Origin of the sequence: Sunxiuqinia elliptica (genome assembly GCF_900113005.1) — a bacterium.
Classification (GTDB): domain Bacteria; phylum Bacteroidota; class Bacteroidia; order Bacteroidales; family Prolixibacteraceae; genus Sunxiuqinia; species Sunxiuqinia elliptica.
In genome coordinates this window covers 1-57,671 of the sequence record NZ_FONW01000014.1, presented here as the reverse complement: position 1 = coordinate 57,671, position 57,671 = coordinate 1, and the positions used below count along the sequence as shown (strand labels likewise).

General features: G+C 41.4%; 52 protein-coding genes (1 of these 52 running past the window's edge). 28 read left to right on the top strand and 24 right to left on the bottom strand.

The genetic code is table 11. The features are described 5' to 3' along the window. The 9 genes from BM156_RS18540 to BM156_RS18500 form a co-directional block, all read left to right on the top strand. A protein-coding gene (locus tag BM156_RS18540) for a [Fe-Fe] hydrogenase large subunit C-terminal domain-containing protein (protein WP_093921398.1) crosses the window boundary here: on the top strand, window positions 1–667 show its final stretch. Its footprint begins 710 nt before the window's first position; the window shows 667 of its 1,377 coding nt (coding positions 711–1,377); the start codon falls outside the window, past its left edge; it ends in the stop codon at window positions 665–667. After that, window positions 654–1,004: a DRTGG domain-containing protein gene (locus BM156_RS18535; RefSeq protein WP_093921397.1), complete on the top strand. Its 351-nt coding sequence runs from the start codon at window positions 654–656 to the stop codon at window positions 1,002–1,004. The genes BM156_RS18540 and BM156_RS18535 overlap by 14 nt, the downstream gene beginning before the upstream one ends. A 101-nt stretch (window positions 1,005–1,105) precedes the next feature. Continuing rightward, window positions 1,106–1,849 (top strand): PHP domain-containing protein, encoded by a 744-nt coding sequence (locus BM156_RS18530; protein WP_093921396.1) that lies wholly within the window; start codon window positions 1,106–1,108, stop codon window positions 1,847–1,849. Next, window positions 1,846–2,394: an ATP-binding protein gene (locus tag BM156_RS18525; RefSeq protein WP_093921395.1), complete on the top strand. Its 549-nt coding sequence runs from the start codon at window positions 1,846–1,848 to the stop codon at window positions 2,392–2,394. The genes BM156_RS18530 and BM156_RS18525 overlap by 4 nt, the downstream gene beginning before the upstream one ends. A 93-nt stretch (window positions 2,395–2,487) precedes the next feature. Further along, the gene (locus BM156_RS18520) at window positions 2,488–2,883 is read left to right on the top strand and encodes a (2Fe-2S) ferredoxin domain-containing protein (RefSeq protein ID WP_093921394.1); all 396 of its coding nucleotides are present in this window, start codon (window positions 2,488–2,490) and stop codon (window positions 2,881–2,883) included. 12 nt (window positions 2,884–2,895) lie between these two features. Then, window positions 2,896–4,689 carry an NADH-quinone oxidoreductase subunit NuoF gene (locus tag BM156_RS18515; protein ID WP_093921393.1) on the top strand — a complete coding sequence of 598 codons (1,794 nt, stop codon included), beginning with the start codon at window positions 2,896–2,898 and terminating at the stop codon, window positions 4,687–4,689. Window positions 4,690–4,703: 14 nt separating this feature from the next. Continuing rightward, the gene (locus BM156_RS18510; protein ID WP_093921392.1) at window positions 4,704–6,455 is read left to right on the top strand and encodes an NADH-dependent [FeFe] hydrogenase, group A6; all 1,752 of its coding nucleotides are present in this window, start codon (window positions 4,704–4,706) and stop codon (window positions 6,453–6,455) included. Window positions 6,456–6,541: 86 nt separating this feature from the next. Then, window positions 6,542–7,048, top strand: coding sequence for an NADH-quinone oxidoreductase subunit NuoE family protein (locus BM156_RS18505; RefSeq protein ID WP_093921438.1), 507 nt, complete (start codon window positions 6,542–6,544; stop codon window positions 7,046–7,048). Window positions 7,049–7,271: 223 nt separating this feature from the next. Beyond that, window positions 7,272–8,342, top strand: coding sequence for an AI-2E family transporter (locus tag BM156_RS18500; protein WP_093921391.1), 1,071 nt, complete (start codon window positions 7,272–7,274; stop codon window positions 8,340–8,342). 1 nt (window position 8,343) lies between these two features. Here BM156_RS18500 and murI read toward each other — a convergent pair whose 3' ends face one another. From murI to BM156_RS18460, 8 genes are all read right to left on the bottom strand, one after another. Continuing rightward, entirely contained in the window at window positions 8,344–9,177 is an 834-nt protein-coding gene (murI, locus tag BM156_RS18495) for a glutamate racemase (protein ID WP_093921390.1), read from the bottom strand. A gap of 75 nt (window positions 9,178–9,252) precedes the next feature. Beyond that, complete coding sequence (locus tag BM156_RS18490) at window positions 9,253–9,708, bottom strand: OmpH/Skp family outer membrane protein (RefSeq protein WP_170847014.1); 456 nt, start codon at window positions 9,706–9,708, stop codon at window positions 9,253–9,255. 213 nt (window positions 9,709–9,921) lie between these two features. Next, complete coding sequence (locus BM156_RS18485) at window positions 9,922–10,437, bottom strand: OmpH/Skp family outer membrane protein (RefSeq protein WP_093921437.1); 516 nt, start codon at window positions 10,435–10,437, stop codon at window positions 9,922–9,924. Window positions 10,438–10,500: 63 nt separating this feature from the next. Continuing rightward, window positions 10,501–13,182: an outer membrane protein assembly factor BamA gene (gene bamA, locus BM156_RS18480; protein WP_093921388.1), complete on the bottom strand. Its 2,682-nt coding sequence runs from the start codon at window positions 13,180–13,182 to the stop codon at window positions 10,501–10,503. A 13-nt stretch (window positions 13,183–13,195) separates the two neighbouring features. Further along, a complete protein-coding gene (locus tag BM156_RS18475) occupies window positions 13,196–13,939 on the bottom strand; it encodes an isoprenyl transferase (protein ID WP_093921387.1) in 744 nt (247 codons plus the stop codon). Between the two features lie 5 nt (window positions 13,940–13,944). After that, a complete protein-coding gene (locus tag BM156_RS18470) occupies window positions 13,945–14,751 on the bottom strand; it encodes a DUF6089 family protein (protein ID WP_093921386.1) in 807 nt (268 codons plus the stop codon). Between the two features lie 185 nt (window positions 14,752–14,936). Continuing rightward, complete coding sequence (locus tag BM156_RS18465; RefSeq protein ID WP_093921385.1) at window positions 14,937–15,818, bottom strand: NAD kinase; 882 nt, start codon at window positions 15,816–15,818, stop codon at window positions 14,937–14,939. 13 nt (window positions 15,819–15,831) lie between these two features. After that, complete coding sequence (locus BM156_RS18460; RefSeq protein WP_093921384.1) at window positions 15,832–16,497, bottom strand: CBS domain-containing protein; 666 nt, start codon at window positions 16,495–16,497, stop codon at window positions 15,832–15,834. A 57-nt stretch (window positions 16,498–16,554) separates the two neighbouring features. Here BM156_RS18460 and BM156_RS18455 point away from each other — a divergent pair, with 57 nt between their 5' ends. The 4 genes from BM156_RS18455 (at window position 16,555) to BM156_RS18440 (ending at window position 19,738) form a co-directional block, all read left to right on the top strand. Continuing rightward, window positions 16,555–17,271, top strand: a complete 717-nt coding sequence (locus BM156_RS18455; protein ID WP_093921383.1) for a pyridoxine 5'-phosphate synthase — start codon at window positions 16,555–16,557, stop codon at window positions 17,269–17,271. A gap of 85 nt (window positions 17,272–17,356) precedes the next feature. Next, a complete protein-coding gene (locus BM156_RS18450) occupies window positions 17,357–18,166 on the top strand; it encodes an alpha/beta fold hydrolase (RefSeq protein ID WP_093921382.1) in 810 nt (269 codons plus the stop codon). 228 nt (window positions 18,167–18,394) lie between these two features. Further along, window positions 18,395–19,276, top strand: coding sequence for an SRPBCC family protein (locus BM156_RS18445; protein WP_093921381.1), 882 nt, complete (start codon window positions 18,395–18,397; stop codon window positions 19,274–19,276). Between the two features lie 21 nt (window positions 19,277–19,297). Continuing rightward, window positions 19,298–19,738 carry a VOC family protein gene (locus BM156_RS18440; RefSeq protein WP_093921380.1) on the top strand — a complete coding sequence of 147 codons (441 nt, stop codon included), beginning with the start codon at window positions 19,298–19,300 and terminating at the stop codon, window positions 19,736–19,738. 69 nt (window positions 19,739–19,807) lie between these two features. Here BM156_RS18440 and malQ read toward each other — a convergent pair whose 3' ends face one another. Both malQ and BM156_RS18430 read right to left on the bottom strand, forming a co-directional pair. Further along, a complete protein-coding gene (malQ, locus tag BM156_RS18435; protein ID WP_093921379.1) occupies window positions 19,808–21,319 on the bottom strand; it encodes a 4-alpha-glucanotransferase in 1,512 nt (503 codons plus the stop codon). Beyond that, entirely contained in the window at window positions 21,306–22,403 is a 1,098-nt protein-coding gene (locus BM156_RS18430; protein ID WP_093921378.1) for a Gfo/Idh/MocA family protein, read from the bottom strand. The genes malQ and BM156_RS18430 overlap by 14 nt, the downstream gene beginning before the upstream one ends. 250 nt (window positions 22,404–22,653) lie before the next feature. Here BM156_RS18430 and BM156_RS18425 point away from each other — a divergent pair, with 250 nt between their 5' ends. The 8 genes from BM156_RS18425 to BM156_RS18390 all read left to right on the top strand — a co-directional run bounded on the left by BM156_RS18425 (window position 22,654) and on the right by BM156_RS18390 (window position 30,432). Next, a complete protein-coding gene (locus BM156_RS18425) occupies window positions 22,654–23,484 on the top strand; it encodes a CvfB family protein (RefSeq protein ID WP_093921377.1) in 831 nt (276 codons plus the stop codon). 218 nt (window positions 23,485–23,702) lie between these two features. Next, window positions 23,703–25,931, top strand: a complete 2,229-nt coding sequence (locus BM156_RS18420; protein ID WP_093921376.1) for a type IA DNA topoisomerase — start codon at window positions 23,703–23,705, stop codon at window positions 25,929–25,931. Window positions 25,932–26,192: 261 nt separating this feature from the next. Beyond that, window positions 26,193–26,738 carry an RNA polymerase sigma factor gene (locus BM156_RS18415; protein ID WP_212733558.1) on the top strand — a complete coding sequence of 182 codons (546 nt, stop codon included), beginning with the start codon at window positions 26,193–26,195 and terminating at the stop codon, window positions 26,736–26,738. Between the two features lie 30 nt (window positions 26,739–26,768). Then, window positions 26,769–27,287: a hypothetical protein gene (locus BM156_RS18410; RefSeq protein ID WP_093921375.1), complete on the top strand. Its 519-nt coding sequence runs from the start codon at window positions 26,769–26,771 to the stop codon at window positions 27,285–27,287. 12 nt (window positions 27,288–27,299) lie between these two features. Further along, the gene (locus tag BM156_RS18405; protein ID WP_093921374.1) at window positions 27,300–28,397 is read left to right on the top strand and encodes a hypothetical protein; all 1,098 of its coding nucleotides are present in this window, start codon (window positions 27,300–27,302) and stop codon (window positions 28,395–28,397) included. Window positions 28,398–28,504: 107 nt separating this feature from the next. After that, window positions 28,505–29,230: a head GIN domain-containing protein gene (locus BM156_RS18400; protein ID WP_093921373.1), complete on the top strand. Its 726-nt coding sequence runs from the start codon at window positions 28,505–28,507 to the stop codon at window positions 29,228–29,230. A gap of 45 nt (window positions 29,231–29,275) precedes the next feature. Then, window positions 29,276–29,779 (top strand): hypothetical protein, encoded by a 504-nt coding sequence (locus tag BM156_RS18395; protein WP_093921372.1) that lies wholly within the window; start codon window positions 29,276–29,278, stop codon window positions 29,777–29,779. A 20-nt stretch (window positions 29,780–29,799) separates the two neighbouring features. Continuing rightward, a complete protein-coding gene (locus BM156_RS18390) occupies window positions 29,800–30,432 on the top strand; it encodes a hypothetical protein (RefSeq protein ID WP_093921371.1) in 633 nt (210 codons plus the stop codon). A 158-nt stretch (window positions 30,433–30,590) separates the two neighbouring features. Here BM156_RS18390 and pckA read toward each other — a convergent pair whose 3' ends face one another. Further along, window positions 30,591–32,192 carry a phosphoenolpyruvate carboxykinase (ATP) gene (gene pckA / locus BM156_RS18385; protein WP_093921435.1) on the bottom strand — a complete coding sequence of 534 codons (1,602 nt, stop codon included), beginning with the start codon at window positions 32,190–32,192 and terminating at the stop codon, window positions 30,591–30,593. 236 nt (window positions 32,193–32,428) lie between these two features. Next, window positions 32,429–33,328, bottom strand: a complete 900-nt coding sequence (xerD, locus tag BM156_RS18380; protein ID WP_093921434.1) for a site-specific tyrosine recombinase XerD — start codon at window positions 33,326–33,328, stop codon at window positions 32,429–32,431. Between the two features lie 164 nt (window positions 33,329–33,492). On the opposite strand from xerD, the gene aroQ reads away from it, so the two are divergent. Together aroQ and pyk are read left to right on the top strand one after the other, a co-directional pair. Then, a complete protein-coding gene (aroQ, locus tag BM156_RS18375) occupies window positions 33,493–33,912 on the top strand; it encodes a type II 3-dehydroquinate dehydratase (protein ID WP_093921370.1) in 420 nt (139 codons plus the stop codon). 92 nt (window positions 33,913–34,004) lie between these two features. After that, the gene (pyk, locus tag BM156_RS18370) at window positions 34,005–35,426 is read left to right on the top strand and encodes a pyruvate kinase (protein ID WP_244525760.1); all 1,422 of its coding nucleotides are present in this window, start codon (window positions 34,005–34,007) and stop codon (window positions 35,424–35,426) included. Window positions 35,427–35,478: 52 nt separating this feature from the next. On the opposite strand, the gene BM156_RS18365 is transcribed toward pyk, so the two are convergent. Together BM156_RS18365 and BM156_RS18360 are read right to left on the bottom strand one after the other, a co-directional pair. Continuing rightward, entirely contained in the window at window positions 35,479–36,129 is a 651-nt protein-coding gene (locus BM156_RS18365) for an outer membrane lipoprotein periplasmic chaperone LolA1 (protein ID WP_093921368.1), read from the bottom strand. 17 nt (window positions 36,130–36,146) lie between these two features. Then, on the bottom strand, window positions 36,147–38,570 hold the full coding sequence (locus BM156_RS18360; RefSeq protein WP_093921367.1) for a DNA translocase FtsK: 2,424 nt from the start codon (window positions 38,568–38,570) through the stop codon (window positions 36,147–36,149). 359 nt (window positions 38,571–38,929) lie between these two features. Between BM156_RS18360 and BM156_RS18355 the strand changes: the two genes are divergently transcribed. Continuing rightward, the gene (locus tag BM156_RS18355; protein ID WP_093921366.1) at window positions 38,930–39,904 is read left to right on the top strand and encodes a carbamate kinase; all 975 of its coding nucleotides are present in this window, start codon (window positions 38,930–38,932) and stop codon (window positions 39,902–39,904) included. Continuing rightward, window positions 39,901–40,899: an ornithine carbamoyltransferase gene (gene argF, locus BM156_RS18350; RefSeq protein ID WP_093921365.1), complete on the top strand. Its 999-nt coding sequence runs from the start codon at window positions 39,901–39,903 to the stop codon at window positions 40,897–40,899. The genes BM156_RS18355 and argF overlap by 4 nt, the downstream gene beginning before the upstream one ends. Window positions 40,900–40,964: 65 nt before the next feature. Here argF and BM156_RS18345 read toward each other — a convergent pair whose 3' ends face one another. Next, complete coding sequence (locus BM156_RS18345) at window positions 40,965–43,019, bottom strand: TonB-dependent receptor plug domain-containing protein (protein ID WP_093921364.1); 2,055 nt, start codon at window positions 43,017–43,019, stop codon at window positions 40,965–40,967. 611 nt (window positions 43,020–43,630) lie between these two features. Here BM156_RS18345 and BM156_RS18340 point away from each other — a divergent pair. Together BM156_RS18340 and BM156_RS18335 are read left to right on the top strand one after the other, a co-directional pair. Then, complete coding sequence (locus BM156_RS18340; protein ID WP_093921363.1) at window positions 43,631–44,137, top strand: RNA polymerase sigma factor; 507 nt, start codon at window positions 43,631–43,633, stop codon at window positions 44,135–44,137. A gap of 102 nt (window positions 44,138–44,239) precedes the next feature. Beyond that, entirely contained in the window at window positions 44,240–44,791 is a 552-nt protein-coding gene (locus BM156_RS18335) for a DJ-1 family glyoxalase III (RefSeq protein WP_093921433.1), read from the top strand. 10 nt (window positions 44,792–44,801) lie between these two features. Here BM156_RS18335 and BM156_RS18330 read toward each other — a convergent pair whose 3' ends face one another. The 9 genes from BM156_RS18330 to BM156_RS18290 form a co-directional block, all read right to left on the bottom strand. Then, window positions 44,802–46,829 carry an ATP-binding protein gene (locus tag BM156_RS18330; RefSeq protein ID WP_093921362.1) on the bottom strand — a complete coding sequence of 676 codons (2,028 nt, stop codon included), beginning with the start codon at window positions 46,827–46,829 and terminating at the stop codon, window positions 44,802–44,804. 183 nt (window positions 46,830–47,012) lie between these two features. Beyond that, a complete protein-coding gene (locus BM156_RS18325) occupies window positions 47,013–47,753 on the bottom strand; it encodes a 3-keto-disaccharide hydrolase (RefSeq protein WP_093921361.1) in 741 nt (246 codons plus the stop codon). 162 nt (window positions 47,754–47,915) lie between these two features. Beyond that, window positions 47,916–51,605 (bottom strand): phosphoribosylformylglycinamidine synthase, encoded by a 3,690-nt coding sequence (gene purL, locus BM156_RS18320; protein WP_093921360.1) that lies wholly within the window; start codon window positions 51,603–51,605, stop codon window positions 47,916–47,918. A gap of 180 nt (window positions 51,606–51,785) precedes the next feature. After that, window positions 51,786–52,328 carry a hypothetical protein gene (locus BM156_RS18315; RefSeq protein WP_093921359.1) on the bottom strand — a complete coding sequence of 181 codons (543 nt, stop codon included), beginning with the start codon at window positions 52,326–52,328 and terminating at the stop codon, window positions 51,786–51,788. Continuing rightward, window positions 52,312–52,836: an RNA polymerase sigma factor gene (locus BM156_RS18310; protein ID WP_093921358.1), complete on the bottom strand. Its 525-nt coding sequence runs from the start codon at window positions 52,834–52,836 to the stop codon at window positions 52,312–52,314. The genes BM156_RS18315 and BM156_RS18310 overlap by 17 nt, the downstream gene beginning before the upstream one ends. A 106-nt stretch (window positions 52,837–52,942) precedes the next feature. Then, window positions 52,943–53,566, bottom strand: a complete 624-nt coding sequence (locus BM156_RS18305; protein ID WP_093921357.1) for an HAD family hydrolase — start codon at window positions 53,564–53,566, stop codon at window positions 52,943–52,945. Window positions 53,567–53,569: 3 nt separating this feature from the next. Continuing rightward, window positions 53,570–53,959, bottom strand: a complete 390-nt coding sequence (locus BM156_RS18300) for a VOC family protein (RefSeq protein ID WP_093921356.1) — start codon at window positions 53,957–53,959, stop codon at window positions 53,570–53,572. Between the two features lie 74 nt (window positions 53,960–54,033). Then, a complete protein-coding gene (locus tag BM156_RS18295) occupies window positions 54,034–54,843 on the bottom strand; it encodes a helix-turn-helix domain-containing protein (protein ID WP_093921355.1) in 810 nt (269 codons plus the stop codon). 147 nt (window positions 54,844–54,990) lie between these two features. Then, window positions 54,991–56,616 (bottom strand): M20/M25/M40 family metallo-hydrolase, encoded by a 1,626-nt coding sequence (locus tag BM156_RS18290; RefSeq protein WP_093921354.1) that lies wholly within the window; start codon window positions 56,614–56,616, stop codon window positions 54,991–54,993. A gap of 477 nt (window positions 56,617–57,093) precedes the next feature. Here BM156_RS18290 and BM156_RS18285 point away from each other — a divergent pair. Then, window positions 57,094–57,671: IS110 family transposase (locus BM156_RS18285; RefSeq protein WP_170847013.1), on the top strand; the 578-nt coding region annotated here is incomplete at its 3' end.

Below are 57,671 nucleotides of genomic sequence, written 5' to 3'. Positions count from 1 at the left end.
AGATACCAGCAGCCAACGTCAAAACCTAACCCGAGATGGGATCTTGTGGAGTTTGACTCGTGGTGAATCCGTCCACTTTGGAGAGCGAAGCATGGCCATTGATGGGATTCACAATGTCATTCGTTTTTTGGAACGACTGGAAAATGAAGAGGTTCCGGACATTGATTTTTTAGAGCTACGTGCTTGTGATCAGAGTTGTGCCGGTGGAATTATGATGACTGGAAACCGGTTTCTGACTGTTGAACGGTTGGAGTCGCGTGCCAAACGCTACCCGCCAGCCTGGAAACTGCAGCAATCTGATCCCGTAAAAAACTCAAAAGAAATTAAACAAAAATTAGTCGCTGATAAAATTGTTCCTCGCCCTGCATTCAGCTTGGATAAAGACCGGGTGCGAGCCTTGGAAAAAATGAATAAGGCTCAACGCATCATCTGCTTTTTACCAGGAATAGACTGCGGTGCTTGTGGTGCTCCAAACTGCCAGGCTTTAGCCGAAGACATGGTCAATGGCAGAGCTAAAATGTCCGACTGCATCTTCTTGCAACAAATGTGGGAAGATGAAGGCCGAATAAGCACCGACAAAGCATTCCGGAATGTCGAAAAGAAATGGGGTGAGAAACGTTTTCAGGCTGACTGTAATAAAAGAGGAAAAAGAAATGAAGGTTTCTGATTTAATTGAACAACTAAATTTGGAAGTCATTTCCGGCGAGAAAGGTCTCGATCGCGAAGTTACAGGAGCCTATGTCTCCGATCTGCTGAGTGATGTTATGGGAAATGCCCGGGAAAGCCAAATGTGGATCACCCTGCAAGTACATCAAAATGTGATGGCCATTGCCTCGTTAAAAGATTTAGCTGCCGTTATTCTCGTGAAAGGCTTACGTCCTCACGAAAGTACAATCCGGCACAGCAACGATGAGCAAATCCCCATTCTCTCAACAACTGATTCAACCTTTGAGATCAGTGGAAAGTTATTCGAACTTCTAAAAAAAGAAGGCTGTTTGGCTTAACCCTCGAAAACTAAAACGATGACAGGCTTACGAAAAAAACGCCCCAAAAGCTTGCAGAAACTACCTATTCAGGAAGACTTAACCACAAGTAACTTTAGGGTATGAAAAAATTCAGGGCTGATCTTCACGTTCATACTGTCTTATCGCCATGTGCTGACTTGGAGATGAGCCCTGATAAGATTGTGAAGCAAGCACTGAAACGGGGAATCGACATTCTTGCCATCACCGACCACAACTCAACGAAGCAATGCGAAATTGTCAAAAAACATGCAGAAGGAACCGGACTTTTAGTGGTCAATGGCTGCGAGATTAACAGTCAAGAAGAAGTACACGCCATTTGCCTGTTTGAGGACGACTATACACGAAATAAGTTTCAACACTTTCTGGACCACTACCTGCCCACAATTCCCAATCGTCCGGAATACCACGGACACCAAGTGGTGGTCGATAGAAACAATCAAATTACGGAGTACTACCCCAACTACCTCGGAAATCCATTAATGATTGACTTGGAGACCATCGAAAAGTTCACACATCAAATCAACGGACTATTTATACCCGCTCATATCGACCGGCCCATCAATAGTTTATACAGCCAGTTTGGCTACCTGGCAACCGACCTTAAAGTTGACGGCATGCAACTATCAAAATATGCCGATGAAACAAGCATTCGAAACCAATATGATATTCACTCAGACATTAGTCTGATTACCGCCTCAGACGCACATTACCTAGAGGATGTTGGTTCTTCAGCAACCTCTTTTTACCTATTTGAGCCGACATTTAATGAAATTCGGTGGGCTCTGAACCAAAAAAACGGACGTTTTGTAAAAATTGAACCATGAACGAACTAGCACTTCACCTACTCGATATCGCTCAAAATTCGATTCGGGCCAACGCCCAGCTCATTTCTATTCTAATCAAGGAAGCTCCAAACGAAGATCAACTCATTTTCAAGGTTGATGACGATGGCCATGGCATGACTTCTGAGCAACTGGAAAAAGCGACCAATCCTTTCTACACCACACAAACAACTCGTAAAGTTGGTCTGGGACTTCCATTGCTAAAATACAATGCAGAGCTAACTGGTGGAAGCTTTATGCTACATTCAGAAACCAACAAAGGCACTCACCTGCAAGCGACCTTCGGCTTTCATCACATCGATCGTCCATTTTTAGGCGACATCGCAGGAACCTTGCTCATTTTGGCTTCCAACGAAAAGCAATCGGAGCTAATCTACACTCACCAAAGTCCAAAAGGAGAATTCCTGTTCGATACCCGGGAAATAAAGCAAGAGCTGGATGGAATCCCCTTGACTACCCCCGAAGTTCGAAAATTTCTGATGGAAATGATTCAAGGGAATTTAGAACAAATTCAAATAAGCGAATAATGATAAAAATTAGATTTTAATTGTCTTATTCATCTGACATTTGAAGAAGAAGCTTATAACATCCTGATTAGAAACCTAAAAGAATCAAAAAAGATGACTAAAGTCAGATCTCTGGCCGACCTCAAAAAACTAAAAGAGGAGGTACAATCCAAAATTAAATTACGTGAAAAGGGAGACCATCCTGAAAATCTAATTCAAATCAAAGTTTCCATGGCCACCTGCGGCATTGCCTCCGGCGCTAAAGAAACGATGAATTTCATGATCGAAGAGTTAGATCATCAAGGAATCGATGCTCTGGTCACACAAACCGGATGTATGGGTTTTTGCTATGCCGAGCCCACCATTGAGTTGACCATGCCTGGCAAACAACCGGTTATCTATGGCTATGTTGACAAACAAAAAGCCCAGGAAATTATCGACAGACACATTAAGATGAATGAACTGGTGGATGGGATCATCCCAGTTAATTATAAAACCATTGACGACTAAAACCTCAAGAGAATGGCTGACTATAAAATGCACGTATTGGTTTGTGGCGGTACGGGCTGCAAAGCATCTCAAAGCGAACTAATCAAAAAGAACTTTCAAAACCAGCTCGAAGAACGAGGGCTGGATCAAGACGTTCAGGTAATTCACACCGGTTGTTTCGGGTTCTGTGAGCAAGGACCCATTGTAAAAATCCAACCCGACAACACCTTTTATGTTGGTGTCACCCCGGAAGACAGCCGTGAAATAGTGGAAGAACACCTCATCAAAGGACGTAAGGTAGAACGTTTGCTTTATACCGACCCAACCACCCTGGGACAGATCACCGAAAGTAAAAACATGGATTTTTACAAAAAGCAAGTGCGCGTTGCTTTACGAAATTGTGGTTTTATCAATCCTGAAAATATTGAAGAGTACATTGGAAACAATGGCTATGCCGCCCTTGGCAAATGTTTGGAAGAACTTAGTCCGGAACAAGCCATCCAAACCATTATCGACTCGGGCCTACGAGGCCGCGGAGGCGGTGGCTTCCCGACAGGCTTGAAATGGGACATTACCCGAAAAGTTGAGCATGAACAAAAGTATGTGGTCTGCAATGCTGATGAAGGCGACCCCGGCGCATTTATGGATCGCTCAATCCTGGAAGGAGATCCACATACCGTAATTGAAGCCATGGCTATCTGCGGCTATTGCATCGGTGCCAACAAAGGGTTGGTCTACATCCGTGCAGAGTACCCACTGGCTATTCAACGTTTAAAAACAGCCCTCAGGCAAGCACGTCAGTATGGTCTGCTTGGACAAAATATACTGGGGACAGATTTCGATTTTGATATTGAAATCAGGTATGGCGCAGGAGCTTTTGTTTGCGGAGAAGAAACAGCCCTCATTCATTCCATGGAAGGCAAACGTGGTGAGCCAACCTTCAAGCCCCCATTTCCATCGCAAGAGGGATACCTCGGCAAACCAACCAATGTCAATAATGTAGAGACGTTTGCCAATGTGCCTCCAATTATCACCAAAGGAGCAGAATGGTTTAGCAGTATTGGGACCGAGAAATCCAAAGGCACAAAAGTATTTGCCTTAGCTGGTAAGATCAATAATGTAGGTTTAATTGAAGTTCCTATGGGAACCACTTTACGAGAAGTGATTTACGATATCGGTGGTGGAATCAAAAATGGGAAAGAATTTAAGTCTGTGCAAACCGGAGGCCCTTCCGGAGGTTGCTTAACCAAGGCTTTCTTAGACACCCCTATTGATTACGACAACCTGCTTGCTGCCGGATCAATGATGGGCTCAGGAGGAATGATTGTGATGGATGAGGACGACTGCATGGTTTCCATTGCTAAGTTTTACCTCGAATTTACTCTTGATGAATCCTGCGGGAAATGCACACCTTGCCGGATCGGCAACAAACGTCTGCACGAGATTCTGGAAAAAATTACTGAGGGGAAAGGAACTCCCGAAGATCTGACTAAGCTCCGAATGCTGAGTCATGTTATTAAAGATTCATCACTCTGTGGATTGGGGCAAACCTCTCCCAACCCGGTCCTTTCAACCTTGGATAATTTCATGCACGAATACGAGGCACATATCAACGACAGCACTTGTCCTGCGGGGCAATGCAAAGCCTTGTTGCAATACATCATCGATGATGAAAAATGCACTGGTTGTACCCTATGCTTCCGAAACTGTCCTGTTGGAGCCATTTCCGGAGAAAAACGCAGCCCACACTACATTGATCAAACACTATGTATCAAGTGTGGAGCCTGCTATGAAAAGTGCAAGTTTGATGCTATTAAAATCGCTTAAAAACGGAACGTGTTATGGAAATGATCAATCTAACTATCGATAATAAGTCAATTGTTGTCAAAAAAGGAACAACAATTCTCGAAGCTGCAGCAAGTATTGGAGTCGACATCCCAACCTTGTGTCATATGCATTTACATGATATGAACATTGAAAACAAACCCGGAGGCTGCCGAGTTTGTGTTGTTGAAGTCAAAGGACGTCGCAACCTGGCCCCAGCCTGCTGCACCGAAGCTACCGAAGGAATGGAAATCAGTTCACATTCAATCCGGGCAATTAATGCACGACGCACCATTGTGGAGCTAATCCTCTCCGACCACCCTTCCGACTGCCTCGTTTGTGCGAAATCCGGCAATTGTGAATTACAGGATTTGGCTCATCATTTAGGAATCCGGGAGATTCATTACCAAGGTGAGCAATCGCACTACCGAGAAGATACCAGCCCTGCAATTATTCGGGAGATGGATAAATGCATCCTGTGCCGCCGCTGCGAAACCATGTGTAACGAGGTACAAACAGTAGGCGTGCTATCCACCATTAACCGTGGTTTTGAAGCTGTTGTTTCTCCCGCTTTTGAAATGAACCTGGACCACTCTTCGTGTACCTACTGTGGACAATGCGTTGCTGTCTGTCCAACGGGGGCACTTACCGAAGTGGACCAAACCGGAGCGGTCATCCGGGCTCTTTCAGATCCAGAAAAAACAGTTGTTGTTCAAACAGCTCCTGCTGTTCGTGCTGCTTTGGGTGAAGAGTTTGGGCTCCCCGCTGGCACACTGGTTACCGGAAAAATGGCAGCAGCCCTACGTCGCCTAGGCTTCAACTATGTTTTTGATACCGATTTCGCAGCCGATTTGACCATCATGGAAGAAGGAACAGAATTACTCGAACGGCTAAATAAATACCTGGCAGGCGATCAAAACGTAAAGCTTCCAATTTTAACATCCTGCTGTCCTGCTTGGGTCAAGTTCTTTGAACATCACTTTCCGGAACTGAAAGATATACCATCAACAGCCCGCTCACCACAGCAAATGTTTGGCTCTATCGCCAAAACCTACTTCGCTGATAAGATGCAAGTAAAACGGGAAAATTTGGTGGTTGTCTCAATCATGCCTTGTGTAGCAAAAAAATATGAAAGCAGTCGCGAAGAATTCTCCGTAGATGGTAATCCTGATGTTGATTATGCGTTAACGACTCGGGAGTTGGCTCAGCTTATCAACCTGGCCAACATTGATTTCAAATCCTTACCAGATGAGGAATTCGATCAGCCTTTGGGCGAATCAACAGGAGCTGGAGTTATCTTCGGCACCACAGGCGGTGTAATTGAAGCTGCTGTGCGTACCGCATACGAGGTACAAACCGGGAAATCGCTCGATCGGCTTGACTTTGAAGAGCTGCGAGGGATGGAAGGTTTGCGCAAAGCCACCATCGATTTCGATGGCCTCCCAATAAACATTGGAATAGCTCACGGCCTCGGTAATGCCCGGAAACTCTTGGAAGAGATCAAAAATGGAAAGAGCGAGTTTCATGCTATTGAAATCATGTCTTGCCCCGGCGGATGTATTGGAGGAGGAGGACAACCTTACCATCATGGCAATGTTGAGATCCTGAAAAAACGTCAAAAAGCGCTTTATGCAGAAGATCAAAGTAAAACGATCCGGAAGTCGCATGAGAACCCTTACATCAAAAAATTATATGAAGAATTTTTGGGAGAACCACTAAGCGACAAAGCACATCATCTATTGCACACCGAATATTTTGATCGGAGTTGATTGTCATTAATCAAGAAAGTACAGAACAAGGCAAATCAATAACAACTATTGACAGCAATTTTGACATTCACCGTAAAATAAGAACAATGCCTAAAATAAAACTTGCAGAAAAAACGATTACACAGATCAAAGAGGTCTGTGCCAAATTCAATCATGAAGAGGGAGAATTAATCAATGTCCTTCATCAAGTTCAAGGTCGGCTAGGCTATTTGCCTGCAGAAGTTCAGGAAGTCATCGCACGCGAGCTCAACATGTCGGTAGCAAAGGTATATGGTGTCGTCACCTTTTACTCATTTTTCACCATGCTGCCTCAAGGCGAGTTCCCAATTTCAATTTGTATGGGAACCGCATGCTATGTCCGGGGAGCTGAACAGGTACTTTCAGAGTTTAAGCGCCAACTCAAAATTGAAGTTGGCGAAACCTCAGCTGATGGGAAATTTTCGTTAAGCAGCCTGCGTTGTGTTGGAGCCTGCGGATTAGCTCCTGTGGTTACCGTTGGAGAGAAAGTATATGGACGGGTATCCCCACAACAAGTCAGCAAAATTATTGCTGAATATCAGGAAGGATGCCCTGCTGAGTCGAAATCGGCATAAAAAAACAAGCCCTGTTAAAACCAGGCTTTTTGATTTATTCGAAATCTTCATCTGTTTCTGCATTTTAAATGATGCTCAATCAGAAAAGTGATTATTTTTGCAAGCCAAAATCAGGCTTGTAGAAAACAGAATCAAAAAGCCTGTTTTTTTAATGCCTATTTGCAAACCGAATAAACAGATACGTGTTGTAATAGCATTAGTAAATTAATCCCTTGTTTTAGCCATGACATTAAAAGATCTTCGTACGACCAACTTACTCTTATTAGTGATCGTCATTCCACTTATATTTTACATTCTAAAGCTGCTCTCGTTCATTTTCATTCCACTTATTGCCTCTATGTTCATTGCGCTTCTGTTTTTACCACTGATGCGTTGGTTGAGCAAGCGAGGAGTTCCTAATCCGATAAGTATTTTAATCGTCATTCTTATCATCGTTGCTGGCCTAAAAGCAGGAGGAGAACTCCTACAACTAACCAGCAACGAAATCATGAACACCGATACGGAGTTCTTTACAAAAGCAGAAACGAAACTAACGCACTTACTTGTTTCCGTAGAGCAATTTTTTGGAATTGAGCGTGTACAAGGAAGTAATGCCATCAACCACTATTTCAAGCAAAATAACCTGCTGGAGAACTTTGGATCAACCTTCGACTTCATCAGCAATACCTTATCCATGACGCTAACGACAATCTTCTTTGTCATCCTCTTGTTAGCCGGATCAATCAACTTTCAGAAAATACTAAATAATACCATCTTCAAACAGCATTATTCCTCGGTAAAAATCTTTATGAAGATTGAAAAGGATATCATCAAGTTTGTCCTCGTCAAATTTGTTATCAGCTTGATGACAGGAATTGGATTTGGCTTGGCGTGTTTTGCCTTTGGAGTTAGCTTCCCTATTTTCTGGGGATTATTTGCCTTTATCATCAACTTTGTACAAATGATTGGCTCGGTAATCTCGGTTGTTTTACTTGCTCTTTTTGCTTTTGTCGAGTTAGATCCAACAGGGACCCTCCTGCTTTTTATTTTAACCATCACTGCAATTCAAGTCCTTATGGGTGGGATATTGGAACCTGTTTTTATGGGAAAAACATTTTCAATCAATGTGATCACCATCCTCGTAATGCTAATGTTATGGGGCTATATCTGGGGCGTTCCCGGACTAATCATGTCCATTCCGCTAACCGTTTTTATCCGAATTATTCTGGAGCAGTTTCCGAAAACCAGGCTTATTGCCGACTTGATTGCCGGAGAAGAACAAAGCATCAATCTGCTTTGGAAAAAGAAAAAGTAAACTACAATTCTATTTTAACAGACTCAATCGGATAGCCTAAGAATTGTTTGGCTCGTTTGTCGAAAAACGTTGCATCTTCCGTTGTTAGAAACCGATGAGTTGCATTTTTTGAACAGTTTTGATCAATCTCAGGGTGACGTTCTAAGTAATCCAGCGTTTTAGCTGCAACAAGCTCTCCTTGCTCAATAATGTGCACTTGTTTCGGAACGTATTTTTTGATGGAGTCCCGTAATAACGGATAATGGGTGCAGCCTAATATCAAACTATCAATTTCCGGATCCTTTTGAAACAATGCGTCCAAATTGGTTTGAATAAAATAATCAGCTCCGGGAGTATCAATCACATTGTTTTCAACAATTGGAACCCACATCGGGCAAGCTTCCTGAGTGGTTTGCTTTACCCGCCCAGTCGACCATTTTTCCAACTCAATCGGATAAGATTCTGAAGCAACAGTCCCGGAGGTTGCGACAACACCAACATGCCCATTCTGGGTGCTTTCAGCCACCATTTCTACACTAGGACGAATAACTCCAAGTACACGTCGATTTGGAGCAATATGAGGGAGATCGCGTTGCTGAATCGAACGAAGAGCTTTTGCAGAAGCCGTATTACACGCCAAAATTACCAAATGGCAGCCTTCATCAAAAAGCCGTTTCACCGCCTCCAAAGTGTATTCATAAACCACATCGAAGGATCTAGTTCCATACGGTGTACGGGCATTATCGCCCAGATACAAAAAATCATACTCGGGCAAGGTCTTCATCAGTTCCTTAAGAACAGTCAGACCACCATAGCCCGAGTCAAAAACTCCGATAGGTTGATTATTTACAGACATCGATAAAACTTTACGAACAAAAATAAAAAAAGCCACCTGAAATCAGGCGGCTTTTGCTTAACTATTTGTAATCTCTTATTGGATTCCCAACTTAGCTTTTACCAGTGGTAACAAATCAATACTTTGATTTGATTTGTACAACACTGCTCCTGCATCAAAAACATAAATTACGCCTTGCTCTTTGGCTACTGCTTCAATTGTTTCATTTGCTTTCGTGAAGATTGGTTGCATCAATTCTCCTTGCTTTTGTTGCAAACGCTGCTGAGCTGTTGTGTTAAAGTTTTGAATCCGTTGTTGCAAGCTCTGCAAATCTTCAACTTTTGATTGGTAAACAATCTCAGTCAATGAATCTTGCTTTTCTGAAAGTTCAGCCAACTTTGATTGATATTCCTGTTGCAATGCGCCCATTTGCTCTTCTAAACCTTTTGCCTCTTTTTCAATAGAAGCTTGAGCTGCTTTAGATTCAGGCATAGCTTGAATTAATGCATTTGAATCAATGTGCGCAAATTTTAATGTTTGAGCATTTACCATTCCTGCAGACAGAAACAAAATGGCTACTAAACAGATCTTGAAAATACTTTTCATTTGGTTATTTTTTCAGTGTTATTAGTTATTTTTCAATCTCATTATCAAACTCCTCCAAACATTGCAAAGATTCCCGTCAACTATCATTTAGTAGAAATTGAAAAACTACTTACAATCGTGTCCAGTGGATTTGAATTTTTCGTTGACAAATATAGAATATTAATTCTTATAACCAAGCTTTTCAAGCACTTGGTCACTAAGGTCATATTTAGGGTTTGTATAAAGCATTGTAAGGCTTCCGGCCTTGTCAAAAATCACCGCGTAATTCCCTTCGGTAGCTAGATCCTGGACTGCATTGAACACATCATCCTGAATCGGTTTAATCAACCCCTGACGCTTTTTAAACAAGTCTCCATCGCGTCCAAAGTACTTACGCTGTAATTCTTTATACTCCTTTTCTTTTCCAATAATTACATCCTCGCGTTTGCGTTTCATATCTTCCGACAACAGCACTGCCTCGGCCTGAAAATCCTGATACATCTGTTCAATATCAGCATGCATGGATTCCAATTCCTTTTGGTACTGTTTGGATATTTGATCCAACTGCTCTTGTGCAGCATTATATGCCGGAATATTTTCTAAAACATATTCTGTATCGATGTAAGCATACTTCTGAGCCATCGCTGCCGTTCCAAAAGCAATCAGAAAAACAAATAATAATACTTTCTTCTTCATGGCAATTTTATTTAAGTTCATACTTTCTCATTGTAAACAAATACCGAGCCAATTTGCTAACGACTAGAATTGCTGGCCAATAACAAAGTGGAATTGGCTTTTTCCAACACTGGTGTCACCATTAACGGCATCAAATCCATATCCCCAGTCGATTCCCATCAAACCAAACATCGGTAAGAAGATGCGAACACCAGCTCCTGCTGACCGTTTCAACTCAAATGGATTGTATCTTTCAAAATCATCCCATGCGTTACCAGCTTCCAGGAAGCCCAAGACATAAATTGTTGCAGAAGGTTTCAACGTTACTGGATAGCGCAACTCCATGGTCAACTTATTGTACATGTTTGACCCAGTTTGACGACTCAAGCTATAGTCTTTATAACCCCTCAACGAAATAATATCCGATCCATACAAGTTATATCCAGACATTCCAGATCCACCTACACGGAAACGTTCAAAAGGTGAGCGACGGTCTTTATCGTAATAGCCCAAAAATCCATACTCGAATTTTGTGTGCAATACTAAGTTTCTGTCCTGAGTAAGTGGCGTAAACCAAGCCCCTTTCATATTCCATTTATGGTACTCAATCCATTTGTACTTTTCTTCGCTTGACAAGTCTGGATCACCATAGTCAACATCATTAAACAAACTAAACGGAGGAGTAAATTGTAAGCTCACTGAAAACTCAGAACCACTTCTTGAGTACAAGGGGTTGTCAACCGAGTTACGTCCAAAAGCTGTTTTAAAGCTCAGGTTATTAAAACCTCCACCGCCAGATCCGTCATCATCACTCAAGAAGTAATAATAACCAGACATGTTCTGTAGTTTATAGTGCTCTAATGATAATTCATGGTAAACCGTGAAGAAGTCATCCGGCCATCTCAAACGATATCCATATCCTAATGCCAAACGAGTTGTCACCTGCACTTGATCATCTTCCGAAGTATTATCATCATTATACTGATAATAATCACCTGGATCATACGTAGGATAACCGCCGTAATAGCCAGGGTAACCGCCGCCATAATAACTTGATCCACCGTAGTAACCACCACCATAGCCACCGTAGCCACCATACCCCGGATAACCGCCATAGGCCGATCCATAAGGGCTGTAATTACTTCCATAATAGTTATTCTCAGAATAGTTAACTCGAGAGTGAGAGAACGAGAATGAGAATGAATTTGGTTTTTTACCACCAAACCAAGGCTCGACGAATGACAAGCTATAAGACTGATAAAACTTACCACTCGTTTGAGCACGCAAACTCAAGGTTTGTCCATCACCAGTAGGCAGTGGACGCCAAGCCTCTTTGTTTGGAATGTTCCGCACGGAAAAGTTTGAAAAACGCAAACCAACAGTACCTACAAACATATTGGCTCCCCAACCTCCAGATAACTCAATTTGGTCGTTAGCCTTCTCTTGCAATTCATATTTAATATCAACCGTTCCATTTTCAGGATGTGGAATTACGTTTGGATTAATCGCTTCCGGATCAAAGTGTCCCAATTGCGACAATTCACGAACAGAACGGATAATACGGGATTTACTAAACAAATCGCCAGGCAAGGTACGAAGTTCTCTTCGAGCCACATGCTCGTGAGTTTTCGTATTCCCTTCGATTAATACTTTATTGATTGTGGCTTGGTTTCCCTCGCGAATTCGCATCTCAAAGTCAATCGTATCGTTTTCAACACGAGCTTCTACTGGGTTCAAGTCGAAGAAAAGATAACCATTGTCCAGATACAGGTTACTCACCGCATCTTCATCTTCTGTCAAACGCTTATTCAATAGTTTCTGGTCAAACACATCGCCTTGCTTAACACCAAGGTAAGCATCCAAGTATTCTCCTGGGTAAATGGTATTTCCAACCCATTGAATATCTCCAAAGTAATATTTGTCCCCTTCGTCAAGCCAAATATCCAAGCGAATCAGATCTTCGTCAACCGTTGAAATACTATCTTTTACAATGGTCGCATCACGGTACCCTTTTTCATTGTACTTGTTGACCACGTTTTGCTTATCTTCTTCGTATTTCTCTTCATTGAATTTCTTGGTCAGGAAGAAGTTTTTCAGCCTCTTTTCATTGGTCTTCTTCATGGCTCTTCTCAGCATCTTCTCTTTAACTTCGGTTACACCATGAAAGACAATCTGATCAATCTTTACCTTTTCCTTCTTATCGACATAAATATCCAGGATAACACTATTTACAGACGCTGTATCATCACGTTGTACAATGTTTACATCCGTATTGAGAAAGCCTTTTTCAAGGAAAATATTCTTGATAATTCGTTCGGCATTGTTCAACTGGTTATCAGTCACCTGACTTCCTTTCAACAACAATACCTTTTCTGTAATATCGTCTTTTTCCCCCTTTGATACACCGTAAAAATTCACATCGGCCAATTTAGGGCGTTCCTGAAGATAAATGTCCAGCCAAATTTTGTCCCCTTCGATTTTGCTAGCTTCAATCTTCACATCTGAAAACATCTGATGCCCCCACAATTTCTTAATTGCAGTTGTAATCTGGTCACCAGGTACAATAATTTCATCACCAACGGCAAGTCCCGAGATCTGAATCAACACATCGGTATCGAGATAACGAATACCCAACACATTGATTCCTGCAATGGTATAATTCTTTGGACTGGAGTAATAGATGGAAAAATTAGTGCTTTCGGTTACCTGTGCCTGAACACCAACACTAAAGAGTAACAGGATTAAGAAAAATTTCAGTTTACGCATTTTCTGGAATTGATTAGCTAACTAGTTGTTGACTGGTTTTACCAAACCTTCTTTCTCTGTTCTGAAAATCACAAATCGCTTCAAAAAGATTTTCCTTACGAAAATCGGGCCAAAGCACCGGAGTAAAATAAAGCTCTGCATAAGCAATCTGCCAAAGCAAGAAGTTGCTGATCCGGGTTTCGCCACTTGTTCTGATTAACAACTCTGGATCTGGTATTCCTTTTGTAGCCAGGTATTTATCAAGTAGATTATTATTTATTTCTTCGACAGTAAGTATTCCTTCCTTTACATCGGTAGCAATTTGACGAATCGCTTGGGTTATTTCCCATTTTGAGCTGTAGCTGAGAGCAAGTACCAAGGTCAGCCCAGTACTGTCTTTCAACTTATTTATCGACCAATTCAGTTTCTCCTGAACCTCTTCAGGAAGACTGGCCAAGTCTCCAATCATGGCCAACCGAACATTCTGCTCTTTTAATTTCTCCGTCTCATCAGTAATTGCCTGCACCAAAAGGCCCATTAAGGCAGTCACTTCGTCTTGTGGACGTGACCAATTTTCAGTCGAAAAAGCATATAAGGTTAGGTATTGTAGTCCAACCTCAACAGCACCTTCAACCGCAGAACGAACCGCATCAACTCCATGCTCATGGCCAAAAGCCCGTTCGTTTCCTTGCTTGGCCGCCCACCGTCCGTTACCATCCATAATGATGGCTATGTGCTTGGGAAGGTTGCTCTTTTGTATTTTTTCTTTTGCAGTCATTTGCTCTAATTAATATTTTCATATACTGGACACTCACTGTTACCGTTGAAAAAACGATAAGTCAAATGTACTCCAACATGAAGTGTAAAATCATTGTTGTGGAGAAAACTATTGTAAGTTTTCCAGCTTCCCGAAGTAGGTGTTCCATCTGCTGCAGTTGTTCCCTGCACATAATATTTCCGCGGATCATCCAAGTCATCCACTTTATCGTTGAAATACTTACGCAGAATAGCTTCCACCCCAATTCCTAAACGGCTTCCAACATTAAATTTGAATCCAAACCCGATAGGTACGTTTAATCCAACCGTTGACTTATCGGCTGGCGTCATTACCTCTCCATAAACATCTGCAGGTAATTTCAGTAACTCAGAGTCTTGCAAATAAAACAGCATTTGGCTCTGTCTCATTCTTGCAGGATCATAGGTATATGTGAACAAACTTGTTCCAATTCCCCCCAGCAGATAGGTCGTTGCTCCGTAGCGCTTACTTCCAATCAAGTACCTAAAAAAGTTAAACTCTCCCATCAATGACAGGTCGGTCATAAACTTGTTAAAGTCCCATGGATTTTCTTCATACATACCGGTAGCTCCAATGGTTCCCAGCATCGCACTGGTACGCAAGCTTACCCGCGAGTTAAAGTTGTACCTTAGAAACAGTCCTACATTCGGATTCAAAGAACTTGCCATGTCAACGTCTGTCATATCGCCAGTATAGCTACCAACGCCACCCCAAATACCCAAATCTGCTGTTCGCTGAGCAGATACTGAACTAAAAATGAGGATGCTAAAAATGATTACAAAAAATCTTTTCATCGACTATCTTTTTCATTGAAAGGTTGATAATAAAAAGACAGTATGGTAAAACATTCTGGCATTCAATAACAACATTAAAACATAATTCCTTTCAAGAGCTACAAAAGTAATATAATTCTCAAAACATCTTACCGACTGCCTATTATAAAACCGAAATAGAGGTTAAAAATTGTTAAGCTAAATCGTTAATTTCTCTTGTCTGCTCCCCACATCAGTTTGTTACGAAGAGTACTAAAGAATCCATGTCCCGGAAGTTTTAATGTTTTAACATGAAAGTCGGCTTTACCGATACGAAGTTCACCCGGAAAATCAATTGCTTCGGAGCGCGAATCCAACGAAGTCAGAAACTGGTGTCCGCGTCCTTCAACCTGTAACCGTAAAGAGACATTATCAGGCACAACAATTGGACGAACAGTAAGGTTATGTGGTGCGATTGGAGTAATGACTAAACTATTGGAATCTGGTGTAAGAATTGGGCCGCCAACACTCAACGAATAGGCTGTTGAGCCTGTTGGTGTTGCAATAATCAAACCATCAGCCCAATAAGTACTTAAGTATTCCTCATTCAAATAAGTGTGAATACTAATCATCGAAGAGGTGTCCAATTTGGTCACGGCAATTTCGTTCACGGCGTAATTAAAATCACCAAATAAATGACCAGCCTCCTGCAAACGAAGGACTGAGCGCTCTTCAATCTCATAATTTCCATCCCAAATATGATCGATTGCTTCGTGCATATCATCACGAGATATGTCGGATAAAAAACCAAGACGTCCCAAGTTTAAGCCAATAGCCGGAATCGATTTATTCTTGATGGTCAAAACAGACTGTAAAAATGTTCCATCGCCCCCAATACTCACTAAAAAAGCAACATCGTCAGGCAGGTCTTGCCCCGATTTGAATAAACCTGCAATGTGCGGTTGCACATGACATTGATTTTTTACAAAATCGAAAAAAGGCTCATACATATAAACCTCTATCTTTCGTTCTTTCAGTAAGCTAAATAATTTGGCCAGGTCAGGCGTAAATGCAGTGTCTGTATTGATTCCAAAAATTGCAACTATCATAGCTTTGCTTGCGCTAAATATTCATATACTTTAATAACTGATTAAACCGGTCGTCATACATGTTATTAAGGATAGCCTCGTCCATAAAGACTGACCGAATTGAGTAATCATATCGTACAAAGGTTTGAATAATTGGTGAAAGATCAACCTGATTAATCTTTAAAGTTATCAGTAATTCTTTTGAGTCATCTTCCCGATAGGTATACATGCTTAGAATTTTAGCATCATTACCTTCAACAATTTGAGCAATTTGAGACAAGGAATAGTCCAAGGGGGTTAACTCCAATACAATAATACCGCCGGGTTCATGAACCGCCACCAAATCGGCAAAGGTTCGCGATAAGTCCATCACAGAAATAACGCCCTGATAATTGTGCTTCAGGTCAAGTACCGGAACCAAACTCAACTTCAATTCAGACATTAAAGAAGCGACTTCGTAAATGTGCTGATTGGTATGTACATGTGGGCGCACCAGATTCTCACGACAGTCATCCATCTTCTTTTCAATCAGGTTCAGGTCATAAATCGCCTTATCCGAAATCAGTCCTAAGTATTGATGACCATCCACAATCGGAAGATGGGTAATCCGGAAAATCTCCATCCAATTCAGCGCTTTTTGTCCATCATCGCTAAGTCTTAAAGGAGGAATCACCTCTGATATGAGTTGTTTTGCAATCAATTTTTTTTATTTGTTTCGATTCTATGTTGTAACTTGCAGCCCTCTATTAAAAATATTATGACAAGACTTAGTGTAAATATAAACAAAATAGCAACATTAAGAAATTCAAGAGGCGGTCATATGCCTAGTGTTCTCGATGCTGCAATCAACTGCCAAAAATTTGGTGCTGAAGGAATTACCGTACATCCACGCCCCGATGAACGACACATCACCCGACAAGATGTTTACGACATCAAGCCTCACATTTCCACCGAGTTTAACATCGAAGGTTACCCTAGTGAGGCATTTATCCAATTGGTCTTGGATGTCAAAGCTGACCAAGTCACTTTAGTACCAGACCAACCGGGGCAATTAACCTCAGACCATGGCTGGGACACCATTACCAATCATGACTTTTTAGTTGACGTCATCGGTCGGTTTAAAGCAGCGGGAATACGCACTTCCATTTTTGTCGATCCTGATCTCAAACAGATTGAAGGCGCATCCCGAGTTGGAACCGACCGCATTGAACTATACACCGAACCTTATGCTACCCTTTACCCTATTGATGCAGACAAGGCGGTTGAACCTTTCGTTAAGGCAGCCGAGCTAGCTCATGAGTTTAATCTTGGGATTAATGCAGGCCATGATTTGAGCTTGAAAAATCTGAAGTTTTTGATTGACAAAATTCCTTATATCGATGAAGTCTCTATTGGTCACGCACTCATTGCCGATGCCTTGTATTTAGGCTTACGAAACACCATTCACGAATACCTTGATTGCATCAGGCCCTAAACAAAACGGCGGCACTTGAGTTATTTGTATAGACCAATCAAAGCTCGTAGCTAATCCCTAAACTGACAACTAAAAAAGATTAGTTATGCAATTATTTTTTCGGGAAGAAGGAAAGTCCAATTCTCAAACCATTGTCATTGTGCATGGTTTGTATGGGTCGTCGGACAATTGGCTAACCGTGGGAAAAAAGCTTGGCTTAAACTACCATGTTTACCTGATCGATCAACGAAATCATGGACGTTCGCCCAATGCAGACAGCCATACTTACGAGAATATGACCGAAGATTTGGCTGCTTTTTTTGAAGAGCACCAAATTGAAAAGGCAACCGTTATTGGCCACAGCATGGGAGGTAAAACGGCGATGTTCTTTGCGGCAGAATATCCGGAGAAAGTTGAAAAATTGATCGTCGCCGATATTGCCCCAAAAAACTACCTGGACCTTCAAGAGAAAAGCCAGTACTATTTGCATCAGCACATCCTGGAATCATTAAAAGAAGTCAGACAACAACAATACGAAAGCCGAGAGGAGATTGCCGATTTTCTACGTCTTAAACTAGACAACGAAAGCCTGGTGTTGTTTCTGTTAAAGAATGTGTACCGCAACAAAGAGACACACAAGTTTGACTGCCGCATCAATGTCGATGTTTTGTACGACTACCTTGACGAAGTAATCAGTGGCGTGAATTATCGCTGGTTTGAAGATCGGATGCCAATTCTGAACTACCCGGTTTTGTTTATCAAAGGCGAAAAGTCACCGTATATCTCAGATGAAGATGAACAGCGAATCCGGGAAATTTACCCAGAGGTTCAATTCGAAAATATTCCAAATGCTGGCCATTGGCTACATGCCGAACAGCCACAACTTTTTATGGAAGCTTTAGAGCGGTTTATCTAGATACCGCTCTGGCTTTATGCCAGCACTCTACTCCTTCCCTATTTCATTAAGAATTACAGAAACAAGATCTTTAGCGACTTACATCTTTTCAACCGTCATCCAAATCATGGCTGAGCTGTCGCAAATTCCCTTTTCTTTCGTCGTAATAACACTGTCTATTTCTCTGACAATCGCCTTAACTTTATCCTAGCAAACAAATAGGATAATAACATATTAATATCCAGCATCATGAAAAACTCAGAGAAAATACAAATTACGGTAAAGACCACTATTCAAGCACCGATAGAAAAAGTATGGGAACGCTGGACCAATCCAGCTCACCTGGTTTTTTGGAACAGCGCTTCGGATGATTGGCACTCGCCACGAGCTGAAAACGACCTACGCGTTAACGGAAAGTTCAACACGCGCATGGAAGCCAAAGACGGAAGTACCGGTTTTGATTTTGAAGGAACTTATACTAAGGTTGAACCATTAAGCCGAATTGATTACCAATTAACGGATGGACGGCAAGTCAAAATCAGTTTTCAAAAGCAAGATGGTTACACGCAACTAACCGAAACTTTTGATGCGGAAGATCTCCATCCCATAGGAATGCAGCAAGCTGGCTGGCAAGCTATTTTAGATCGATTTAAATCCTACTCCGAACAATTACAACAAGATAGCCGGCTTCATTTTGAAATCTTAATTGACGCAAAAGTAGACAAGGTTTATCAAACCATGCTTTCATCCAAACACTATACTGAATGGACTTCAGCTTTCGACCCCACCTCTCACTTTCAAGGCTCGTGGGCTAAAGGAGAAGAAATCAGATTTATTGGAACCGACCACAATGGCAACGAGGGCGGTATTATCTGCACCATTCAAGAAAACATTCCCAATCAGCTGGTCAATATCCAATACCAGGCTCTCATCCAAAAAGGGCAAGCAATAAGCACTGGCCCCGAAGCTGAGAAGTGGATTGGAAGAACGGAAACCTACACCTTCAAATCACAAAAGGACAAGACACTGCTTCTGGTGGATACCGACTCCACCAAAGAATTCAATGATTTTTTCCAAACAACCTGGCCTCAAGCTTTGAAAAAGCTAAAAGCAATATGTGAACAGAAATAATGAACCTTAAAATTAAAAACAATGGCAACAGTAAGCACTTATCTGAATTTTGATCGCAACACAGAAGAAGCTTTCAACTATTACAAATCTGTTTTTGGAACGGAATTTTCACAAGATGGTATCATCGCTCGTTTCAAAGATATTCCTCCTCAGGAAGGCATGCCTCCTATTCCTGAGGAAGATCAAAACCTCGTTATGCATGTCGCACTTCCAATTTTAGGAGGACACATTCTTATGGGAACGGATGCACCGGAATGCATGGACTTCAAAATCAGTCCGGGAAATACTGTGTACATCAACCTGCAACCAGACACACGACAGGAAACGAGACGCTTGTTCAAAGCCTTGTCTGAAGGCGGCACTGTTGAACAAGAACTACAAGAAATGTTTTGGGGCGACTACTACGGAAGTTGTAAGGACAAATTTGGTATTCAATGGATGCTGAATTGCTCCGAGAAATAGAATTGATTTCTCTATGGAAATGAAGTAAAATCCTACTTCATTTCCTTGCTACATTTTCCACGTCAGCTGTCAACCTTCATCTGAAGAAGAAGTTGCAAACCAACAGCGATTATACTTTTCTGTCATTCGTTTTAAGAAGATGCGCTGTGCAGGCCGGATTTGTTTCCATTGAAAACGCCATTCCCAGTTTCCGTGAGCTACTCCCGGAACATTCATTCTGCCCTTACTATCTAACCGGAGCACATCCTGCATAGGCATAATGGCCGTTCGGGCAACCGAAGCCCAAGCACTTTCGACAACCGGAACAAAAGCTCTGGAGTGATTGTGCCCAAAATATTTTTTCAAATTCCGCTGCTCAACTTTTGTTGCTGATTTTAGCCACCCAAGCGTTGTGTCATTATCATGGGTTCCTGTGTAAACCACAAAATTGGATTCATAGTTGTGTGGCAAATGCTCATTCTCAGCATCCGATGCAAATGCAAACTGCATCACTTTCATCCCCGGTAAATCAAAAGCTTTTCGTAGCTGCTCCACCTCCGGAGTAATGATTCCTAAATCTTCAGCAACCACCGGCAGTTCCCCAATTTGAGACCTCAGGAGTTTCAGCAGCTCCATCCCTTTGGCCGGCCACCACTCCCCGTTCTCAGCTGTTTCCTCAGCTGCATCAACGGCCCAGAATGATTCCAACCCCCGGAAATGATCAATCCGAATCAAGTCAAACATATTCAGGCAAAAATGCAAACGAGCAATCCACCAATCGTACTTCCGCTCTGCCAATTGCTCCCAATCAAAAACCGGACAGCCCCACAGCTGACCAGTTTCGCTGAAATAGTCAGGCGGCACACCTCCCACGTGAGTAGGCTCTCCCTCTTCATTCAATACAAACAAATCCTGATTAGCCCAAACATCAGCACTATCTAAAGCGACATACAAAGGCAAATCTCCAAAAAGCTGAACTCCCCCGGCATTCGCATAACTCTTCAATTCAAACCATTGCTTAAAAAAGATGAACTGCACAAAACGATGATAATTAATCACCTCCGAGTATTCGTGATGAGCTACATCCAACACATGGGAATCTCGCTTTTTATAACCGTCCTCCCATTCATTCCAAGCGGCTTCCGGTTGCTCATCTTTCAGGGCCTGAAACAAAGCATAATCATTCAACCACCAAGCGTGCTCCCCCAAGAAAGTGTAATAATCATCTTTAAACAGATCGAAAGATTTTTTGAAACGCTGATAGGCCTTTTCCAACAAGTTTCTTTTTTCAGGGATCAAGCGCTCAAAAGCAACCTTCTTTGCCGGAAAATCAAGCAATACCTCCAACTCCGCACGCTCCAAAAGCTTGTCGCTAACCAAAAGTTCCAAATCAATCAATAGCTCGCTTCCTGCAAAAGCGGAGTAACTCTGGTAGGGAGAATTCCCAAAACCAACCGGCCCCAAGGGCAATATTTGCCATACCTTCTGTCCACTTTCAATCAAAAAATCGACAAAAGCATAAGCATCTTTACCTAAGGTTCCAATGCCATATTGGCCCGGCAAAGAACTTACATGCAATAATAATCCGCTATTTCTTGTCATCAGTCAAAAAATGAGCTCGGAAGGTATCCAAATGCAAAGCTGTTTCCCGAACCAAACGTTGCACCTCTAAACCATGGTTTAAGTCAGGGACATAAGCTTTTTCGTCCTTGCCATCTAAAAACAAGTAATGCGCATGAACCATCGAACGCAACCAGCCCGGAGGTACATGTCCGGAAGGGAAGCTACTTATCGGCGTATAATTGCTACCAACAGGTTGAGTAGTCCACTGCCCCGTTTCTTCAAGAAAATATTCAAACGATTCAGCCCGGTGTGAACTGTAGCGCAAGGTTCCTTTTTCAGCATAAATCTCAAGATGCACCAAATCTCCTGTTCCAGAACTAATCCGGCTGGCAGAAAGTGTTCCTACAGCTTTGCTGTCAGTATCCAACAGCGAAATCAGTGAGAAAAGATCAGAATCAGCAGGAACATCATTGAAGTCTCCTCCCTGCAACGCGTTGGTTATTTTGAGCTCATCGCCCAAAAAACTCACCAATAAACTAATCCCATGCGAACCTAAATCAGCCATGGCTCCGCCATCAGGAGCTGGTGTTAAACGTGTCTGACGTTTATCGCGGTAGCTTTGCTGTAAATAATCGCCATGATAATACTTCAAGTCAAAATGAATCGGTTTTCCCAGTTTGCCTGATTTCCAAAAATCAATGGCCTCGCGCACTGATGACGTTTGTAAATACTGAAAACCAACCTGCACTTCCTTTCCTTCCAACGAAATGGCAGCCAGATCCTTTTCTTCCTGTAAACTGGAGCAAACCGGCTTCTCCAGGTAAATTCGTTTTACATTCGGCATCGCAGCAACTGCCTTAAAGTGATCGGCATGTACTTTGTTCGGACCCAAAATAAAAACGGTATCCAATGCCTCGTTGGCAATAAACGCTTCAAAATTTTGGGACTGCCGAAACCCATAACTTTTGGCAAACTCGTTCCGACTTGATTCCCGTTGAGAGCATACTGATTCGAAAATAATCTCAGGCGTATCAGCATAAAAATAACGCAATGAGTTCAAGGCATAAGCATGAGCCTTGGCAATTCCTCCAGCACCTAAAAAACCTATTTTGACTGTAGACATAATTCTTCTTTTTTGATTCGAAATCTCAAAAATAAAGCTTTTCTTCTGATCCTATTGACTTTCTGTATTAAATCGTGAACGAAGTTTGCACCTTCAAATTTGATAAACTAAAGCGACTGTTCTCCTGCCAATCTCTTCCCTGCACTTCACCCTTTGCACTCGACTATTTATTCTTTGCCTGAAAAAACAAAACTCATTACCAAAATTTCAAGCGAAAACGTACCTTTGCCGATATTATAAAAATGAAACAATGGCAGCAATTGGTTTGATTAACGAGCTTGAAGTAGTTAAAGAAGTAGACTTTGGGATTTACCTTGACGGAGGTCCTCATGGCGAGATTTTAATGCCTAAACGGTATGTTCCCGAAGGCACCAAGCCCGGAGATCAACTTTCTGTTTTTATCTACCTTGATTCAGAAGATCGCCTGATAGCCACCTCTGAAACACCCAAAGCAATGGTTGGCGATTTTGCGCTCTTAAAAGTTGTTTCAGTTACGCCAGTGGGAGCTTTCCTCGATTGGGGTTTGCCTAAAGACTTGTTAGTCCCTTTTCGTGAGCAACATCAACGCATGGAGGCAGGACGTTCTTACCTGGTTTATGTGTATCTTGATGATGAAAGCCAACGCATTGTCGCCACCTCAAAGTTAGATAAATGTGTTGACAACGTCCCGGTTGATTATGAAATTGGCGAAGAAGTAGACTTACTCATAGCCGGACAAACCGACTTAGGTTTTAAAGCGATCATTGACAACAGCCACTGGGGAATGCTATACAAAAACGAAGTTTTCCAACCACTGAAAGTTGGGCAAAAACTCAAGGGTTTCATTAAAAATATCCGCGAAGACGAAAAAGTCGATCTGGCTTTGCAAAAAGAAGGCTACGAAAAAATCGACACTATTTCTCAGGACATTTTAAACAAGCTGGCTGCTCACGATGGTTTTCTACCTCTAACAGATAAAAGTTCACCTGAATTAATTCAGGAAACATTCAAGATTAGCAAAAAGAATTTCAAGAAAGCGATTGGATCATTATACAAACACCGGCTGATCAAACTAGAGGAGAATGGCATAAGAATGCTTTAACCCAAAAACAGGAAAATTCACTTCTCCCTGGAAAGGGAGATTTTCCAATTATTCATTAATTTTGTCTGCCAGCGAAAAATACTGCTTCAGTCAAGACTGAATCTTACAGCCGTTTGTTCATCAAAAATGTTCCAAAGAAAAAGTTACATAGAAAAAGCTATTTCCCAATTGAATAACCCCAAGGAGTTACAGGAGTCTCCATTAAAAAATTTAGACGAATGAAACTTTGTATTGCCGAGAAACCAAGTGTTGCCAAAGAAATTGCACAAATTATTGGAGCCAAAAGTCGGCGTGATGGTTATTTTGAAGGAAATGGCTATCAGGTGAGTTGGACTTTCGGGCACTTGTGCACTTTAAAAGAACCTCATGACTATACCGCTCGCTGGAAATACTGGAACATTAACGAGCTTCCAATGATCCCAACCCGTTTTGGCATCAAAGTGATCGATGACGAAGGTGTCCAAAAGCAATTCTCTACTTTGGAAAGCCTGATTCAAAAAGCAGATGCCATCATCAACTGCGGTGATGCTGGTCAGGAAGGAGAGCTAATTCAGCGATGGGTGTTAACCAAAGCACGCAATCAAGCTCCGGTAAAGCGCTTGTGGATCTCCTCGCTAACCGAAGAGGCCATACGAGAAGGCTTTGACAAGTTGATGGAAAGCTCCGAATTTGACAAGCTGTACGAAGCAGGAAGCGCCCGGGCAATTGGCGATTGGCTTTTGGGCATGAATGCCACCCGCTTGTACACCCTGAAATTTGGGCAGAACAAACAGGTACTTTCCATTGGACGAGTGCAAACTCCTACCCTTGCCCTAATTGTTAATCGGCAGCTCGAGATTGAAAACTTTAAACCAGAGCCATTTTGGGAAATAAAAACGATTTATCGCGAAGCTACTTTTTCAAGCACTTCCGGGCGATTTATGGAAAAAGAAAAGGCTGCAAAAGTGCTCCTTGAAATTTCGGACAAGGAGCTATTCATCGATAAAATTGGCAAAAGAAACAGCAAGGAGCATCCGCCTCGCCTTTTCGACCTAACTTCCTTGCAGGTTGAATGCAACCGAAAATTCAACCTGAGTGCTGATGAAACACTACGCACCATTCAATCGCTTTATGAGAAGAAAGTAACCACCTACCCACGTGTGGACACCACTTTCCTATCTGATGATATTTACAAGAAAGTGCCGACAACACTCAAGAACTTAAAAGGCTACGAAGAATTAACCCAACCAATACTTGCCGCAGGAAAAATTAGAAAGTCAAAAAAAGTATTCGATAATAAGAAGATTACCGATCACCATGCCATTATTCCTACAGGAGTTAGTCGCATTGACCTTTCTGATGCCGAACGCAAGGTGTATGATCTGGTTACAAAACGCTTCATCGCTGCATTTTATCCGGATTGTGAAATTGCCAACACCACCGTTGAAGCGCATGTAGAACAACATCAATTTAAAGCTACTGGCAAGCAAATCCTGAAACCAGGTTGGCGAGTCGTTTTTCAGAATGACAAAAAAGGAGCTCAGTCGGAAGATAATATTCTACCTCCATTCACCCAAGGAGAACACGGACCTCATCAACCTGATTTGCAGGAAAAGCAAACGCAACCTCCTAATTATTATACCGAAGCAACTTTACTGCGAGCAATGGAAACAGCCGGAAAGAACATGGATGATGACGAGCTTCGGGAACTGATGAAGGAAAATGGAATCGGACGTCCTTCAACCCGAGCCAACATTATTGAAACACTCTTTCGCCGGCGCTATATTCGCAAAGAGCGTAAGCGCCTTGTTGCTACGCCAACCGGTGTTGATTTAATCAATACCATCGAAAACGACCTACTTAAGTCGGCTGAATTAACCGGACAATGGGAACGAAAGCTTCGCCAAATAGAATCTGGAGAGTTGGAGATTGCGCAATTTATGGCCGACCTAAAAAACATGGTAACAGAAGTGATTTGGCAGGTAAAAAATTCCCGTAAAAAGGAAATTACCATTCTTGAAGATGAAGCAAGCAAGGCCAAAGAAAAAACAAAGGCAAAAGGCGAAAAGAAAGCATCAAGCAAGCCAGCCAAAGATTTGCTTTGTCCGCGTTGCCAAAAAGGGAAACTAATAAAAGGAAAATCAGCTTGGGGATGCTCTGAGTGGAACAATGGTTGCCACTTTAAGATTCCCTTTAAATGGTTTGACAAAAAACTTACCGACAAACAAATAGAAGCTTTGGCAAGCAAAGGGAAAACCCCTTTAATCAAAGGCTTTACCTACGAAGGCTTAAAAATTGATGGAAGATTGCTCCTTCAAGAAGATCAAGACATCAAACTACACCCTCAGCTAAAAGAAGATCCAGTTTGCCCAAAATGCAATGAGGGAAAAATACTTAAAGGCAAAACAGCTTGGGGATGCTCTAACTTCAAATCGGGCTGCAACTTCCGACTCCCTTTTGAGCTTTAGCTTTTTATTAGGGTAATTTTGATTTATCTTTCGCAAATAAACAATCGAATCTGATATTTCATCACAAAACAAAAATATCAAATTAACCTGCCACGCCTTCAATCTGACCAACTAACACTCTACCAGTCAATTAAAACTAGCAAAAACACACGACACCTCTGCATTAAAGTTCCGACAAACAATATTTTTTTGATCTTTGTAATACAATCTTGCAACCCTGCAATTTTTTGCTTGTCATTATTAGCGAAAACAGAATAGAAATTGGGCAAAGCGGCATTCATACATCAACACCTGATCGAAGACTGTAAGCGTGGTATAGACCATGCTCGGTTTGAGATTTATCAGCTGTATTCCAAAGCGATGTTCAACGTGTGCTACCGTATGCTGAACAGTCGTGAGGATGCCGAAGATATGCTGCAGGAGATTTTTCTCCAAGCATTCACCAAGCTCGATAGTTTTCGCTACGAATCCAGTTTTGGAACCTGGCTAAAAACAATTGCCGTTCGAAGCTGTATCAATGCCATAAACAAGCGAAAGCTCGACTTGGTGTATTGTGATGAAGTATACGATCAAAAGCCACCGGAAGAAGAACCGGATGCCGCAACGCTCACGACCGACAACGTCCTCAAAGCCATGGAGGAGTTACCTGAAGGTGGCAGGATCGTTTTCTCTCTTTACCTGCTCGAAGGCTATGACCACGGTGAAATTGCTCAGATTCTGGGCATCACCGAGTCAACTTCGAAATCGCAATATATGCGAGCTAAACGCAGGGTACAGGAATTATTGAAAAATCAGCATTTAAGCTGATTACAACTAAATGAATTAAGTTTTTCTCAGATGAAAGAAGATCGTTTTGAAAAATTTGTAAAAGACAACCGCGATGACTTTGATGTGCATAGTCCATCACCAGAAGTCTGGGATAAGCTAAACAAGCAACTACAGGTCGAAAGTAGCAAAAAGCCTAAAAAGAGCCGTCACTGGCTGAATATAGCTGCAATGATTGCACTGATCATTGCAGGATCTGGCGTTGTTGTAACCAACCTCGTTCTTCCTAAAAATAAACTACAAATAGCCCAGGAAATGGATCCTGAACTTAGAGAGTTAATCGAAGCTGAAGCTTATTATGCCCATCAGGTCAATGGTAAAATGAAAGAAATACGCCGTTGTTACCAACTAATTCCTGAGCTTCAAATGGAAGTGGAGAACGACTTACAAGAATTGGAAAGTATGTACAATTCGCTAAAAACAGACTTGAAAGAAAATATTTCAAATAAAGAAGTGATTGAAGCCATGATTGAAAACAACCGTTTCCGAATGAAATTGGTTGATGATGTTTTGGCACAGATTAATTGCTAAAAGTTACCAGACATGATAAAATTTAGTCGCCAACTATTGAGTCTTTTGTTATTTCTAACTGTCGTTGTTGCCGCCCAAGCTCAATACACAGAAACAAAAGAATTTCAAAAACGCTTTGCTGTAGAACCTGAAACAGCTATTGAAATATCCAACAAATACGGAAAGGTGGAACTGGTAACCTGGGATAAAGACTCTGTGTTGTTTGATATACGCATGAAGGTAGAAGAACGAAAAATGAATCGGCTCGACAGAACACTAAACAACATCGACTTCGATTTCACCAGCAGTTCGCATTACCTGATAGCCCGCACCATTGTAGACAAGAACAAGAGCCAACTGGAAGCTGAGTTTCAGCGCTTTAAAGAAACACTACTGCAAGCAGATGGCACCATTGAGATTGACTATAAAGTTTGGGTACCAGCCAGTAATTCCTTAAAAGTCGAGAATAAGTTTGGCGACATTTATATCGACGACTATAACGGACCAATTACCATTGGGCTCAGTAACGGCAAACTGAAAGCACACGACTTAACCAACCAAGCAACAATCAAGCTAAACTTCGCCGATGCCTCCATCAATTCGATGAAAAAAGGGCGTATTTTTACGAATTACAGCGATTTCTACCTCAAAAAGGCTGACGATATACGGATATCCAGTAAATCCTCTGAAATCGAAATTATCGAGTCTAAATCGCTCACCATTGATTCCCGACGAGATAAGTTCAGGTTACGCGAATCTGAGCAGGTTGAAGCCGATGCCAGCTTCACTTCTTTCCGACTGAACAAGCTCATTGACCGGGGAACTTTTCGATTTGCCTACGGAGACTTGGAACTAGAACAAATCGCTCCCGACTTTTCTGATTTATATATTCAATCGCGAACAACTGACGTCAGTCTCTTCTTTTCTCCCGAGGCCAAATTCAACTTCGAATTAACCGAAAGCAAAGTTGATGTTACCTTCGGCCGAGAGTTAAAACAAACCGATAAGGAAGTAATAGACTCTAAAAACAGTAGTAATCGCATTAAAGGTTATTTCAAACAAGAAACCGATAAAAAACACAAAGTACAGATCAACGCGACTGCAGGTAGTATACGGATTTTCAGCAACTAATAAAAATTTGAATATTTTTTTCGGCTGATTGCAACCTCTTTTATAAAAGCCTGTCCATTATAACAGAAACAGACAACAAGCTTTTAACATTCAGAAAACAGAACATTATGGAAACAATGAAAACTTCCAGAGTAACTTTGTTATTATTGGCTGTAGCTCTTATGCTCAGTTCGTGCCTCGAAGACCTTTCCATTCACGGAAATGGAAGGCTTGCAACCGAAGATCGATGGGTTGCTCCGTTCAATAAAGTAAAAGTAACCGGAGAATACAACGTCTTCATCGTTCCTGGAGATGAGTACACGGTAGAAGTAACTGCCGAGTCAAATCTACTAGGGCATATCGTCACAGACCGAGATGGTGACAAACTCAAAATCAGAACGCGAGGTATCAATAACCTGCACCACACAATTCCAATTGAGATCTACATTACCACTCCGCATCTAAACCAAGTCAGCCTTAGTGGTCCAGGACTTATTCAAACCGAAAATTTTACAACCAACAAATTCGAAGTCTTCTTATCCGGTTCGGGTTTAATTGAATCCAATGTTGATACAAACGAACTCGAAGCCAACCTGTCCGGTTCCGGAGAAATAAGGCTTTCTGGTTTCTGCAAACACTCTGATTTACTTATTAGTGGCTCTGGAAAAATCCAATCGTATGGTATGGAACAAGAAAGCTGCCATGCGACCATTTCCGGAAGTGGGGACATCCTTGTCAATGCAAGCGACTGGATTGAAGCCAGAATATCTGGCAGCGGAGACCTGCTTTTTATCAACTGGCCCGAAATCAGCAGCAATATTTCCGGTTCAGGCAAAGTCATTAACGACAATTAAATATTCCAAGAATAGATATAAAGCCTAATCACAGAATAAATAGCGATGAAACGACTACTATTAATTTTAATAATTATTTTTTCCGCACAACTAGGCTTTGCTCAACAATATGAGCAAGCAATTGGTATTCGAGGAGGTCGATCTTCCGGCTTCGAATATCGTGCCTATGCCAACGAAGCACTTTCATACAAAGTACTGTTAAGCACCCGAAAAAGAGGGCTACAACTTACCGGCATGAAAGAATTTCATCAGCATGGCTTATTTGACTTCTCCGATCAATTGGTTTTCATCTATGGCTTTGGAGCACATCTTGGATTTGAGAAGTGGAATGCCTACGATCCAAATGATGAATTCTACCAACCTTACAATTACGAATCGCGTACGGGACCAATAGCTGGACTTGATGGACTCGCTGCTGTAGAGTACACCTTAAGAGATGTGCCACTAAACTTCGGAATAGAGGCCAAACCCTATTTCAACCTCTTTGGTAAAAACTTTTTTCAGCTTTACCCATTCGACTTTGCCTTTACAATTAAATACCTTTTCTAGAAACAATTAAACAAGAGAAAATGAACAAATTTGGATTACTTATTTGCCTGCTGTTACTGGTCAGCTCGGTTGCAGCCCAATCTGAGCAATACGCCAACAACCAGGAAGAATTTAAAACCATCTTTTCCAACAAGCGATCAAACGGTGGCTATGGAGCGTTAAGTATTGCCTATTCTGAAATTGATAACAAAGACGCCATCATTGTAGGTGCCCGTGGAGGATGGATCATCAATCACTCTCTAGCCATTGGACTGGGAGGCTACGGATTTGCAAACGACATCAACTACGACAACCTTTTCAACGATAATCGGGATTACAACCTGGCTGGAGGATACGGAGGGTTATTTGTAGAGCCCATTATTGGCCCCAAACTACCCGTTCACATCTCCATTCCCATCTTATTTGGTTTTGGAGGAGTCTCCTATGTTGAACATCACAACAACTGGGACTATTGGTGGTCAACTGATGATAAAAGCGATGTTTATTTCGTCTTTGAACCAGCAATTGAACTGGAGTTTAACGTTACTCGTCATTTCCGCTTAGCAGCAACAGCAAGTTATCGTTTTACATCTGATATTGAAATGCTATATACCGACCCGGATATTCTGGAGGGCTTAACCGCAGGATTGGTATTTAAATTCGGGAAGTTCTAGTCTGTTTTACCCAAATCAGTCAGAGGTCGTCAGTAGGGCGACCTCTTTTATGCTTTCAATATTCGATATTAGCAAGCATAAAAAAGCCGGAGAAAATATTCTCCGGCTTAAATATGATTAAAGAGCAGCAAACGCTACTTTCTTTATTCGATTGTTTATTACAACTGAGGACCAGCAGCAACCAATGCTTTACCTTCTTCGTTATCAGTATATTTCTCGAAGTTTTTGATGAAGCGGCTACCCAAATCCTGAGCTTTTTCTTCCCATTCTTTAACATCAGCGTATGTATCACGTGGATCAAGAATGTTAGAATCAACTCCTGGCAATGCAGTAGGAACTTCCAAGTTGAATACAGGAACTGTTTTAGTTTCTGCTTTTTCAATTGAACCATCCAAAATTGCGTTGATGATACCACGAGTATCTTTAATTGAGATACGTTTTCCAGAACCGTTCCATCCAGTGTTTACCAAGTAAGCCTCAGCTCCGTGCTCTTCCATTTTCTTCACTAACTCAGCACCGTACTTTGTTGGGTGAAGTGTCAAGAAAGCAGCTCCGAAACATGCTGAGAAAGTTGGCTGAGGAGCAGTTACGCCACGCTCAGTTCCAGCTAATTTTGCAGTAAATCCTGAAAGGAAGTGATATTCGGTTTGCTCTGGAGTCAATTTTGAAACTGGAGGCAATACACCAAAAGCATCAGCTGAAAGGAAAATAACCTTTTTAGCGTGACCAGCTTTTGAAGGAACTGCAATGTTCTCGATGTGGTTAATTGGGTATGATACACGAGTGTTCTGAGTTACAGAACCGTCAGTGAAATCAATTTTACCATTCTCGTCAACAGTTACGTTCTCCAAAAGAGCATTACGCTTGATAGCTCCGAAAATTTCTGGCTCAGCGTCTTTGTCCAAGTTGATTGTTTTAGCGTAGCAACCACCTTCGAAGTTGAAAACACCTTCATCATCCCAACCGTGCTCATCATCACCAATTAGCTGGCGGCTTGAGTCAGTTGAAAGCGTTGTTTTTCCAGTTCCTGAAAGTCCGAAGAAAATAGCAACATCACCTTCTTTACCTACGTTAGCAGAACAGTGCATTGAAGCCATTCCTCTTAGTGGCAAATAGTAGTTCATCATTGCGAACATACCTTTTTTCATTTCACCACCATACCATGATCCACCGATCACTTGCATTTTTTCAGTCAAGTTGAAAACAGTGTAAACTTCAGAGTTCAATCCATGCTCTTCCCATTTTGGGTTGGTAGTTTTAGAACCATTCATTACAACGAAATCAGGCTCACCATAGTTTGCCAATTCTTCTTCAGTTGGACGAAGGAACATGTTTTTCACAAAGTGAGCTTGCCAAGCTACTTCCATAATGAAACGAACTTTCAAACGAGAATCTTCGTTAGCACCACAGAAAGTATCCATCACGAAAAGACGCTTACCTGAAAGTTCTTTTGTAGTTGTTGCTTTCAAGTCATTCCAAACTTCCTGAGAAATTGGCTTGTTATCGTTAGGTGACTCTGGAGATGTCCACCACATAGTGTCTTTAGTTACATCGTCTTTAACAATGTATTTGTCCTTAGGAGAACGTCCTGTAAAAACACCTGTCATTACATTGACTGCATCTAACTCAGTTAATTGACCTTTCTCGAAACCTTCCAATTCTGGACTCATTTCTTCTTCAAATAACTGTTCGTAAGATGGGTTATGTACGATTTCTTTTACATCAACAATGCCGTACTTTGATAAATCTAAATTTTTCATAATCAACAATTAAAAAATTAATATTCCAACAAAACCAATTTTTTTCTCGGCACACAAAAATAATTTTTTTTTCCGTTCCCTTTCGGCAGGTAATTTGAAATTAAGGTTATTTAGCAATGTCTTAACCAAAAAAAGGACAGCACATCTTTCAATGTGCTGTCCTGCAATACTATAGTTTAAAATAAAGGTCGAACTTAAAATGTTAAGAAATCATTAAACAGAACCATAAAAATCGCCTACGATCTTGGGTGAAATTGGCTAATTGTCGACTTCAAATAATCACGATCAAGATGAGTGTATATTTCAGTCGTCAAGATCGACTCATGTCCCAACATTTCCTGAACAGCTCTTAAGTCAGCACCACCAGAAATCAGGTGTGTGGCAAAAGAGTGACGGAACGTATGAGGACTGATTTTCTTATCCATTCCCACTTTTTGAGCCAAGTTTTTAATGATCGTAAAAATCATCACCCGGCTTAATTTTTTACCCCTACGGTTTAGGAACAAAACATTTTCAGCTTCCGGACTAATTTTTAGCGTTTTTCGGTAGCCATTCAAATACTTGTTAATCTCAACAACCGCCTTTTCACTAACCGGAACTAAACGTTCTTTTTCTGCTTTTCCTTCAACTTTAATAAAGCCTTGCTCAAAGAATAAATTAGTCACCTTCAGATTTACCAACTCAGAAACACGTAACCCACAGCTATACAATGTCTCCAACATTGCTTTATTGCGCTGTCCTTCTGGTTTTTCCAAATCAACAGCATCAATAATGGTATCAATTTCTTCCATCGTTAACACATCTGGAAGTTTTCGTCCAATTTTTGGAGATTCCAACAAAGTTGTAGGATCACCCTGAATCTTTCCTTCTATCAACAAGTATTTAAAGAAGGACTTGATACCAGAAATTGTGCGCGCTTGTGTACGAGGAGAAACGCCCCGACTGTTTAAATCCTCTACAAAACTTTTTAAGTGATTCAATTTTACCTTTTCAGGTGCCAGACGCTTGAAATTCCCTTCCAAAAATACCATCAACTTATTGATATCGTTCACATAAGCAGCAATGGAATTTTGAGATAAGGATTTCTCGAGTCTCAAGAAATTTTCAAAACCTTTTTTGCTATCTTCCCATTTCATAATTAAAAGCATTTAAATTTGTTCTCAAATCATTTTTAGTAATTTTGGTTCTGCATCTTTCTTACAAAATAATGATATTAGTTTCTTCCCCAAGAATACATAATTATCAATACGTCGTTCGATGAGCGAAAGTTACTAAAATTTAAAATAAAAGTACAATAAAAATGAAAATATTGTTAATCAATGGCCCAAATTTGAATCTTTTAGGGCGCAGAGAAAAGAATATTTATGGAGATCAGCCATTCGAAAGCTACTTTAAAGACCTTCAAGCGAAATACCCTCAGCTTGAGTTAAGCTATTTCCAATCGAATGTAGAAGGCGAATTGATTAACCAACTTCATGCTTGCGGCTTTTCCTATGATGGTATTATTATCAATGCAGGAGCCTATACACACACCTCCGTTGCTTTGCGCGATGCAATCGCTGGCATCAATACGCCAGTCGTTGAAGTTCATATTTCTAACATTTTAACCCGAGAAAATTTCAGACATGAGTCACTTATTGGTCCCGTTTGCGTAGGAAGTATTATGGGATTTGGACTCGATTCCTATCGTTTAGGGGTTGAAAGCTTTCTCAAAAGTTAAGTTTAGAATCATTTAACGGATTCAAAAGGTTCTTTTCACCTAGCTGTAATAAAAAAGTCTAATTTTGCCGGCCGTAATTTTAAATGAAAGAAATGAAACATACCAAAATTGTCGCTACGATATCCGATAAAAGGTGCGAGCCCGAGTTCATAAAAGCCTTATATCAAGCAGGGATGAATGTTGCGAGGCTGAACACAGCCCACATTACTGAGGAGACAGCTTTAATGATGGTTAAAAATATACGCTCGGTATCTGACTCCATTGCCATTTTGGTTGACACCAAAGGCCCTGAAATCAGAACCACAAATCTTGAAGCCTCATTAGAAGTTTCGCAAGGAGAATTGGTTGAAGTATCCGGTTTATTGCGCACCAGCGAAAAAGGAAGAAAATCATTTTCGGTTTCCTACAGCGAATTCCACCGCGAAATACCTGCAGACGGAACCATCTTAATTGATGATGGCGAACTAGAACTTTCTGTACAAGAGAGACACGATGATTACGTACTATGCTTGGTTGAAAACCAAGGAGTAGTCAAAAACAGAAAAAGTGTAAACACCCCTGGGTTCAGTGTTAACCTTCCCTCAATCTCGGAACGAGACAAAGAATTTATTGAGTTTGCTGCTAAAAATGACTTGGACTTTATTGCCCACTCCTTTGTTCGCAACAAAGAGGATGTTCTAAAGGTGCGGGAACAATTGGATCAAAACGACAGCAAAATTCAAATCATTGCCAAAATTGAGAACCTGGATGGAGTAAACAACATCGATGAGATTTTGGATCATGCTTATGGAATTATGGTTGCCCGAGGTGATCTTGGAATTGAAATTGCTGCGGAAAAAATTCCTGGAATCCAACGCCAGCTAATCAAAAAGGCTGTCCAGCGTAAAAAGCCGGTGATCATTGCAACTCAAATGCTTCATAGCATGATTGAAAACCCTCGCCCAACCCGTGCTGAAGTGAGTGATGTGGCCAACGCAATCTTTTCGAGAACCGATGCGGTAATGCTTAGTGGAGAAACTGCTTATGGACAATATCCAGTAGAAGCGGTAGAATACATGAGCCGCATTGCCAAGCAAGTTGAAAGCAGCAAAGACAAACGAAATGACATTACAATTCCTGCAGTAAACAACGAAGTGGTGGCTTACCTGGCAGAAGCAGCCATCATGGCATCTGAGGAATTGAATACAAAAGCAATTGTAACCAACACATTGACGGGAAAAACAGCTCGTTATTTGGCAGCCTTCCGTGGGAAAAACCCAGTTTATGCTGCATGCTACGACATGTCGGTTGCTCGTCGCTTAGCACTTTCTTACGGTGTACGTTCTTTCTTAATAGAACCGAAGAAAAATAAATTCAAGATCGTTCGTTCCTCATTGAAAACCTTGGAAAGACAAGGAAAAGTGAGCATAAACGACACGGTAACTTATGTTGGTGGAAGCTTTGGAATTGGCGGAGGTTCAACCTTCATGGAGATTTCAACGGTCGAGCGCTTAACCTTCAAAGAAAAGGAATAAACATACAATTATTATAGAATCAAAAAAGGAGCTGAAATTCAGCTCCTTTTTTTTATCTCAAATCAATCACCTCAATGTCTGGATGTTTCGTTGAATCGAACTTAAAACTTTCGGCATTGGCCGGGACATCTGTTTTTAATTCTTCAACCACTACAATGTAGTTGTTTCCTTCCCTACCAACCATCTCGGCCCGGTGAATAAGCATCCGTTTCTTTTCAACCTGAATACGAATCTTGGAATACTCAATCTCCTCATTGTCCGGGAATAAGTCAATCACATAAACAGGAACTCCATCGATGGTCTTCTCTTCCACAAATTGGTATGAAAACCCTTGTTCATAAATGGTGAACAGCTTTGAAGGGTCCATCATTTCATTCATCTCATCATCAGCTTCAGCAACGGTCACCTCGCCTGCGTCTTTCATATACGTCCAGACTGTTTGTCCGTTGTTGAAGATCTCCATTCCTAGCTGTGATAGGTTTAAATGAAACATATCTCCTTTCAACAAGATCTCACCTTTATTTTCTTCATAAATTCCTTCTTCCTTATTTTCCATCACATAATTGAACGAAGCTTGAATAGAGGAATACCCCTTGGTGGCTTCGGTCACTTTTTCCAAAATTCCTTTGGCTTTCTCATCTTGCTGGGCGAACGATAAACTCCAGCAAAAAACTACGGTCATCAAAATTGCTAATCTCTTCATTATTTTCTCTAAATTTTTTACAGGCCATTCAATAATTGTTCCAAACTGTATTCATCTTGTACCAAAACCTGCCGAGCCTTGCTTCCTTCGCTCGGTCCAACAATTCCTGCGGCCTCCAGTTGGTCCATAATTCGTCCAGCTCGATTGTATCCAATTGAGAATTTACGTTGAATCATGGACGTAGACCCCATCTGGTTAACTACAATTATTCTTGCTGCATCGTTAAATAATTCGTCGCGGTTACTCAAATCAGTATCCAATGCTCCTCCTTCATCTTCGCCAACATACTCAGGCAATAAAAATGCGGTAGGATACCCCTGCTGCCCCGAAATGTGTTCACAAACCCGCTCAACTTCAGGTGTGTCAACAAAAGCACACTGCACACGCGTAATGTGACTTCCGGTAGCAATCAACATATCCCCTTTACCAATTAATTGGTTAGCCCCTGGCGTATCCAAAATAGTTCGAGAGTCAATCATTGAAGCTACTTTAAAAGCAATTCGGCTCGGGAAGTTTGCTTTAATTACCCCGGTAATGATGTTGGTTGACGGGCGCTGGGTTGCAATAATCATATGAATTCCAACGGCACGAGCCAACTGTGCAATACGTGCAATTGGCAACTCAACTTCCTTGCCGGCGGTCATAATCAAATCAGCAAACTCATCAATCACCACAACGATATAGGGTAAATAACGGTGTCCTTTCTCTGGATTCAAGCGACGACTAATAAATTTCTTATTGTACTCTTTAATATTACGTGCATGCGCCTTCTTCAGCAAATCATAACGGGTATCCATTTCAATATTGACTGAATTCAGCGTATACTTCACTTTCTGAATATCGGTAATGATTGGCTCCTCGTCATCCGGAAGCTTTGCCAAAAAGTGCTTCTCAATAGTCGAGTAAAGACTCATCTCCACCTTTTTGGGATCAATCAACACAAATTTCAATTGCGATGGGTGTTTCTTATACAGCAACGAGGTGATGATAGCATTCAACCCTACAGACTTTCCTTGCCCTGTGGCACCTGCCACCAAGATGTGGGGCATTTTAGCCAAGTCAATCAGGAAGGTTTCGTTTGAAATCGTCTTTCCTAGGACAACCGGAAGCTCAGCTGTACTTTCCTGAAACTTCTTCGAAGAAATGATGGAGCGCATCGATACGATTTCAGGCTGCTGATTTGGCACTTCAATACCAATTGTTCCACGTCCTGGAATTGGTGCAATAATCCGGATTCCTAATGCTGCCAAACTCAAGGCAATGTCATCCTCCAGGTTTTTAATCTTAGCAATTCGCACTCCCGGAGCAGGAACAATCTCATACAAGGTAATGGTTGGCCCAATGGTTGCACGAATTTTCGTAATCTCAATTTTATAGTTTCGGAGCGTTTCGACAATCTTGTTCTTATTGGTTATGAGCTCGTCATTGCTAACCTCAGCATTACCTGACGAGTGATCATCCAACAAATCGACTGATGGAAATTGATAGTTTGATAAATCCAGAGTTGGATCATAGTCCTCTGTAGCCTCTTGGGTATAATTTTCGTTTGTTTCTTCCTCCACCTTTTCGACCGTCATCTCCAAGCCTTCTTTATCTTCTTCCGGCTCTACTTCTTTCGCAGCCAATTGTTCCCGAACATTTTCCTGAATCTTTTCGCGGTCTAGTGAATTATCCAACACTACAGGTTGTTCTTCATCCGGATCGAAAATCGTCTCAATCGTATCATTCTCGTCAATCACTTTCGAGATATTTTCCTCTGGCTCCACTTCCGCTTGCACTTTAGCTTCACCTGTAGCTACCGCCTCCTCTACAACAGTCTCTCTCTTCTTGAAAACTTGTTTCAACCAAGGAATAAAATTGTCAAAGCTAAAGAGTATGATCAGGAATAAACTGCAAACTAAAAGGAAGAACGTGCCAACATAGCCAACCAACGAGCTCAACCATACTGCCAGAAAATATCCGTTCTCTCCTCCCAAGTATAAAAAGCTCTCGGTATTAATACTCATAAGCACCAATCCCAAAAACAAGGAGATCCAAAGCATGCTTACAAAAGCCAACACCATCGATCGCCAGTATTTCACCAACGGACGGTTAAAAAACTGAAATGCAGAAATCACCAACATAAAAACCAAAAGGAAGGAAGCAAGTCCAAATCCTCGATTAATAATGGCTTCTCCCAGGTATGCTCCAGTTTTTCCAGCCTTATTGTGAACTTTAATATCTGTATTGGCAAGCAATTCTCGCCATGACAAGTCTAATTTACTATGATCAGCATGTCCGGTAAACAAAAAAGAAATGAAAGCAATCAACAAGTAAAGGCCAAAGACCAGGAGGAATAAACCAACAGTATACTTAAACTTTTCCCCTGTCAAAAAGGATTTTAAACCAGTCAATTTGCTTGCTTTATTTGTTGTTTGTTTTCTTTTGGTCTTTTTAGCCATGAGGTAATTTTGAAATTTCGACTGCAAAGTTAACGAAATTTGAACAGCTTATTGTGTCCTGCAAAAGGCTTAAATTGGTAAAAAAATAGCTTTTTACGTTTAACTTTTTGACTTCCGTAGCCTTATTCGCACTGAATATTAACAAAAAACGACAGTCACAAGTAGGAATTCATAATTAAAGCATCGCTTAATCGGGGTTAATCGTCACCAGATTCAGTCCATTTTCATCAATCTAAAAGACGACAACAACTTTCTGTTTTACAACAGATTAAGAATCCTCAAACATTCCCGTCCATCATGCAATTTTTTACCATATTTTTCTATGTTTGTTTGGTTCGCTGATTTAAATCGTAAAAAGTATGACTCGTAAATTAGCAGTCGTCGCACTGGGAGGCAATGCCCTATTGCGAGACAATGAAGTAGGAACTATTGAAGAGCAGGAACGCAACACGACCGAAACGCTCGAGAACTTAGTTCATCTTATCCGAGAGGGCTACAATTTAGTTATCACCCATGGTAATGGCCCTCAAGTTGGAAACATTCTGATGCGCAACGACGCGGGAGAAGCAATGTATAACATTGCCCCCATGCCTTTAGACGTTTGCGTAGCTGATTCGCAAGGAGGCATTGGCTACATGATTGAACGGATGATGCGCAACGTGCTCAACAAACACAAAATAGACAAAAACATTATTTCTGTCATGAGCATGGTTACTGTAGATCCAGATGACGAAGCATTTCAAAATCCATCCAAACGCATTGGAAAGATTTATAACGAAACTGACGCCAACCAACTCAGCCAGTTGAAAGGTTGGCAGTTTAAGCCAAGTCCGAAACATGCCGGAGCCTTTCGTAGAGTAGTCCCCTCACCCACTCCCATTGATATCTTGAATCAAGAGATTATCGCCAATATGGTTAATGAGGGAAATATCGTCATTACAGCAGGAGGTGGTGGCATCCCGGTTTACTTAGATGGAGAGCAAAATGTTCGTACAGTAGATGCCGTTATTGATAAAGACATGACCTCAGCTCTTCTTGCCTCAAGCATCGGAGCCGACGAATTTTATATTCTAACTGATGTGCCTTATATCTTTAAAGATTTTGGATTACCAACCCAAGAGAAGTTAGAGTTTTTAAACTATAACGACACCTTACATTATTTAAATATTGGTACTTTTGGTGAAGGCAGCATGGCCCCAAAAATTAGAGCCTGCCTAAAATTCATTGAAAATGGAGGACAAAAAAGCGTCATTACCGAAGCCACCAAACTTGCCGATAAATCTTTTGGTTCAAAAATTACACTTGAATACGATAACAAAAAAATAGCACCATGATTCTAAATCTGAAAAATCGAAATTTCCTAAAACTTCTGGATTTCGCGCCAGAAGAAATTGCCCAATTGCTTGATCTTGCAGCAAAACTAAAAACAGATAAATACAACCACACAGAAGAGCAGCAGCTCATTGGAAAAAACATTGCATTGATTTTTGAAAAAACAAGCACCCGAACCCGTTGTGCTTTCGAGGTAGCAGCCTTCGACCAAGGAGCGCACGTTACTTACCTTGGCCCAAGTGGATCGCAAATAGGCCATAAAGAATCGATGAAAGATACTGCCCGTGTTTTAGGACGAATGTACGATGGTATTGAGTACCGCGGCTTTGGACAGGCCATTGTTGAAGAGCTGGGCCAATATGCTGGCGTTCCGGTTTGGAACGGACTCACCAACGAATTTCACCCCACCCAGATCCTTGCTGATTTTCTAACCATGAAAGAGCATGCCGACAAACCGTTACACAAAGTGTCATTCTGCTATCTCGGTGATGCCCGTAACAACATGGGTAACTCCTTAATGATTGGTGCGGCCAAAATGGGGATGGACTTCAGAGCGGCCGCCCCAAAAAGCTGTCAACCGGACGAAGAACTTGTTGCAACAGCTCAAGCAATTGCTCAAAAAACAGGTGCAAAAATCACCATTACCGAACATGTTGCAGAAGCTGTAAAAGACTGCGATTTTCTATACACCGATGTTTGGGTTTCCATGGGTGAACCTCAAGAAGTTTGGGAAGAACGAATTAAGCTACTACTTCCCTACCAAATCAACAATGAAGTGATGCAACTTACCGGTAATCCGAAAGTGAAATTCATGCATTGTCTGCCGGCATTTCACAATTGCGAAACGAAAGTAGGAAAAGAGATCTTCGATAAATTTAAAATTCAATCTATGGAAGTGAAGGAGGAAGTTTTTGAAAGTCCTGCATCCATTGTCTTTGACCAAGCTGAAAATCGTATGCATACGATAAAAGCAGTTATGGTTGCAACATTGGCTTAAGAAAACAACAAAGGGCACTCATTTTCCAGAGTGCCCTTTTCTTCTGATTACTTATTTTATTCCTATTATTTTAATTCAATCTGATAATTTAGCCCGAAACTAATCCACCGCCCGGGTTGCGCAATATTGCCCAAATCAACATACTGTTGATCAAACAAATTAGCCATAGAACACGATAACTGCAAACGTTCTGTTTTCCAATAAACCTTCAAGTCGGTCAGCCAAAACGATTCGTAATCGGCTTCACCAACATGGGCTTTGTCTTCAAATTGCGCATAGCTGCCATTGCGATCCTGAAAGCGGAAATTCCACGATGCTTGCAGATTTTTCCAAATTTGATGATCGACGGACAGCACCAATTTGTGCTTTAAATTGTCGAGCACATAATTCGAGAGAAAATCACTCTGGGCCTTATTCAACGAATTGTAAGCATAATTGGTGTTGATCTTCCGAATGAAAAACGGCTGTCCTATCATTGCAGGTACATCCAGACTGGCGATGAACTCAATCCCATTACTACTGATTTCCGTTAAGTTTCTCGTTTCCCACAAGAAATCTTCACTCTCCCGAACCCAGTCAATCAAATCCTTTCCAACGCGGTGATAATATCCGGTTTGCAAATGCAAGAAATCGGTATTCCATTTCACTCCTCCTTCAATTGTTGTTGAGCGCTCTGGTTTCAACGAAGGATTTCCTTTGTTTGTTGGACCATTGTAATAAAGGTCAGTAAAAGTTGGCATCCGTAACGACTTGTTGAACGATGCATAAAGCTTTACTGGATCCGAAACCTGATAACTCAAGTCAACGCCAGGATAAATATTCCATTCATAATTCAAATCCGAAATCCAATTGGCCATTGCTCCACCCGAAACGGTTAATTGCCCGATGTAAAAGGTATGCTCTCCAAAAAAAGATGCGGTCGTTCTGGAATGCGAATTGGTGAATTGCTGTCCGTCTTCACCCGGAACATCAATCGGCTCTTCCATCGGCTCTCCCAATACATTACTCCAGATATTCTCCGAACGAAACTCGGCTCCAAATGCGGTTTTTCCAAGAGCATTGGTAAACCAGCTGTTTAACGAAGTTCCCAAAACATCAGTCATGTGATAATTGTGACCTTTATACCAGGAAGCTGGTTCATCCCGAAACAACTCAAAGCGATCCTGATGCCTGCGCCAATACAGTGCTGGAGTGAAATGGACTTTGTTGCCAGTATCAAACTTAACAGAAGCAAAAGTTGTTCTGGTTTCTTCAAACTGGTTTGGATAAGCAGGCGTATAAAAACTATTCGCACCAAAAGCCTTGTTTGAAAAACCGGCTTGCATGTCTAATCGACCAGCATCTGTTTTCAATCGGCCATGATAAAAAAGGTTATATGTTTCAAAATCAGTATTCTCAATATAACCATCCGAAGCTTTATTATTAAACGCAAGGTAATTACTCAGCTTGCCCAGTTGTTTATTTGCCGAGAGATTAATGTCCCTTAACTGATGCTCGCCATAGCTTAAGTCTATGCCTAGTGCATCATTATCCGAGGGCTCTGTGACAATATTAATTGCACCAGCAAATGCGTTAGGACCGTAAACGCGAGCGGCAGGCCCTTCTAATACTTCGATACGTTTGATACTTTTGAAACTAACCGGTAAGTTGAAGTTGTGGTGACCGGTTTGGGGGTCGGAAAGATTGATGCCATTTAGTAGAATGAGTGTTTGGTCGAATGAACCTCCCCGAACTGAAACATCGGCTTGCACTCCATGGGTGCCTCTTTGTCTGATGTCAACACTCAATGCATACTCCAGAAGGTCTTGTAAACTATTGACCGGAGCCGCATCAATCTGATCTTTCTCAATCACGGAAATAATCCGTGCCACCTGCGAATAAGTCACAGGCGCTCGCTGGGCGCTAACCTCAATCTCATCAAGGTCATATTCCATATTAACTTCCAAAGAATCGGTTTGGGCAACAGCTTCGTTAATTCCTGCAACCAAAAAGTAGGTTACAGCCAACACTCCTATTCGAACTTGCTTTCGAAGTGCCTGAAACAACGAATACTTTTGACCTCCCCATCGTTTGAATGTCAACATTCCAGCCCGCTGTGGGTTAAAACTTAACTTTTTCATTGATTTCTATTACAAATAAGTAATCAGAGTCGGCAAAAGTAGAAATATCTTCTAAGACACAGAAATAAAAACTGGTTAAGCTTTATGCGAAATGTAGAAAACTAACCTCAACTGTAGACGATTACATACATCAAAAACGGGATCTCCTGAACATCTCAACGTTGCACAAATGCTTATAAAGCATTAAAAATCAAAAAGCTAACTTGCAGGCTGGAAACAATAAAAACAAACGAGGTTCAAAGTGCATAGAACTTGTGGGTAATATAGCCAGTAAAAAGAAAGAGAAACAACTAAAGGTGAGCTGGAAATGGACACGAAGAATTTGAACGAAACTAACAGATGTGCAATAAAAATTCTCTTTAAAGTACAAAACTGATTGTTCAATTCATAGCCAATCCAGATAAAAATTACTTGTTTGAGGACATAAATAAAAAGTCAAACATTTTTATGTAAACTCCGTAAGATATCATTAATAACTAATAATCAACAACTATCGATTTTCTTTATCGTGAATAAATAAAATCGAATAATAAAAGACCGTAAATTCCTTTTTTGAGAGTCCCTAGTTATTTATATTTGTTCTAAACAATAACAATAAAAAACACGCTGCCATGACACAAGTTCAATTTAACAACGCATTGCTTGGACTGCAAGACAAATTATTGTACTATGCACTTAGCCTGACAGCTGATCAGGAAAAAGCACAAGACCTGTTACAAGAGACTTTTCTTAAAGCGCTTACGTATCGTGACAAATTCACGCAAAACACGAATTTTAAGGCGTGGATTTACACCATCATGAAAAACACATTCATTAATAACTATCGTCGGAATGTGAAAGCGAAGAATACTTTTGATGGAGCGAACAACGATTTTCATTTGAAATTTTCAAAAGATAGAATTTATCCTTCACCAGATTCATTCTACAGTTCGAAAGAAATCATCAAAAACATCAACGCTTTAGAGAATGAATACAAAGTACCATTCAAAATGTTTCTTGATGGCTATAAATACAAAGAAATTGCAGACAAACTGAATCTTCCTTTAGGAACAGTAAAAAGTCGTATTTTCTTTACAAGAAAAAAATTGGAAAAAGCTTTAAAAGAGTATGCTAACTAATCGTTAGTCATTCTTAAAGTAATCATATCGGGTACAAAAAAGAATGGTTCGCCTTTGCGGATCATTTTTTTTATTTTTGTATTTCACGAAAACACCAAAGTCATGAAAAAAGTAGCAATCCACCTGGCAACAGGATTTGAAGAAGTTGAAGCCATCAGCATCATTGATGTGCTCAGGCGTGCAGGACTCAAGGTTATTACCGTTTCGATGGAAGACAAACGGGAAGTTACTGGTTCTCATCAAATTCAAGTGATTGCTGATACACTTTTTTCTGAGCTTGATTATCACTCTATTGATGCATTGATTTTACCTGGAGGCATGCCCGGAGCAAAAAACCTTGATGCCCACGCTGGCTTAAAAGAACAAATCCTCCAATTTGATCGGGACAAAAAATTACTGGGGGCGATTTGTGCCGCTCCGCTCGTTTTTGGACACTTGGACATTTTAAAAAACAAAGAAGTCGTTTGTTACCCAGGTCACGAACAAGAGTTATATGGAGCCAAAATCCAAACAACTCCAGTTGCTCAGGATGGCCATATTATCACCAGCAGAGGCGTTGGAACTGCTCTATTGTTTTCGCTAAAGTTGGTTGAACTCTTAGTTGACAAAGAGAAAGCGCAAGCCTTGGGGAAGGCCATGCTTGTTGAAATGTGATCGCAAACAATTAGGAACTCCGGGGAATGCTAAAGTAAAAGCGACTCCCCTGGCCGTTTTGACTATCAGCCCAGATGCTACCGCCATTCTTTGTAACAAACTCGTGACAAATAATTAAACCTAAACCCGAGCCATCCTCCTTTTTAGTACCTGGCTTGCGAACTTTGGAATCAATTCGGAATAGATTATTTAATTCCTCAGCTGGAATCCCAACTCCACTATCCTGAACACATACAGTTATTTTATCCTGTGTTGTATCAACAGTTGTTTTTACCCATCCGGCTTCATCCGTAAATTTGATGGCATTATGCATCAGGTTACGTAAAATCGTTTCAAGCATCATTGGATCCGCAAAAACGCCAACTTCATCAGGAACTTCAGCAATAAGCTGAATTTGTTTCTGATCAGCAGAAGGTTTCAGCAGGTTCTCGATACTCTTATAAATTGAATGGAAGTTTAATTCCTGTGGCGTATAAGTCAACCGACCAGTTTGAGAACGCGACCAATCCAGCAAATTTTGAAGTAGTCTAAAAATTGAGTTAGCTGATCGATAAATATCGGTCGCATACTTTTGTTTTTCATCGTCTGAAAAGCGATCATACTCCTTCGTCAGCAAATAAGAATAGCCCATCACCGTGTGAAATGGATTCTTCAAATCATGAGCAATAATCGAGAAGAACTTATTTTTGGACGCATTTAACCGCACGAGTTCTTTACGTTGCTCCTCAATCTTCCCATTCTTAAAGCTCAACAAGGCATTGGTTCGTCGTTTATTAAAATAGGCCAGCGAAACCAAAAAGATTGCCACAACCAACAACAGAATGGCAATAATCCCAAAAGCCCTCAGTTCCTTATCTCGCTTCATCTGCAAGCGATCCATTTCCCGCGAAGCATTTAATTGCTCTATTTCAGCTTCCTTCTGCTGTGTTTCATATTTCTTTTCCAGTTCGGCAATTTGCTGCAACTGCTCTTGCTGTAACAGGCTATCTTTAAAAAAGCTGTGCTGCTTAAAAGCATTATAAGCTTTCCGGACATCGCCCATTCGCTCGTAGGTCAAGGCCATATCCATATAATTCAATTGCATCAGGTAGAAGTCTTTCTCTTCGCCTTCCAGCAAATTCAAACTGGACTGAAAAGTTTCTATTGCCCGATTGTAATTACCAAGCTCGCGTTCAACACTTGCCAAACCTTCCAAAGCATAGGCCTTGCTTCTTCGATCATGTAATTCATCGAATACTCCAATCGCATCCCGATAATAGCCCAATGCCAGCTCCAAGCTATCGCCAGTATTCACATAAATGTTTGCAATATTATTGAGGGCAATCGCCTCTCGCTGATGATTTTCCAACGCTCGAAATAACAACAGTGCCTTATTGTAATACACTTTGGATGAGTCGTATTCTTCCAGGTTGTAATAAGCAACTCCTACCCCGTTTAAATTAACTGCCAAGCTACTACGATCATGAATACTGCTATTTAAATTAGCAGCCTCTTGGTAATTCCTAATCGCTTTTTCATACTCTCCCAAGCGCGAAAAAACCATGGCCAGATTCGAATTCACATGTGCAACTCCTTCAATATTATCCGTTCCTTTAAAAAACGATAAGGCCCTATAAAAGCGCTCTCCGGCTAAATTGTACTCCCCTCTGAAATAATGCACCAAGCCAATTGAATTCAATGTTTCTCCTAGATTCACCGAATCATTCAGTGCCATAAAAATAGACTGAGCTTCTCCGTATAAATTCAAAGCAGGTTCGTAAACATCAAAGTAGTAATAGCACTCGGCTTTATTGAATAAGGCTAAACCAAGCAATAGAGAATCTTCAAGGGATTTTGACAAGCTGATTGCTTCATCGGCAAACTGAATACTCCTGCTGCTGTCTTGCTGAGCGTAGCTGTGGGCTAACTGCACCAAAGCTTTTGCTTTTTCCGTCTCTTCTAAATGTGGTAATTCAACAAGAAGACTATCTGCTGAGGATTGTCCCAAAGCAAAAAAGTAGATTAGCAAGCAAGTGATATTCAAAAGCAAGTATTTCATCAAGCAATCTGATCTTCCTACAAAGATGCTTATTTTTAATGAACTTCTACTCAGATCATCAAGAGAAATCGGGAGCTCTCCTCGCAAAGCACCTGACTACCTGCTAATTCAGCAACAAAACGACCACTTCCCAAAGTTTTTATACCCGAAAGTGGTCGTTTATTGTAATTTAAATAAATTCAGCTAGAGCTCGCGAATTTTAATGTTCCGGAACCAGATTGGATAGCCGTGATCCTGCAGCCCAATGTAACCTTCACGGGCAATTCCTTCGGTAAATCCCGGGAAGTTTTTAAACTTACTATCCTGAACCATTTTGTCCCACTCCGGCGTCCACAAGGTATATGAAAGTACCTCCGTTCCATTCATGGTATGCGCAACCTTACCATCTTTTACTTTAATGACCACTGTATTCCAACTGCCGGCTGGATTTACCGTCTTTGGATCAGCTGGAATCATGTCGTAAAGTGAGCCGGCCAAGTGACTGGCAATTTTGTTATCCGAAGCATTGTCGTTATCCAGAATTTGTACTTCAGGAGCTGCAAAGTAAATGGGCTTACCAGGCACTTCGCGCACATAATAGAAAATACCTGAATTCCCTTGCTCACTGGCCTTCCAGTCAATCGACAATTCGAAATTCTTAAACTTCTTATCACCGAACAAGATGTCGCCACCCGCTCCGTGCCCAGGTTGCTTTCCTTCGCCAATCAGCACTTTCATCGCATCGTCCTCCAAGGTCCAATTCGCTGGCATAGCCTGCCCGTTGCATTGACGCCAACCATCAAAGTTTTTCCCGTTGAACAACAACACCCAACCTTCCTTCTTTTCCGCTTTGGACAGTTTATTGACTTTTTGAGCTGAAGACACAAGAGCCCCCAATGTGAATACCGCCACCATCAAGATGGTCATAAAATGATCTCTTCTCATGATTTAATTTTAAAATGCACAGAATTGTGCCATGAATAAATTAGTTATTTAGGTTATCGCTACCAAATGTAACAAAATGGTCTTTTTAAACCTATTGCTCAAGAGCAAAAAGAGATCCGTGCAACCCATAAAAAAGGCCCTCCAGTGGAGAGCCTCTTTGCTTTATTGTTTATTCTTTTTAATCCATTCTCGTGCATTAACAAATGCTTCGATCCAGGGAGCCAACTCATCTTTCTTCCGGTCGGCTGGATAATAAGGCCAGTGCCAAGGTTTAAATGCCCGTTCCATATGAGGCATCATCGCCAAGTGGCGTCCGTCTTTCGAGCAAAGCGAAGCCGTATTATAATCCGAACCATTTGGGTTCGCCGGATAAAAATCGTAGCTGTATTTGTAAGGAATATGATACTGATCCTCTGCATAAGGTAAGCTGAACTTTCCTTCGCCGTGGGCAATCCAAACACCCAGTTTCATACCAGCCATCGACTGCAACATCACTGAATTGTTCTCAGCAATTTCAACATTAACAAAAGCTGACTCGAATTTATGCGACTCGTTGTGCAACATCTTTGGCATTTGCTCATGCTCTGGATAAAGCAATCCCAATTCAACCATCAACTGGCAACCGTTACACACTCCTAAACTCAAAGTGTCCTTCCGCTTGTAGAAATTTTCCAGTGCAATGCGAGCTTTTTCGTTGTATTTAAAAGCTCCGGCCCAACCTTTAGCCGATCCCAGAACATCAGAATTTGAGAAGCCACCGACAAAAACGATCAGGTTAACATCTTCCAAAGTTTCGCGTCCTGCAATCAGGTCGGTCATATGCACGTCTTTCACATCCATTCCGGCCAGGTACAACATGTAAGCCATTTCCCGGTCGCCATTCACTCCTTTTTCGCGAATGATGGCAGCTTTCACGCCACTGGCAACTCTACGCTTCAGGTCAATTCCATAATCGGCAGCCTTGCCTGTAAAGTTTTTGAAATCGTATTTTAGCTCATTGTTCTTGTAGTTTTTGAAACGCTCCAAAGCCAGTTTCTCACCACTTTGTTTGCGATCCATCAAATAAGATGATTTAAACCACAATTCGCGCAATGAATCGATATCCAAATCAAATTGAGCATCGAAGTTCTTCACCGTGAAACTGCGTTTCTCAGCTGGCTGCCCAATCTTCACAAATTTCACCCCTTCTGCAGCCAACTTCGCTTCAAGACTATCAGCATCCGCTGCCTGAATAACAATTCCCGGATTTTCATTGAAGAATACTTTGGTGGTATCTTGCTCTCCCAGTCCGGTCAAATCCAACTGCAAGCCTGTTTCATTATCACTGAAACACATTTCCAGCAAGCTGGTGATCAAACCACCAGAAGCTACATCGTGACCAGCAACAATTAGCTCATCTTCAATCAGGTTTTGAACAGCGTTAAACGCTTTTACAAAATAGGCAGGATCAGCAACTGTTGGTGCTGTATGTCCCATTTTATTGATGATTTGTCCAAAAGCACTTCCGCCCAATGCAAAAGGCACGGAAGAAAAATCGATGTAATATAATGGTTTGGAAGCATCATTTACCGCAACAGGCTCAACGACCTTTTTCACATCGGTTACCTCTCCTGAGGCTGAGATGATCACGGTTCCTGGTGAGTAAACAACATCGTCCTTGTATTTTTGAGTCATCGACATGGAATCCTTTCCAGTTGGAATATTGATTCCCAAAGCGCAGGCAAAATCACTGGCGGCTTTAACAGCTTTGTAAATTCGGGCGTTTTCTCCCGGATTTTTAGCTGGCCACATCCAGTTGGCGCTCAACGATACACTTCTAATTTCATCAGGCATTGGAGCCCAAATAATGTTCGTCAACGATTCGGCAATGGATAACACAGAACCGCTTTCTGCGTCAATCATTCCTGCTACCGGCGCATGACCGATACTTGTTGCCAAACCACTTTTTCCTTGATAATCCAATGTAATCACACCAAGGTTATTCAATGGCAAGTGCAATTTTCCAGCTCCTTGCTGCTTCGCAATCCGTCCGGTTACTGAGCGGTCTACTTTATTGGTTAACCAGTCTTTACAAGCCACTGACTCCAATTGAAGCACATCTTCCAAATAGCCTTCAATTTGCTCTTGCTCATAAGCTACATCAGCAAAATTAGGCACCTCTGTCGTGTCTGTCAATTCAGTCTTTGGTGAATTTCCAAACATGTAAGCCAATTGCCAGTCAATTGACTTCTCGCCTGTTTTTGAATTCTCGAAAGTGAACTGCATATCACCAGTAGTCTCTCCAATAACATACATCGGAGAACGCTCGCGGTCTGCAATTTTCTTCAACAGCTCAACATGCTTTTCACGCATCACCAAGCCCATCCGTTCTTGCGACTCGTTTCCAATAATCTCTTTTTGAGATAGCGTTGGGTCACCCACGGGTAATTTGCTCGTATCGATTTTACCTCCGGTTTCTTCCACTAGCTCAGACAAGCAGTTCAAGTGGCCTCCGGCACCATGGTCGTGAATCGAGACAATAGGATTATCATCTGATTCTGACAAGGCACGAATGGCGTTGTAAGCCCGCTTTTGCATTTCCGGGTTTGCTCGCTGAACAGCATTTAGCTCAATGGCATTTTCAAACTCACCGGTAGCAACTGAAGAAACAGCTCCCCCACCCATTCCGATGCGGTAGTTATCTCCTCCTAGCAGCACGACCTTATCGCCAATACCTGGTTTATCTTTTAAACTATCTTTCTTCGCGCCAAAGCCAATTCCTCCGGCTAGCATGATCACTTTATCGTAACCATACTTCTTGTAATTTTCGAAATGCTCAAAAGTCAAAACCGAACCGGTAATCAGCGGTTGTCCAAATTTGTTTCCAAAATCGCTGGCTCCGTTCGATGCTTTAATCAAAATTTCTTCCGGCGTTTGGTACAACCAAGGACGCTCCTCAGTCGCTTGCTCCCAATTACGGGCACCTTCGGTACGTGGATAAGAAGTCATGTAAACGGCAGTACCAGCAATCGGTAAACTTCCTTTTCCTCCGGCGATCCGGTCGCGAATTTCACCACCAGTTCCGGTAGCAGCTCCGTTGAAAGGCTCTACTGTTGTTGGGAAGTTGTGCGTTTCAGCTTTCAACGAAAGCACGGTTTCAATATCTTTTACTTCGAAAAAGTCTGGTTTATCCTGTGTTTTAGGAGCGAATTGCTCAACAACCGGTCCCTGCACAAATGAGCAGTTATCTTTATAGGCCGAAACAATTTTATTTGGATTTTCCTTTGATGTTTTCTTGATCAACTGGAAAAGCGACATTTCCTGCTCTTTGCCATCAATCACAAACGTTCCGTTGAAAATCTTATGCCGACAATGCTCCGAGTTTACTTGCGAGAAGCCAAACACTTCACCATCGGTCAATTTACGCCCCATTTTCTCAGCAACCGAATTCAGATAAGCAATTTCATCTTCACTCAATGCCAGACCTTCTTGCTCATTATAAGCAGCAATGTCATCAATTTCCAAAATTGGCTCAGGCTTTTTATCAATGGTAAACAAGTCCTGTTTCAGCCCTTCATACATTGCTTTCAGCATTGGGTCATACCCTGCAGTGCGATCCGGAACCTGCACAAATTCTTCCATCCGGATAATGCCTTCGATTCCCATATTCTGGGTAATCTCAACCGCATTGGTACTCCATGGGGTAATCATTTCTTTTCGAGGGCCAACAAAAAAGCCTGCTAGAGAATCTTGATCTACCAGGCTGGCATCACCGAACAACCAGTTCAGTTTCTGAATGTTTTCATCTGTTAAAGAAACAGATGCGTGAACAGCAATCACACTATCCTGGCGGGTTTTAAAGAATAAAATCATGTTGAATCGGTTAATGATTAAGTGATATGTTATAAAACACGCCACAAAGATAAAAATTCCTTATGAAGATTCATCCCCACTGCTTTAAAAGAAAGAAAATGTGAAAAACTAGGGCTAGTTGTTCATATCCTCTAGCTGCTGATTTTACAGTTCCCCGATGAGAAAATACCTCTCACTGGACTATTCTCCTTCAATCTCTCTAATCATGGCACGGGCAGCATCGCGCAAAGGCTTATAGCTCACCCTCCAGATTAGCAAGCCAATTCCAATCGACACCAAGACTGTTCCCCCAAATACCAATTGCACCCAAATTACATCAAAACCCAAGGATGAATTGAAAACCAGGCCTAGGTCGACAAAAATAATTCCCAGAAGTGCCCACAATGTTTTTACTTGGAAAGGCTGATAACGCGCCACAGCTTTCTTCAACATCAACAGTGTTGGCTGCGAGTAATCCACGGTATTATAAGTCTTATGGTAATATCGAAATAGCAAAGCAAAATTAAGCATCGCCAACAAAAAGAAGCCACTTCCCAAAATATCTTTCACCGGACTTCCATCAATTATATGAACAAGAATTAGAATGAAATAGACTGGCAATAAGATCCAATACATAATTTGCAAGCGCTTACTCATGCCTGCATATTGCTTATCTTTTTTTATGAGCTTCTCGGTAAGCTCTGGCAGCCTGACTTGCTGCTCCTTTTTATTGGTTTCTTTCATCCTGACCTCCTGCTAATTTGGTTTTTAACTGTCCCTTGACGCGGTGAATTTTTACTTTCACATTTGATTCGGTGATTCCAATCACTTCTGCGATTTCCTTCATGCTCAATCCCTCCAGCATCAAGGAAATTAAAGCCTTATCGATGACCGAAAGTAGATTTAACTCATTCTGAAGGTGCTCCAACTGCCTCTCCTCGGTAAGCTTATGTTCCAGGCCTTCATCATCCAACACTGAGCTCAAATACTGGTTATCAGCTTTAACCATAAGCTTCATGTGTTTGTATGCTTTTCCGGTAAAACTTAGCGACGTGTTGACGGCCACCCGGTAGATCCAGGTACTAATGGCAGCATCACCTCTGAAATTGTCCAGGCTTTTCCAAATATTGACCAGTACTTCCTGGTACATGTCTTTTTGATCATCAACATTGGAATTGTAGTAGCTGCAAATCCGCTTTATCCGATCGCTGTTATCGGCTATCAGCTGATTAAATTGTTCTTCCTTTTTCAATGGTTGAAGTTTTTATTTGCTACTTAGTACCCGAGCAATTGGATTAGTTACATTTCAAATTACAGGATTCTTAAAAATATTGTCGGATTTAGCTTTGAGAAAACTTTCAGGATAGAATTGTTTGATCGATTTGAATACCCAATTTTACCAGCTCTTCTTTCAAATTAACCTGTTCGCTATAATGAACGACTTTAAAGCCTAGTTCGAGAGCCGCATCAATATTCGGCTTGCTATCATCAATGAATACCGACTCTCCGGGAATCAAGTCGTAACGCTCAAGCAGCCGTTGATAAATGCGGTGATCCGGCTTGATCAGCTTTTCTTCTCCTGAGACAACAATCCCATCGAGCGCTTTGAAAAACGGGTATTTGCGATAGGCCAGAGGAAATGTTTCGGCTGACCAATTTGTCAAACCAAACAAACGATAGTTTGGCTTTAGCGCTTCAATCAATGAGCTATTTTCGGCGATATCGCCTCCAACCGTTTCGAGCCAACGAGAAAAGTATTGGGCAATTTCGTCCTTATACTGTGGATGCTCTTCACTCAGCAGCCGGATTGCTTCTTCAAACGTGCGTCCTTCATCCTGTTTCAGGTTCCATTCGCTACTGCAAACTTCCTTTAAGAAAAAATGCATCTCGTTTTCGTCATCAAAAACTTTCCGAAACAGGTACTCCGGATTCCAGTCAATTAAAACACCTCCAAAGTCAAAAATGATATTTTTTATTGCCATAATTTATGCTGTTATTTCGATTATATTTCCTTCACAGTCTTTCACTACACTTTCGTAATAACCATCGCCGGTTTCCCGAGGCTCGCCAACAATTTCATACCCATCGGAGCGTAAGCGGCGGGTAAACTCGTCAACCACCATCTTGTTTCCCACAGCAATGGCAAAGTGTGTTATGCCCAATGAGACGGCATGATTCGCCCGAAAAGAAGCCATCTCGGTTTGATGCATCAGCTCAATGCGAGTAGAAGCGCCGTCAAAATAAAGAAAATAAGAAGAAAAACCTTTCTTCGGATTAACATATTTTGCACTACACTTCATATTAAAATACCTTACATAGAAGTTCTTGACTTTCTCCAAGTCACTCGTCCAAATTGCTAAATGTTCTATTTTCATGACCTATTTGGTGTTAAGATTAGAACACAAAGCTAGCTTCCAGCCCAAGTACAAAATTGTATATTTTAAACAAGCTAAAGCAACCTGAAGTTATAATTTACAATTTGAGTTTCGCGATCAGCCAGTTTGATCAACGATTGGTACTCGGAAGGAGTATGATTTAAAAAGAGCTTGAATTCACGAATAAAATGGGCCTGATCAAAATACCCGGAATTCACGCTAATCTCCGTAAGTTTATCGGGACTATCAATCAATTGGCAAAGTGACTTTCGAAACTTAATCAATCGCTCAATCTTTTTAGGTGAGATTCCTACAATCCTGGAAAATTTCCGGTTCAAACTCGTATAGTTTGTTCCTGTCTGCAAACAATAGTCTTCAATTGACGAAGCTTCATCGTTCCACCGAAAATGCTGGTAGAAGTCACGGACCACTCGAATTGTTTCGGCTGCTTTGGGCTCGATAAGTTCTTGCAACAGAGCTTCGATTGCTTCAACCGCTAAAGCATCTCCGCCTTCATCGATGCGCTTTTTAAGAATATCAAATTGCTCAAGACTCATCGGGCAATCCATTGAATTATTTACCAACTGCTTTCCCGGTACTTGAAAAAAAGGATAGCTTCCAAAAGCGTAAAAGCGAATGCCCAATAACTTAGTTCCTGCAGGATAACTCAAGGTCGTATTCTTCAGCGAAACACCTTCCAACTGAGGCGTTCGAACGAGTCGGTCTTCATAGCTATAAGAAGAACGACCCAAAGGAATTATCAGGCTGACATACTGATTCGGAGGGACCTGTAACTGGATGGCTTCTCCGGGATTCTCCATCACCCAAATTTGATCTACCAAGTCAGCAAATAAACACGGCTTATTGACTTTAAATTCAAGCAAATTGGTTTTCGTTTTAAGTATAGTTTCAGCAGAATGTGGTCACGTAAAAATAACAAAACTCAATCTGCATCCCTCTATCCTTAGGGAAAAACAGATTGAGTTTTTCAATATTTTAATACGTCTGTGAGAATTTGGAAGTAAAGCCAACTACTCCTTAATTAGCTCCGGCTTATTGGCAAACTCCCACATATCAAGATAAGAGAGTTTGATGATGTCTTCCAGTTTTCGCCAATTAATCAGCTCCACATGATCCGACGCCTGATGATAATCCGTGTGTCCTCCGGTATGGAACCAGAAAATTGGAATATCTCGCTTGGCAAACCCGCTGTTATCGCTTCCTCCAACGGGTTTCTCCACTGCGCTAAAATTCACATCCAAGTCTAGCTCGAAGTTCTCAATGTGTTCTTTTGATGTTTCCTTTAAACTTGTGGCTGCTTCGGTATAAATCATCGCCACTTTATTTCCCGGAGCATTGGGAGAACCATTCCTGCCCACCATGTCGAAATTGAGGTAAAGCATCACTTGGTCCATTTCGTCAAAAGTCTCAATAAAATGACGCGATCCGAGCAAACCACGTTCTTCGCCATCCCACAATGCAAAAATGATGGTGCACTGGGGTTTTACGCTTGATTCGATAAAAGCTTTGGCGATGGTAGTCACCGCAACAACTCCCGAACCATTGTCGTCGGCACCGTTCCAAATATGACCGTTGTGTTTTCCCAGATGATCGTAATGGGCTCCCACAACCATGATTTTGTTGGGATTTTCACCTTCGATACGAGCTAAAATATTACGAAGTCCCAACACCTTGGTTTGCGCATTCACATCGATTTCCAGTTCTCCTTCTACTGCCTGCGAGTTTGTTTTGAACTTGGCAGCCTTGCCTACTGTCTCGTCTATGGTCGGGCCTTTCTCTCCTAAAATTTCTTCCAACATTTGTTTGGAAATCGAAATTACAGGTAAAGTGTGTTTATCACTCGGAAGCCTCAATTTTTTGTCATAAAAACTATCGGGTTTCGTATCGCTTTCCAGCATAGCCTCATTATAACGGAAAGCCGGATTAGCTCTCCAATCATGCTGCTCATCTTTCTGCGGATCATATTCCAATATGGCTACAGCACCTTTATCAAATGCTGTTGTATTCTTCTCCCTACTACTTATTTTTAGCTCCTTATCGGCAATCAAGCGGGCTGCTTTTGAGTCAGGAGCTCCATCGCCTGGAAGCCCGGCAAGACGAACCACTATTTTGCCCTTCACATCAACACCGCTAAAATCGTTCCATCCCAATTCTTTGTTTTCGATGCCGTAGCCCACAAATACAAGCGGTGCTTTTACGGTTCGGCTCTGACTGACAAAGGACACATCAAAATCGGTTTTATATTGAAAGCCTACTGTTTCATTTTCCCGCACAAGACTTATCGCCTGTGCTTCTGAAGGTTGAACCTCAATTGCGGAAAACTCCTGAAAATATGAAGTTAATTTTTCATCTTCCAGTCCAAGCAGTTTTTGGTAGCGATTGGGAGTCAATGTTTGCTCATCGCCGTTGGGTTTTAAAGTATAGAGCTTAAATAAGCTCGCCAAATAATCACCCGCCAGGTAATTTCCAGCTGTTCCTGCTTCGCGGCCCTCCATCCAGTCGGATGCTAAAAATTCGAGTTGCGCTTGAATAACATCCCGATTAATGGTCTCCAATCCCTTCGCTTTCCCCTCGTTTTGTGCCAACAATGACAAATAGAAAGTTGACGCAAAAATTACAGTCAATAAATATTTCATAGTTCCTCGCTTACTGAAGTTTTAAAAAAATTTTCATAACTATTGAATAGATGTGCAAGATAATTAAAAATTATTCTTTCATCAGGATCAAAGGAAAGCCTGCCTTTTTACACCATTAGATTTAGCGTAGAATAAACATTTTCAGCCATGAGCAGCTCTACCAAACAATGAATTCGAAATGTGTACGATGAAGTTATACGGTGTGCTTGAGTGAAAGTAGAAGCCTTTTTTATTGCGGATTCCCATGACTAACTGAGGATACAGGTTATTTGGTTTGTGTGGGTTGCCAAGACATTGCTAAAGATGACCTGATTGTAAATCCCGATCTGTTGGCGTTGCAAACGCTTTCTCATTACCCCCTTGTTACCGCTTCGCTCAAACAAGTCCCTATGTTTGTAATTCGTGCTTCCAAAAAGGAAGCATAAGCCAATGAGTATTATTTTTGATTTAGTGATAACCAATAAAACTCAGAGACTTATGCTAACACAAAAGACGGGATTAGATTTTAAGGGACAAAATATTTTTGTCGGAATTGATGTTCATCTGAAAAGCTGGACGGTCACAATACTAACGGATTCTCTAATGCACAAAACGTTTACGCAGCCAGCTTGTGCTGAGACATTGTGTAATTATCTGCATCGTAATTTCCCCCAAGCGGATTACCATTCGGTTTATGAAGCTGGCTATAGTGGTTTTTGGACTCATTATCAATTAAAGTCAATGGGAATAAATAACATGGTTACTAACCCTGCGGATGTTCCGACTTCACAAAAGGAACAGTTGCAAAAAGATGACCCGACAGACAGCCGGAAACTTGCCCGTTCGTTACGGGCCGGCGAATTGACGGCAATATATGTTCCTGCCCAATCGACATTGGAAGACCGGTCACTTGTCCGTATACGGGCCACAATGGTTAAGGACATGGTAAGATTCAAGCAACGAATAAAATCATTCTTGTATTTTTATGGAATTCCATTTCCCCCTCAATTCGAAAAGTCAGGCTCCCACTGGTCAAAACGGTTTATGAAATGGCTTGGCGAAGAAGTATCACTCCA

Excerpts from the sequence above, each read along its gene's own strand:
- BM156_RS18535 (WP_093921397.1), top strand. The coding sequence starts at position 654 with ATGAAGGTTTCTGATTTAATTGAACAACTAAATTTGGAAGTCATTTCC.
- BM156_RS18530 (WP_093921396.1), top strand. The coding sequence starts at position 1,106 with ATGAAAAAATTCAGGGCTGATCTTCACGTTCATACTGTCTTATCGCCA.
- BM156_RS18525 (WP_093921395.1), top strand. The coding sequence starts at position 1,846 with ATGAACGAACTAGCACTTCACCTACTCGATATCGCTCAAAATTCGATT.
- BM156_RS18520 (WP_093921394.1), top strand. The coding sequence starts at position 2,488 with ATGACTAAAGTCAGATCTCTGGCCGACCTCAAAAAACTAAAAGAGGAG.
- BM156_RS18515 (WP_093921393.1), top strand. The coding sequence starts at position 2,896 with ATGGCTGACTATAAAATGCACGTATTGGTTTGTGGCGGTACGGGCTGC.
- BM156_RS18510 (WP_093921392.1), top strand. The coding sequence starts at position 4,704 with ATGGAAATGATCAATCTAACTATCGATAATAAGTCAATTGTTGTCAAA.
- BM156_RS18505 (WP_093921438.1), top strand. The coding sequence starts at position 6,542 with ATGCCTAAAATAAAACTTGCAGAAAAAACGATTACACAGATCAAAGAG.
- BM156_RS18500 (WP_093921391.1), top strand. The coding sequence starts at position 7,272 with ATGACATTAAAAGATCTTCGTACGACCAACTTACTCTTATTAGTGATC.
- murI (WP_093921390.1), bottom strand. The coding sequence starts at position 9,177 with ATGTCTGTAAATAATCAACCTATCGGAGTTTTTGACTCGGGCTATGGT.
- BM156_RS18490 (WP_170847014.1), bottom strand. The coding sequence starts at position 9,708 with ATGGTAAATGCTCAAACATTAAAATTTGCGCACATTGATTCAAATGCA.
- BM156_RS18485 (WP_093921437.1), bottom strand. The coding sequence starts at position 10,437 with ATGAAGAAGAAAGTATTATTATTTGTTTTTCTGATTGCTTTTGGAACG.
- bamA (WP_093921388.1), bottom strand. The coding sequence starts at position 13,182 with ATGCGTAAACTGAAATTTTTCTTAATCCTGTTACTCTTTAGTGTTGGT.
- BM156_RS18475 (WP_093921387.1), bottom strand. The coding sequence starts at position 13,939 with ATGACTGCAAAAGAAAAAATACAAAAGAGCAACCTTCCCAAGCACATA.
- BM156_RS18470 (WP_093921386.1), bottom strand. The coding sequence starts at position 14,751 with ATGAAAAGATTTTTTGTAATCATTTTTAGCATCCTCATTTTTAGTTCA.
- BM156_RS18465 (WP_093921385.1), bottom strand. The coding sequence starts at position 15,818 with ATGATAGTTGCAATTTTTGGAATCAATACAGACACTGCATTTACGCCT.
- BM156_RS18455 (WP_093921383.1), top strand. The coding sequence starts at position 16,555 with ATGACAAGACTTAGTGTAAATATAAACAAAATAGCAACATTAAGAAAT.
- BM156_RS18450 (WP_093921382.1), top strand. The coding sequence starts at position 17,357 with ATGCAATTATTTTTTCGGGAAGAAGGAAAGTCCAATTCTCAAACCATT.
- BM156_RS18445 (WP_093921381.1), top strand. The coding sequence starts at position 18,395 with ATGAAAAACTCAGAGAAAATACAAATTACGGTAAAGACCACTATTCAA.
- BM156_RS18440 (WP_093921380.1), top strand. The coding sequence starts at position 19,298 with ATGGCAACAGTAAGCACTTATCTGAATTTTGATCGCAACACAGAAGAA.
- malQ (WP_093921379.1), bottom strand. The coding sequence starts at position 21,319 with ATGACAAGAAATAGCGGATTATTATTGCATGTAAGTTCTTTGCCGGGC.
- BM156_RS18430 (WP_093921378.1), bottom strand. The coding sequence starts at position 22,403 with ATGTCTACAGTCAAAATAGGTTTTTTAGGTGCTGGAGGAATTGCCAAG.
- BM156_RS18425 (WP_093921377.1), top strand. The coding sequence starts at position 22,654 with ATGGCAGCAATTGGTTTGATTAACGAGCTTGAAGTAGTTAAAGAAGTA.
- BM156_RS18420 (WP_093921376.1), top strand. The coding sequence starts at position 23,703 with ATGAAACTTTGTATTGCCGAGAAACCAAGTGTTGCCAAAGAAATTGCA.
- BM156_RS18410 (WP_093921375.1), top strand. The coding sequence starts at position 26,769 with ATGAAAGAAGATCGTTTTGAAAAATTTGTAAAAGACAACCGCGATGAC.
- BM156_RS18405 (WP_093921374.1), top strand. The coding sequence starts at position 27,300 with ATGATAAAATTTAGTCGCCAACTATTGAGTCTTTTGTTATTTCTAACT.
- BM156_RS18400 (WP_093921373.1), top strand. The coding sequence starts at position 28,505 with ATGGAAACAATGAAAACTTCCAGAGTAACTTTGTTATTATTGGCTGTA.
- BM156_RS18395 (WP_093921372.1), top strand. The coding sequence starts at position 29,276 with ATGAAACGACTACTATTAATTTTAATAATTATTTTTTCCGCACAACTA.
- BM156_RS18390 (WP_093921371.1), top strand. The coding sequence starts at position 29,800 with ATGAACAAATTTGGATTACTTATTTGCCTGCTGTTACTGGTCAGCTCG.
- pckA (WP_093921435.1), bottom strand. The coding sequence starts at position 32,192 with ATGAAAAATTTAGATTTATCAAAGTACGGCATTGTTGATGTAAAAGAA.
- xerD (WP_093921434.1), bottom strand. The coding sequence starts at position 33,328 with ATGAAATGGGAAGATAGCAAAAAAGGTTTTGAAAATTTCTTGAGACTC.
- aroQ (WP_093921370.1), top strand. The coding sequence starts at position 33,493 with ATGAAAATATTGTTAATCAATGGCCCAAATTTGAATCTTTTAGGGCGC.
- pyk (WP_244525760.1), top strand. The coding sequence starts at position 34,005 with ATGAAACATACCAAAATTGTCGCTACGATATCCGATAAAAGGTGCGAG.
- BM156_RS18365 (WP_093921368.1), bottom strand. The coding sequence starts at position 36,129 with ATGAAGAGATTAGCAATTTTGATGACCGTAGTTTTTTGCTGGAGTTTA.
- BM156_RS18360 (WP_093921367.1), bottom strand. The coding sequence starts at position 38,570 with ATGGCTAAAAAGACCAAAAGAAAACAAACAACAAATAAAGCAAGCAAA.
- BM156_RS18355 (WP_093921366.1), top strand. The coding sequence starts at position 38,930 with ATGACTCGTAAATTAGCAGTCGTCGCACTGGGAGGCAATGCCCTATTG.
- argF (WP_093921365.1), top strand. The coding sequence starts at position 39,901 with ATGATTCTAAATCTGAAAAATCGAAATTTCCTAAAACTTCTGGATTTC.
- BM156_RS18345 (WP_093921364.1), bottom strand. The coding sequence starts at position 43,019 with ATGAAAAAGTTAAGTTTTAACCCACAGCGGGCTGGAATGTTGACATTC.
- BM156_RS18340 (WP_093921363.1), top strand. The coding sequence starts at position 43,631 with ATGACACAAGTTCAATTTAACAACGCATTGCTTGGACTGCAAGACAAA.
- BM156_RS18335 (WP_093921433.1), top strand. The coding sequence starts at position 44,240 with ATGAAAAAAGTAGCAATCCACCTGGCAACAGGATTTGAAGAAGTTGAA.
- BM156_RS18330 (WP_093921362.1), bottom strand. The coding sequence starts at position 46,829 with ATGAAATACTTGCTTTTGAATATCACTTGCTTGCTAATCTACTTTTTT.
- BM156_RS18325 (WP_093921361.1), bottom strand. The coding sequence starts at position 47,753 with ATGAGAAGAGATCATTTTATGACCATCTTGATGGTGGCGGTATTCACA.
- purL (WP_093921360.1), bottom strand. The coding sequence starts at position 51,605 with ATGATTTTATTCTTTAAAACCCGCCAGGATAGTGTGATTGCTGTTCAC.
- BM156_RS18315 (WP_093921359.1), bottom strand. The coding sequence starts at position 52,328 with ATGAAAGAAACCAATAAAAAGGAGCAGCAAGTCAGGCTGCCAGAGCTT.
- BM156_RS18305 (WP_093921357.1), bottom strand. The coding sequence starts at position 53,566 with ATGGCAATAAAAAATATCATTTTTGACTTTGGAGGTGTTTTAATTGAC.
- BM156_RS18300 (WP_093921356.1), bottom strand. The coding sequence starts at position 53,959 with ATGAAAATAGAACATTTAGCAATTTGGACGAGTGACTTGGAGAAAGTC.
- BM156_RS18290 (WP_093921354.1), bottom strand. The coding sequence starts at position 56,616 with ATGAAATATTTATTGACTGTAATTTTTGCGTCAACTTTCTATTTGTCA.